Origin of the sequence: Carboxylicivirga fragile (genome assembly GCF_050589805.1) — a bacterium.
Classification (GTDB): Bacteria; Bacteroidota; Bacteroidia; order Bacteroidales; family Marinilabiliaceae; genus Carboxylicivirga; species Carboxylicivirga fragile.
Genome location: NZ_JBNGOY010000002.1, coordinates 57672 through 115342, shown reverse-complemented (window position 1 = coordinate 115342; position 57671 = coordinate 57672). Strand labels below are relative to the sequence as shown.

Here is a 57671-nt window from a genome sequence, read left to right as displayed (position 1 = left end):
ACAATAATAATCATGTCATGGTATCGCATATTTAAATATTTTTGGGGATGAAAGTTATAATACTTTGGATCGGTTTAGTTCTTGCGGGAGCTAATTTTATACATTTATCTGCTCAGCCAATTGCAACAATTGTTAGTGCTGATGAAACTTTTTGCGAGAGTGGGAATCCAGTTTTACAAATTAGGTTTGAAAATGGGGAAGCTCCATATGGTGTTGTATATGAAATAGTAAATCTTGAAACTGGAGGAAAAAGTATTCAGAAGGAACTTAATCAAGATATATTTGAGAATGATTTGGAAAATGGTATTTGGTCTACGAGTACGATAAATGTAGGAAGTACTTCTGAAATTAACCTAATTGAGGTTTTTGATAACTCAATTCCTGCTGCAGATTGGAAATATTTTCTTAATGATAATGGCTATGGCTCAACAGATGTGCATGGGCAAATGAATATAATTATTAATGATAAACCACAGCCTGAAGCTGGTCCCAATGAAGATAAAATCTGTGAGTTTTCTTATCAGCTTAAAGGATCTTTACAAGATCCGACTAATAACATGTTATGGGAAATTACGAGTGGGGGAGCCGGTGAGTTTGATTTCCCAGATACACCAAATGCAACTTTCACACCTGATGCACCAGGTATATATACGCTTACTTTAAATGAAGAATTTGGAGCTTGTAAAGGAGCAGATGCTGGAACGGATGAGGTTCAATTAAACATTAAAGGCCATGCCATATCTGTTATAAGTGGTAATGTTGAAATTTGCTCAAATGATGGTTTGGATTATGATTTGTTAGCAAATGTAAATTTTCAAGGAGATGGTGATTTCACTTACGACATTAGTGATGGAGTAAATACTATAAAAAATCGTACTGGTGATGTAGGCGATAATGCTTTACCTGCGATAGATGCGATGCAAGCCGCTGAGTGGCGTGTGATTAAAGTGGCTGATGCCAATGGATGTGAATCACTTACGGAGAGTATGACTGGTGTAGCTACTATTGTAGATAGAAAGCCAAACGCTTCAATTATTAAAACAAAAGATTTTAATTGTTCTAATTCTTTAAGATTAGAAGCAGTGCTGGATAAGGGGGAGGGAGGACGTTGGTTAAGTAACTCGTTAGTAACTTTTACTCCAGATGATCAGCCTATAACTATGGCTACAGCTCCAAGTTATGAAACACATAAATTAATTTGGGAAGAAACTAATTTGGGCTGTAGTGAGCAAGCAAGTGTTGATATCACGTTTGTTGACCCACCAAAGTTAACGCTCCTTAAAGCTGATACCGCTATATGTAATGGAAGTACAGCTATGCTTAGAGTTTCAACAGTAAGTGCTCATTACGATTTGGATTTAAGTTATTCAGATGGAACTAATTCTTCAATAATTGAAATCAAAACTCCTTACTCAGAAATTCCTTTAACACCTTCAGGTAATGGATTAGCAGCTTATCAGTTGATTAGTATCACAGATGCTGCTAAATGCTCAACCGATTTAAGCGATGTGTTTAATGTTACTGTCAACAATCTGCCGACTCCAAATGCGGGAGTATACGATCCAGAATGCGGCTCATCTATTTTGTTAAATGCTGTATTAGGTGAGAACGAAAGTGGAACATGGTCTTCGATTTATGGCGTATTTACTGATGTTAATGACCCTAAGGCTACTTTTAGTGTTGATGAATCCAATCAATTGGTAACGCAGATGTTTGATGTAAACTGGTCGATTGTGAATGATCTTAATAACAATTGTACGGCACATATTACCACTCAAGTTATTCTAGACAAAAAACCAGCTAATGTATCGGCAGGAAAAGATACAACCATTTATAACGATGATAAATATAAGTATGCTGCGACAGGGCTAGAAGATGGAATGACCGGCTTATGGACATCTAATACTGATGTCTTCTTTAGTGATGTCAATGGAGAGAACGGAACTGCTTCTGAATTGAAAATGGGAGAGAATGAATTAACATGGGCGGTATCGAATGGAGTTTGTGAAGCTGAACCTACTACAATTGTGGTTACTGCAAAAGGCTTAACTAACCCAACAGGATTTTCTCCAAATGGTGATACTATTAATGATACCTTTATGATTGGAGGAGCTAATAAAGTCGAAAATAACAAGCTGTTGGTTTTTACAGTGGAGGGTAAGTTGGTTTACGAGAAGGAAGAATTTGGACATGATGGTGATATAGGATGGAACGGTGTTGGAATGGACGGATCAAAACTTAAAAATGGTACTTATTATTATGTTTTCACAGGTGATGGTATTTCACCCGTGAAAGATTTTCTTGTGATTAAAGGGAATCAATAAACACTTAAATAGATGAATAAATTTGTAAGTATAGTGTTGTTTGTTCTTGTTGGTGGAGTATCTGCTGTGGCTCAGAAAGATTTGGTGATGAGTCAGTACATGCATAATCGCTACTCGGTAAACTCTGCTTTTGCCGGTAACAGAGAAGCACTTTCTTTAAATGGAACTTTTCGTAAAAAATGGATGGGCATTAATGGCTCGCCATCTGCTCAATATTTTAGTGTGCATTCGCCCTTAAGAAACGAAAAAATAGCACTCGGGTTAGATGTGTATAATCAACAGTACGGTGTTACACGTCAAACGGGCTTTTCTTTGTCATATACCTATCGACTAAAATTAGATAATGATCAGATATTAAGTTTTGGTTTGAGCGGAGGAATGTCATTTAATGCTTCGAACTGGACAGATATTACAACTCTGGACGAATTTGTGGAAGATCCGGAATTTCAAAATAATGAGAATGTTTCGTCGCCATTGGTGGGATTTGGAGCGGCATGGTATGGAAAAAACTTTTTTGCCGGTGTATCGGCACCAAACTTATTTAAGTATGACATAAGTGAGGGAGGTAGCTCTGAGTTTGCGCCTGGAGATGTAAATTATATTGTAACTGGTGGTTATTTGTTTGAGCTAAGTAAACAATTCGATTTGCAACCAACAGTTCTCACACGTTTTAATCCGGCAGAGACAACACATGTTGATTTGAATGCTACCCTTATTTACAGTGAGATGATTTGGTTGGGCGTATCGTATCGAACAACTAGTGATGTAGTTGCCTTGTTGGGTTACCAGGTAACACCTCAATTACGCTTCTCCTATAGTTTTGATTATTCATTGGGGGAGATCAGTGCCTATAATAATGGTACTCATGAAATCGGTATTCAATTTGATTTTGGATATAAGATCAAAACACCTAATCCTAAATTCTTTTAAAAATAGCTTCGCATGCGAATAATATATAGTCTTATATTTTTTCTGATAACTGCTTTAACATACAGCTCATTTGCGCAAGATGTTGAAGTTAAAAAGTTATCAGTGAATTCGAGAAGTGGAAATGAGATGGCACCTTTCTTTATGGATTCCACGCTTTATTTTAGTTCCAATAGGAGCAATTCTTTATTTTTAAAATACTACAACGAGGATAAGGAAAACCTTTATCATATCTATCAAGCTGTGTTACGAGCAGATTCAAGCTGGACAGAGCCTCAGCAGTACATGAAGGATTATTTTTCTCCATTTAATACAGGTTCCATCGTATTGTCAAAAGATGGTGATCAAATGTATATTGGCCAGAATACATACGATACCTATAAGCGTAGCCAAAAAAGCAAGAATGGTAATGGCATGGGCGTGTATGTGTCAACAGATGGTAATAGAGGATGGTCCAGAAAAAGCAGCATGCCTTTTAATTCCCGTCGAGATTACAATACTGGTCATCCGAGTATATCAGACGATGGTCGTTTTTTGTTTTTTACTTCTGATAATGCTGAAGGACAAGGTAAAACTGATATCTATTATTCTGAAAAGATTAATGATGAATGGGGGCCAGCCATTAATATAGGTGATCAAATTAATACCGCCGAAACAGAGGTATTTCCTTTTTACCATTCAAGCGGCAAATTGTTTTTTGCTTCTGATGGACATGGAGGAGAAGGTGGTTTAGACCTTTTTTATTCGATACAAACGGCAGATGGTTGGAGTAAGCCTGTTTCTTTTGATAAAGACATCAATACCGAGGCCAATGAGTTTAGTTGTTATATAGGCGATGATGAGCAATGGGGTTTCTTTGCTTCTGACCGCGAAGGAAGAGATAATATTTTCCGTTTTGATAGAGGATTTCCTGTATTTGAAGCTTGTGAATTACAAGAAGAGGAAACGTATTGTTATAAGTTCTTTGATGAAGTAATGGAGGATGAATCTGGGCCTTATATCTACCGTTGGACATTCGGTAATTCTGAAAGTTTGGATGGTGATACCGTTCGTTACTGTTTTGATCGTCCAGGTGAGTACGAAGTAAAATTGAGCCTAATAGACACTTTGGTTAATCAAGAAGTTTTTGCATTGAGCGAGTATACTTTAGATGTTTTAAGGCCCGAACAATTGTATATTACTTGTCCGGATGATTTGGTAGTTAATGATTTAGTTACCCTTAGTGTGGCAAACTCTAATTTGGGCGATTTTGAAGCAAAAGAGTTTTATTGGGAATTAGATGACGGAAGATTGCAAAAAGGTGAAACTATTCAGCATATTTTTCGAACAAAGGGTAAGTACATTATTAAATGTGGAGCAGTATCGAGTGTGCATCCTCAACTAAAAATGTGTTCATCAATTGAAATTATTGTAACTGAGTAACTATGAATAAAGCATATCAATTATTAGTGTTTCTGTTTTTTGCGGTACTTGTAGCACAAGCTCAGCCAGTACCGGGAGCCGATGAGAATATTCCTAACTTAGTTACATTTGGTGGTGATTCAGAGACCTATTGGGGTGATGATAACTTCTGCCAGATTATTTTCTTTTCTGTGCCTGAGACGCATTCGGCACCAATTTACATTCGTGTTTACGATCCGGATATTGGAGGAGGCAATGATGAGCAGCAAGGAGAATGGGATACACGTATGCGTTTTGGCATTTATGGTGGAAAAGGAAGTTGTTCTAATCAGGATGCACGAGATGGAAACCTGGATGGAGAATACGATAGTGGTTCTTTACTTGATTCCAAATCATTTGATGATGATCCCGAATATGATTTAAAATGGTATACTTTTGGCCCATTTAATCCAACGGAAGGTGAGTATTTGCCTGAGGATGGCGGTTATATTTTTAAGATAGTAGTTGAGGGCCTTTCAGGAGGAGATGGTAATCTATACCGTTTGTTTCTAAGTTCTCAGGAAAATGCCAATCACGAAGTGGAGGGGGCTTTTGCTTATTACTTTAAGTATAAATTTCGTTTACACGACGATGTCAATCAGATTTCACACATTTATCCTTATATAAACGATTCATCTACTGTGTACATCAAGCAATCCAATTTTGATTGGGATAACGATGGTGTAATAATGGTTCGTTCCATTGATCGTAAAGGGAGTTTAATGAAAACTTCGGGTGACGATCATTGGTCACATAGTAACTTTAAGATCCGCGAACGTGAATATTATTCGTCATTAGATATTCGAATGGTAAAGAATAAGAGTGCTCGAATAAAAAATAACAATGTTGTTATTCGTTTAGAAAATCAGGATGGTGAAGGTTTAAAGTTGTATAGTGTTCCAATTGGCGGAATACCTAAATACATACCAAAGGCTACTCACGTAAAAGACTAATTAAATAGAAATGGGTTACTATAAAACCATAAGGTGTTCGCTTGTTTTGTTTTTGATAGTCATTTGCTGTTTTTTTTCAGCGGATATCAATGCGCAATCATTCGATTTTAAAAACTACAATAGCGAAATTGGTTTGCCTCAGAACTATATTTATGGTGTGGAGCAAGGTAATAATGGCTACATCTGGATGGCAACAGGCGAAGGCTTAGTTCGCTATGATGGATTCGATTTTAAGGTATTTACTACATCTGATTCCCTGGCTCATGATTTTATCAACACCATGCATGTTGCAAAAAATGGGAATTTATGGTTAGGTCATAAAAATGGTGATTTAACGTATTATAAAGACGGCATTTTTACAAAGTATGTTATAGATGAAACATCTCAGTTAATAACAGATATTTCAGAAGATGACCAAGGGGGAATATGGGCTGTTGAGCAAACAAAGGGTCTTATACATATTTCAAATTCGGGTGAGGTGAGCACCTACTTTGGCAGAAAAAAATATGGAAATCGACGTTACTATTCAATTCAGGCTTTAACCCCGTGGAAATTTCTGGTGGGTACTGATGATGGTCTGGTTCAGTTTCATTTTACTGACTCTAATTATAGCTCGGTTCTAATTACTGATGTTGAAGGTATCCCTCAGGAGAAGATTAACGTTATTGTGCCTTGCAAAGGTGGTGTGAATGAGTATTGGATTGGTACCAATGGAGACGGTTTTTATAAGTATAAGTATGGTTCATCCGAATCGGAGCAAATAACGGATAACAAACTGTGTTTAAAATTTAATATTGAACGAGAAACTGTTAATGATATTTTCGAAGATCAAGATGGTCACTTGTTGATTGCAACCAAGAGAAATGGTGTTATTAAATTGTTTTACGACAGTGAGCGCGATATCTTTCATGAGTCAATGAACTTTTCTACCATCAATGGATTAAATGTTGATTACGTTACAGGTATCTTAAGTGATAGAGAAGGAAACTATTGGTTTGGGACCTATGGTGGTGGTGTTGCATCACTCATCAATCAGTATTTTATCTTTTACGATCTTGAAGAAATTGGATTTAAAAGTCAGAAAGTTTATTCAGTTTTAGAGTCTGGTAATGAACTTTGGTTGGGATTGGATAATGGTTTAATCAAACATGATCCTTTGTGTTTTACCGATTTTGAGTTTTACGATCCAGCTTTGGGCATTCCTCGCGATAAGATTGTAAAGTTATATGAGGATGAAAATGAAGTTTTATGGGTAGCATCTGCAAATAATGGACTTTATTATCGCCCCAAAGGAGAGCTTCGTTTTAAACCATTTGTTTATACTAAATCCGCTTCAGGTAAAAAGATTAATGACATAATTGGCTTTGAAGAAAAATTATACTTGGGTACAAGTGAGGGTTTATATGTAATAAATACAAGAGATAGATCTCAGATTTTTTACGACATGGCCAATGGTTTGTCGCACAACACGATCAATTTTGTTTATCGTGATATGGATGGTGTGATATGGGTTGGTACCAAGGATAATGGAATTTGTAGTGTCGTTGAAAATAAAATAGAACGTCATAAAATCCTGAAAGCTGCAGTTAATGTGGTTGATATGACGGAAGATAAGGATGGGAATAAGTGGTTGGCTACCAAAAATAAGGGTATTCTCATGTACTCAGCCGATAGCTTAAGAAGTATTACCATCGAGTCAGGATTGAAAAAGAACTATTGCTATAGTATCGATTGTGATAGTAAAAATAGATTATGGGTTTGCCATCATGTTGGTTTGAGTAGTGTTGATTTGAATACCGGTCAGATTCGTACTTTCGATTACGAAAACAATATGGACGGTGAGTTTAACCAAGTGATAAAGGCAGAAAATGGCACGCTTTGGTTTGCTTCAAGTGATGGGGTGGTTAATTATAACCCACTAGGTGATATTGTCAATCAAGTTGCGCCATTACTAAACTTAACTTCACTTAAAATAGATGATGAAAGTTATCCAGCTAATAAGCCAATTAAGCTTAAATTCCCCTATGGTAAAAATTACTATAATTTAAAGCTTGAATTTCGCGCCATAAGTTTTGTTAATCCTGAAGGAGTTAAGTATGATTTTAAAATTGATGATATCGGTGCATCAAAAGAGGATCAAAAGGAATGGTCGAAGCTTGGTAAAATAAACTTTAAGGAGATAGATTACTTACGTAACGGAGATCACAGAATTCGTTTAAGGGCTTATAATGCCGATGGTGTTAGTACTATAACACCAGCTACTATTGATGTGTTAATTAGTAAACCATTTTGGGAAACTATTTGGTTTATTATTCCATCAGCAGCGTTTATTGTGTTTTTAATATTTCTGTTTATAAAATATCGCGAACGTAAGTTACAGCACCAAAAGCAAATTTTACAGCGGGAGGTGGCCTCACAAACTGTTGTGTTGCGTGAGCAAAAGGATGAGATAGAACGTAAAAACAGAGATATAACGGATAGTATTAACTATGCCAAGAAGATTCAGTCATCCATTCTTCCACCATTATCGGAACTGAATGAGGTGTTGCCCGATTCCTTTGTTTACTTTTTACCGCGCGATATTGTTAGTGGTGATTTCTATTGGTTTAATAGGTCTAAGGATTATATGGTAATTTGTTGTGCTGATTGCACTGGGCACGGTGTTCCTGGAGCGTTTATGTCGATGATAGGTACCACAATATTAAACGATATCTTCAGGTTACCTGAGATAAATTCACCTGCCGCAATGCTCGAAAGGCTGGATAAAGAAATAAAAGTCTTGCTGCAAAAGAACGAAGATTCAGAGAGCAAGGATGGTATGGATATTTCGGTAATTGAAATTCATCTGCCAACTAACAAAGTGAGACTTGCTTCGGCCAAACGTCCGGTATATCTGATTATAAATGATGAAATGACCTTGTATAAAGGTAACAGACGAAGTATTGGTGACGACATGGATGATGGCTTAGGTGATTTTGTAAATATTGAATATAACTGCTCTAAGGGTGATCAAATTTATATGTTCTCCGATGGATATCCAGATCAATTTGGAGGGCCATTAGGCAAAAAGTTCATGAAAGTGGGAGTTCAGAATCTGATAGAAGAGATTTATGAGAAGCCTGCAGATGAACAGTACAAAATGGTGAAAGAGAATTTTGAAAATTGGATGGGAGAATTGGAGCAAATTGATGATGTACTATTCATGGGTGTAAAGTTGTAAATACCATAATATGATACTGATTAAGAGCCGCATTTATTGCGGCTCTTTTTTTTTGTAAAAAAAGTTCCAAAAAATGTGTTACGATTTCGACTTTTGGGTATTAATAGATAAAGTTGCTATTAATCCTAACACAAAATGAAACGAGCATATAAATTTTAATCTTGGAGATATTGTCAAAGTAGAGGCGTTTATCTAGCGATTAAATTTTTATGAGAGTTCCATCTGGTAAAATTAAAATTATAAACAGATGAAATTACACGATGAAATCTTGAGAAAGTTGGTTGAAAAGGGAACATCAGCATGGACTGATATTCAACTAAATATATCTAATAAAACCAAAGTGCTACACCATATAAATCAACGACTTTCAAATTTCGCTACACCTCATGAGGAGAATGATGTGAAGATTAAAATTATTAGAGAAAGCTGTCGTTCAATTAAATCGAAATATCCTAACTACTCAAAGGATGTGGATGTAATAATCAATCGATTTGAGCATAACCTGAAGTTTGATAATATGGCTGTTTTGCCTTTCAAACAACTAGATGCGTTAACGTATCGAATTTTTTTAAAGCAAAACTTATATGCTTTTACTGGATAAGAAAATATTCTGTTAATATTGCTTGTAAAAGAGAGAAATCAAACGTGATTTCTCTCTTTTTCTTTTTAGGATAGTTATTTAAGGATTAAGAGGAGATTCCTCTTTCATCGTTAAGTTCAATAAAATACTCAAATAGGGCTGTGGTTAATGTCCTGCAATTTAAACCTTTAGTCGTTGAATAAAATGTCTTTAAAATAACCACAGCCCTTTTCTAAACCCATGAGAAACTATTCACTTTCGCCAATAGTTAAATACGCTTTCGCATTCAAATATATAGACACTTAAATCTGTAAAAAGGGTGATAAGGATTCGTGTTAATTTTGCTTTTTCTACTATTTAATACTTAATTGATGCGAAGTCAGCGTGTTATGATATGATTTCTTTTTATTTAACTTTGCTAAAAAATAATGACTAATGAGCAAGGATCGGAAACCACACGTTGGCTTATTTGGCCGGCGTAATAATGGTAAAAGTTCTATAGTAAACAGATTGGCTAATCAAGAAGTAGCCATTGTGTCTGATTATGCGGGTACCACAACAGATCCTGTTAAAAAGTCCTTTGAAATATCTGGCTTTGGGCCAGTTGTACTTATTGATACCGCAGGCGTTGATGATGAAGGAGAATTAGGTAAAAAGCGTGTGGTAAAAACGATGCAAGCAATTAAGTTGGTTGATTTGGCCATTTTAGTTGTTGTAAACAATGAGTGGGCCAATGAAGAAAAGCAGCTTGTTGAAGCATTTCAGAAACAGGATACGCCGTACATAATTGTGCATAATAAATCGGATTTAAATAAACCGACGGATACATGGATTGAACGTGTTAATATTAAAGGATGTAGTGGCACCATAGTTTTTAATACTATAGATAATAAACCTGATGAATTAATTACTTTGATCAAGAAATCGATTCCTGAATCTGCCTACTCTACTCCATCTTTACTGGGAGATTTGGTTCGATATGGCGATATCGTTTTATTAATCACACCAATTGATATTGAGGCACCTGAAGGTCGATTGATTCTGCCTCAGGTACAGGCTATTCGTGATGCACTTGATAACGATGCAATATGCATTGTGCTTAAGGAACGTGAAGTGGATGCATTTTTGAAGAAATCAGCCATTAAGCCTGCATTAGCCATTACCGATAGTCAAATTTTCCTCAAAGCTGATGCATCTATTCCCAAGGACATTCCCCTAACAAGTTTTAGTATTCTATTGGCTCATTTTAAAGGTGACTTTGACAATTACCTAAAAGGAACGCCCAAAATTGATGATTTAGATAACGGTGATAGGGTATTATTGTTAGAATCATGTTCTCATCATGTGGCTTGCGACGATATTGGAAGAGTAAAAATTCCGAGGTGGATTTCGACCTATACTGGAAAAAACCTGCAATATGATGTTGTTGCCGGACTGGATAAGGTAGAGCGTCCTATTGGTGATTATTCATTAATCATTCAGTGTGGTGCATGTATGATTACGCGTAAGCAATTACATAACAGATTGGGCGAAGCAAAAGATTCAAATGTGCCAATTACTAATTATGGTATGACAATTGCTTATGTGCAAGGAATATATCAACGGGCAGTCGCTCCTTTTGTGCAAAATCAAAAAGAGATAGGTACTGATTACCTATAAAGAAATAGGTACATAATTATAAAATAGCTTGCAATTTATAACATCTGACACATTAACTTGTTTATTAATATATTTGTGTCGTAATCAAAAGTGGGGATATGATTTTTAAAGCTGAACAGAATACAGCCATAGTGTGCGGAGAACACCGTGTGACTTATAGTGATTTAAATGGTAAGATTGTAGCATACAAAAAGATGCTTGAAGGAATTGACGCCAAAAGAGTTGCTATTTATTCAGAAAATCAGGTCGGATGGATATATGCCTTCTATGCTGGTTGGTACACGGATGCTACCCTTGTTCCAATCGATTTTATGTCGTCAATTGATGAAGTTGCTTATATACTAGGTGATTGTACTCCTGAAGTTATTTTTGTATCAAGAGATAAAAAGGAGGATTTAGAGAAGGCCATTGAAAAAGCCGGAGTTGAAATAAAAGTACTCGTTATTGAAGATTGTGAAGAATTAGAGAACAGTCCGATTAATGAGATGCCAGATTTGGATACAAGTAATGAAAGAACGGCTGTGATTATTTATACCTCTGGAACTACGGGAAGTCCCAAGGGGGTTATGCTTTCTTTTGAGAATTTAATTACGAATATCAATGCCGTTACCAATTATATTCCTATTTATTCTGAAAAGGATATGGTGATGATGCTCCTTCCTTTGCATCACATGTTTCCATTAATGGGAACAATGATGGCGCCTTTGTTTGTTGGTGCTACCATTGCTATGTCGCCATCAATGGCTTCTGAAGATATACTTAAAACGCTTCAGGATAATAAGGTTAGCATTATAATTGGTGTTCCGCGTTTATACGCTGCCATACGAAAAGGTATCATGGCCAAAATAGAGAAAAGTTTTGTGGCAAGAACTTTATTTGCGTTGGCTAAGAAAGTTGATTCGCCTAAGTTTTCACGAAAAATATTTAAAGCTGTTCATCAGAAATTTGGTGGCGCAGTTGAGTTTATGGTGGCTGGAGGAGCTGCGCTGGATCCTGAAGTTGGCAGTGATTATAAGACCTTAGGTTTTGAGGTGCTCGAAGGTTATGGAATGACAGAAGCGGCACCAATGATTACATTTACCAGACCTGGTAGAGTTCGAATTGGTAGTCCGGGTGAAATATTACCAGGTGCTGAAGTTAAGATTGTGAACGATGAAATTACGGTTCGTGGTGCAAATATAATGCAAGGCTACTTTAATCGTCCAGAAGAAACAGCTGAAGTAATTAAGGATGGATGGTTGTATACCGGGGATTTAGGAAGGCTTTCTGATGATGGTTATTTATTTATCACAGGGCGAAAGAAAGAAATTATAGTATTGTCAACAGGTAAGAATATAAACCCTGCCGAGATAGAAGCAAAAATTGAAAATACAGCTGCCTGCATTTCGGATATTGGTGTTTTTGCCGAAGGCGATCAATTACGCGCTATTCTTGTACCAAATATGGCAGAATTAGCGGGACTAAATGAACAACAAATTGAAGAGAAAATACGATGGGATGTAATCGATTCCTATAACCAGTCGGTTTCTCCATACAAGAAAATAATGTCGTTTACAGTGTTTAATGGAGAGTTGCCACGAACACGCTTAGGTAAGCTACAACGCTTTTTGTTGACCGATTTGCTGAAGAAAGAAGAAGATGCTATTGAAGAGGTTAATGAGGTAGAACTAAAAGAATTTCAAGTTATTAGTGATTTTATAGCTAATGAAAAGAATTGTCAGGTTCGACCTAATGATCATCTGGAAATGAATCTGGGAATGGATTCGCTGGATAAGGTTGGACTACAGGTTTTTATTCAATCTACATTTGGTGTTGAAATGGAGGTTAATGATATTATGGCTTATCCTTCGGTTCTTAAACTGAGCGAATATATAGCCAGTAAGCGCACACGATTATCCATTGAGAAAATTAATTGGTCGAAGATTCTGAAGGAAAAAGTAAATCTGCCTTTGCCGCGAACATGGTTTACGGGTACTTTATTTGTAAAAATATCAAAGGTGTTTTTTAGTATTTATTTCCGCTTTAGAGGTAATGGAGTAGCCAATATTCCAGATGAACCGTGTATTATTGCGCCTAATCATCAAAGTTATTTTGATGGTTTGTTTGTTGCTTCCTTCCTTAAGAATAAGATGATTCGCAATACTTATTTCTATGCTAAAGAAAAACATGTAAGTTCGCGTTGGATGAAGTTTTTTGCCAATCGTCACCATATTATTGTAATGGATTTGAATAAGGATCTGAAGGAATCCATTCAGAAGATGGGAGAGGCTTTAAAGAAGAAGAAAAACCTGATTATTTTCCCAGAGGGGACACGGTCTTTGGATGGTAAATTAGGTGAATTTAAGAAGACTTTTGCAATCCTGAGTAGAGAATTGGGTGTGCCTATCGTTCCTGTTTCTATCAAAGGTGCTGTAGATGCTTTACCTAAGGGTTCAATTTTTCCGAGACCTTGGCGAAAAGTAAGTGTTGAGTTTTTAAAGCCAGTTTACCCTAAGGATATTACCTATGATGCACTGAGCAATGTTGTGCATGCACAAATCGCGACAAATCAAGAAGTCGTATAAACTAATAATATAAAGCTAGGGTATCTTACTCTAGCTTTTTTTATAGTATTGGTAAAGTAAAGTAGAAAGTTGAACCCTTATCTTTTTCCGTAGTGACCCAAATTTCACCACTCATCAGCTCGATCAGTTTCTGACATATTGAGAGACCAAGGCCAGTTCCACTTTGTTTAATTTGATCGTTGTATTCAACTTGACGAAAGCGATCAAAGATTTTGTTCATGAAATCATCTGGAATACCTATTCCAGTATCTTTAACGTAGAACTGAACAAATCCATCTTTGATGCTATAACCAACAGTAACTTTCCCATTGAGTGTAAATTTAAGTGCATTATTTATGAGGTTGGTTAATACCTGCTTTAGCTTTGATTCGTCACTCTTTAGTACTAATTGATCTGTATTTTCAGGAATATCAAGAACAAGGGTATTGTGGTTTTCTTTAACAATTTGTTGGAAAAAGGAGGCAATATCGTTGATTGCTTTGTTGACGAGAAATTCACGGTGTTCAACTTTTATCTGACCTGTTTCAATTCTTGAGATTTCCAATACATCATTGATAATGTTAAGTAATTGCATGCCACTTTCAATGATAACATTGATGTATTCGTTTCGGCTTTTTACATCGCAATTCTCATCTTTAAGCAGTTCTGAGAAACCCAGTATGCCATTCATTGGGGTTCTAATTTCATGGCTCATATTTGCTAAAAATGCCGATTTTAACCGATCACTTTCCTCAGCCTTTTCCTTGGCCTGTCTAAGTTCAATGTTAGTTTTCTTAAGATCTTTTTCGGCTTTCTTTCTTTCCCTTAAATCGCGTATAATTGATAAGTAATAATTGGCATGAGGACGTTTTGAATTCATTTCTATGGGAATGAGTTCTTTATTCTTACCAACAATATCTCGTTCAATAATTATTGATTGACCTTTGTTTAATAAATCAAAGCGCAAGGGTCGTTCCTTGATTACTTTAGGATCAAAGATCTTGCTAATATGTTGGCCAACTATTTCATCCCTATCAAAACCGGTCATTTTTAAAAAACCATGATTGGCATCAATTATTTCTCCATTCAGATTTCCAAGTAAAATACCATCTCCAGCATTTTCAACTACTTCCCTGAATTTCGCTTCGCTTTCTTTAAGGGCTGTTTCGGCTGTTTTCTGTTCGGTAATGTCACGTATGGCAGCTATTCTAACATTACGACCTTGATAATTGTAATTTTGACCTCTTATTTCAGCATTAAATAAGCTTCCATCTTTGCGTACCCCAACTGCTTCGTAACTGTCGGTTACTTCATTTTTTATATTATGAAGTACAATATCCTTGGTTTCATCTGTGAAAATGGATAAGGCGTGCATGCCTATGATTTCAGTAATGCTATAACCAAAAAGATTACACCCTGCCTGATTGGCTTCTATGCAGATCCCATTCTCAGTAATGAAAATACCTTCATGCGCTGCTTCTGATAATGCCTTATAGCGCGATTCACTGTCTATTAATTTTCGATTGTTCTTTTCACTTCTAGAAAGCGACAGTTCTTCCTCGAGCTGTTTAACGCGTTGAGCTAATTCTTGATATGTTGGTTTATGGCCCATTAAGAAGTATAATCAATAGTGTTTGAAATGGAATATTTCAAGATATAAAAAAGTATTGATCTTATTGTTCTAAGGTGCGATAAAAGTATGCTTAAGCAAGTAGAAAATCTATTTCGTCACTTAATGTACCAAGTTTTTCATTGGTTGGTATCCAATTTCCTTTTTCAATGAGGTATTTTTTCAGTAGTAAAAAATAGGTTAATGGGAATTCGTCTTTCTGCCACTGTTGCTCATAATTGAGTAAGCCAATTTTCTTAATAAAGATATCTAGTTTGTTGATGATGGCGTAAAAGAAATCTTGCATGTCATATTTCATGTCAATTATCAAATTGGCTGATGATTCATCGAATATGTCGTCATACTTAACGATTTTAACGAGAATGTGCATACCATCTTCTGTTGATAATATCCATTTTAAAGCACCCACTTCTTCGTACCAGTCTATCCAACTAATATTATCTTCGCCCCATATATGCGAAGGTTCAAATATTAATGAAGACATGCCTTTTAATAAATCGAATAAGGGATTGCTCGAGTTGTTAACAGTGAAAGGAACCTTTTGCTCGCCAAAAGAAATATTTCCAGTAGCCTTACCTCCGGCAACAAGTTCATATGTAAAGTCGAATAAACTTTTCATATCAGATTGTTCTTTAAAGGAAGCCATAATATTATCCGGGGCATCAATTGAATTTGATTTCACTATTAATAATTTTGGGTCAGGTGTATTATGTTTTCAGGTTAAATATAGGAAAGTTGTTTGAAATCCTACTATGAAAGCAGTAGTTTTTAGTGAATTAATCTATTTTTAAGTCCTTCAAACTATAGCCTTGTCGCACAAGTGCCTCCGGTTTCATTAGCTCAACAAGTTGATCCTGCTTAATTAGTTTTAAGGCTTCATTAGCTTCAAAAATAGTAGTCTTATGTTGTTTCATGTAATTTGAAATCTGAGTTGATTTATGATAACCAAGGTTGGGAATGAGCGCTGTTGCAATTGATGGGGAGAAATACGTATGCGTGTTATTGTTGACAATTTTCAACTCGCGCATAACATTATTTAATATGCTTTTATTAGCATTTATTAGAAGCTGAATTGACTCAAGCAGTGCTTGTCCGATAACTGGTATGTAGGCATTCAATTCAAGACAGCCTTGGCCACAAAGATTTGAGATTAAGATATCGTTAGCATAAACTTTATGTACGCTACTAATTACGAATTCAGGTATAACCGGATTAACTTTGCCAGGCATAATTGAACTGCCAACTTGTCTTTGTGGTAAAATTAGTACACGGTTAGTGAATAAATCAGCGCCTAAAAGTCGCAAATCATTAAGCATTTTTTCCAGGTTAACGGCATGCGCTTTCAGTGTTGCATGAACCTCAACATAGCTATCTAGATTAGATGTTGTATCACTTAAGTTTTCGCTGCGAGTAATTGGCTGACCTGTTAAATGTTGAAGTTCAGTAACCACTTGCATTATAAAGAAACGTGGAATACTTAAACCAGTTCCGATGGCACCACCTCCCAAATTTACTTCTTTAATTCGTTCCGAGCATTTTGATACTCGCCACCAATCGCGCGATAAAGCATTGTTGTAGGTGCTAAAAAGTTTATCATATGTTGAAGGAACAGCAGCCTGCATTTGTGTGTAACCCTGCCTTAATACATTTCTATATTTTCCTTCGATTTGTTCAACTTCATTACGTAAGGCATTAATGTCATTTTCCAGCTGATCGAGCAGATTCATTGATGCCACTTTCAGAGCACTCGGTACAACATCGTTAGTGGATTGAAAAATATTAGCATGCTCAAAAGGATCAACCAATTGGTAGTTGCCTGGTTTATCACCAAGCTTAAGTAGTGCCAGGTTGCTAATTATTTCGTTCACATTCATGTTGATTGAAGTACCAGCACCACCTTGTATGGCTGGTACAATCATCTGTTCGAAGTGTTTCCCTTCTGATATTTCAGAGGCAGCAATGCTCAGTGCTTCAATAAGCTCATCACTGAAGAATTGAATTGGAAGCTTCGCAGATTCTAATTTTTGCTCTGCAGCAAGCTTAAATTTTGCATAGGTGTTATAGCAAGCCAGTTTAACTTGTCCCATAGCCTTGTACCATTCCAATTGAAATGCAGTACTATTAGGGAAGTTTTCTTTAGCTCGCAGTGAATGGATACCATACAAGGCATCGTCAGGTAATTCTAGTTCTCCTATAAAATCTTGTTCAATCCTCATAAGATGCCTTTTTAAGCAAGTGGCCGCGCGTATGATTTTACATCATCACCTTCAATATTATCTTGACCAAGTATGATAAGACGTTCAATAACATTTCGGAATTCTCGAATGTTACCAGTCCAGTTTATTGCTTTAAGTTCGGCAATGGCGTCATCTGTAAAGGTTTTTTGAGGCATGCCTTGCTCTGCACAGATTATTTCATTAAAGTGTTTGGTTAATAATGGAATATCCTCTTTGCGATCGTTTAATGCAGGGACATGAATTAAGATGACACTTAAGCGATGGTATAAATCTTCCCTGAACTTACTGTCAGCGATTTCATCTTTCAAACTTTTATTGGTCGCTGCTAATACACGAACATTCACCTTTATGTCTTTATCGCTTCCTACGCGACTAATAATATTTTCTTGAAGCGCTCTGAGTACTTTGGCTTGAGCAGTTAAGCTCATATCACCAATTTCATCTAAAAAGATAGTACCTCCGTTGGCTTGTTCAAACTTGCCCTTGCGCTGCTTATGTGCCGATGTAAAGGCTCCTTTTTCATGGCCAAATAACTCACTCTCGATCAATTCGGATGGAATGGCTGCGCAATTAACTTCGATGAAAGGATTGCCAGCTCGATTGCTTTTTTCGTGTAACCAACGAGCCACTAATTCCTTACCAGTGCCGTTTCCTCCGGTTATAAGCACACGTGCATCGGTAGGTGCAACCTTGTCAATCATCTCTTTTACCTTGGCAATTGGTTCCGACTCGCCAATCATATCGTAGGTCTTGCTTACCTTACGTTTTAATACCTTTGTTTCAGCAACTAAATCCTTTTTCTCAATGGCATTGCGTATGGTTACTAATAGACGATTAAGATCAAGTGGTTTCTCAATAAAATCGTAAGCCCCTTTTTTGATAGCTTCAACAGCAGTGTCGATATTGCCATGGCCGGAGATCATGATAATGGGAGCATCGTTATTGTGACTGACCAATTTATCAAGCACTTCCATGCCATCCATATTAGGCATTTTTATGTCGCACAAAACTACATCGTATTTATTGGCATTGTACATTTCTAAGGCGTCCTCACCATTCTCAGCCAATTCAACTTCGTGTTTCTCGTATTCGAGAATATCTTTAAGCGTATTTCTTATGCTTCGTTGGTCATCAATGACTAATATTTTTGCCATGCTTGAATTTTATAACTGGTTGCGTAATGTTTGATAAATCGTTCCTTCTTTTAGTGCAAATGAGCACTGCCAGAAGTTTTTAATATTGAATTCACGAACGATGAAGTTAATGAAAATACTTGCCAATACAATCATTTCGACACGGTGTAGATCCATGCGTTCCATTTGTTCGCGCTGCTCATGAGTCGACTTCAAAAAGATGTTGTGCAATTCATGAACATACTCCAAAGGAACATGGTAAGTTAAAACCTTTTTCATATCAAGGTGTGGATGATGAATGGCCGCTATCATTCCGGAAATAGTATCAAACGATCCGGAAGAGCCTATCAAAGTATCGCAAGGGTATTTCTTGAATGCATCGTATAAAAGCTGAAGTTCTTCTTTTATGTAATTTTCTACATCTTCAATTTCTATTTCAGTGATTGGATCAGATGGTTGAAAACGATCTAATAGACGTGCAATACCCAAATCAAAGCTGTGTTTCCAAATAACACCATCTTTATTGGCAATGATAAACTCGTTTGAACCACCACCTATATCTAATATCATGATTCTTTCGTCTCCGATGGGGATAACTTGTTTTACACCATCAAAAATGAGTTGAGCTTCCTTTTGCCCGTCAACCACATTAATATCTAACCCGCACTCTTCTTTGGCCTTTTTTACAAAATCACCACCATTTTTGGCACTACGTATGGCAGCTGTTGCAATGCAAATGGTTTTTGAGATCTGGTAAGGCTGCATGGTGGCTTGATGTGTTTTTAAGGCATCAATCCCTCGTTCCATGGCTTCTGGTAAAATAGTACGATCGTTTATTCCACCCTTTCCTAATTTAGCTGGGTATTTACTCTCGTGAAGTATATTGTAAGTATCTGAACCATTTTGCTCAACAATTAGAAGGTTAATGGTATTGGTACCTAAATCAATTATTGCAATTCGCATGTTTCTCCTCTTTGTGGCTAAATTACGAAAATGAAGTTTAAAAAAGCCGGGCGAGCCGGCTTTCAATATATTTTTATTTCGAAGAATATCTAAACCATTTCCACAGTTCCTTGTACGATATCTTTTTACCATACATTAATATACCTACTCGATAAATGCGACCAGCAAACCAGGTTGTGAAAATAAATGAAGCAGTTAATATCACCATCGAAAGTATAACTTCCCACAAAGGTGGTTCAAACGGGATGCGCGCCATCATTACAACAGGAGATGTAAATGGAATCATTGAAAACCAAAAGGCCAAATCACTGCCCGGGTTTTTGAAAACACCCATAACAACATACATGGATAGTATGAGTGGCATAATGATAGGTAGAACAAACTGTTGTGAATCGGTTTCACTATCTACCGCAGCACCAATTGCCGCAAATAAACTGGCATATAATAAATACCCTCCAATAAATAAATACATGAAGGCAAATAAACTATAAACTAGAGTTGATAGGTCAATTTTTTCGAACACTTTAGTAAGTGAATCAGCAAACTCAGTTGTTTGCGCTTGATCCATTTCCGTATTCATGCCTTGCACCATTTCAACCTGGCTATTTTGTGGCATTGCCCCATCTAAAAAAACTGAAGATAGAACGCTTGCAACACCAAATGAAAGGATAACCCATATAAGAAATTGCGTTAGCGCCACCATGGCAATTCCAATAATCTTACCCATCATCAGTTGAAACGGTTTTACAGATGAAATAATCACTTCAACAATTCGATTGGTTTTTTCTTCCATTACCCCACGCATAACCTGCGTGCCGTACATGAGGACAAACATATATACCATTAAAGCGAATATGATACCGAAAACCATAGTGATTTCAGTGGAGCTTTCTTTTTCAGAACCATCATCACCAAGTTTAATTGTTTTAATGTCTATATCTACATTGTGAACATCTTCAATAATAGCATCTAAGCCATCAATCTGATAACTTTCTAATTTCTCTTTCTCCAAAAAATCTTCAAGATTTCGTGAGATATGCCTTTTTACATCCATCGTGATTTGCGCATCAGAATAGATGTTAATGGCGTCAGGTGTTTTAAGTAGATCGTCGTGTATAACGATGTAAGCATCGTATCCTTGTTCTTTGTATTCAGTGCTTAAAGTTTCTTTATTAGATGATTTTAACCAGAGAAATTTAATGTATTCGGTATCTTCAATCTGTTGGTCGTATTTGTTAGTTTGGTCAACAACAGCAATATTCATTTCTTCTGTATTGTCCATCGAAGCGAACCATGTTGGTAATATTATCATTAATGAAAACAATAATGGACCAACTATACTCATGATTACAAAGCTCTTTTTTTTGACCCTTGTAATGTATTCTCTTTTTATGATGAGTGATATTTTATTCATAATTAGCGATTTTCGGATTTAGACTGGTTACTTTGCTCAACTACTTTAATGAATATGTCATTCATCGTAGGAAGTACTTCTTGCAGACCATGTATTTCAACATGATTTAATAATTGACCAATCATATTATTTACCGATCCGTCAGAAGACATTTTTACGAAGGCGGTGTTTTGATGATGGTTAGGCGAAATACTTTCTATTATATACTTGTCGTCAAGGTGTTGCTCGATAAGGTTTTGTTCGCCCGAATAATCAACCTTAATTAAATTGTCCTTGTATTGCTGGCGTATGTCATGAACTTCGCCACTAAGAATTGCTTGCGATTGATTGATAAGTGTAATGTGGTCGCATAATTCCTCAACCGATCCCATGTTATGTGTACTAAAAAGAATGGTAGCGCCTTGCTCTTTCAGACTTAAGATTTCCTGCTTTAGTATATTAGCATTGATAGGATCAAAACCACTGAAAGGTTCATCAAATATCAATAATTTAGGTTCGTGTAATACTGTTACAACGAACTGTATTTTCTGTTGCATACCTTTCGAAAGCTCTTCAACTTTTTTATCCCACCAAGCTTGAATCTCAAACTTTTCGAACCAAAATTTTAATTTTTTAATGGCATCATTTCGCGATAGACCTTTAAGTCGTGCAAGGTAAACAGCTTGTTCACCAACTTTCATTTTTTTGTATAAACCTCTTTCTTCAGGAAGGTATCCGATGCGATGTACATCGTCGGCTTGAAGTTTACGTCCATTGAGTAAGACTTCACCAGAATCGGGGCCAGTAATTTGATTGATTATTCGTATAAGAGTGGTTTTACCAGCTCCATTAGGCCCTAAAAGTCCGTAGATGCTTCCTTCAGGAACCTGCAAACTGACGTTGTTAAGAGCCAAATGATTGGCATATTGCTTAACAACCTGCCTTGCTTCTAAAAATATCATAGGTTTGGTATTTAATGTGTTTTATTTCGAAGTGTGAAGATAGGCTTTTTGGTGCTACAATAAAAAAGCACAATCAAAGAAGAATTGATTGTGCTAAATATTATATTTTGAGCTTGTAGTTTAAAACCAGCCTGCTCCCAATTCGGCTCTAAATGGCCATGGTATAGATGCTATAATAATTAGGAGACCAATGAGGTTACTCCAGAATAGTCGCTTATGACTATGGAAGTTGCTAAATGCTTTCGATTTGCTATGGCCAATTGTAATAATTATAATTGCAATGAGCATTAAGAGAGGATGTTCCATTGTGAAAAAGCGAAGTAAAGTGTTTTTCATCATTATTGGATCAAACATTACTTTTGAACTGATAACAAATAGAACAAATCCAATAATCAATTGAATGTGGAGAATTATCATCGAGACAGAGGATAATTTTCTGTGGGCATTCGAAAATTTGCGTTCTCGTTGCCACCCTATAAAGCTTTGTATAATAACCGCAAGAATTAAAATTAGTGCGATATATCTGAAACCGCTATGTGCGTGAAGTAAACCTGTGTACATATATTTTATGTTTTGAAATTAAACAGCACTAATGCCGAAAAGTTTTAAGAAGAATTTGAATATTTGAAATAAAAGCATTTACTTTGAATTGCAAAGTACTATGAAATGAAAGAAAAAGAAGCGTCAATTCAAGACATTAAGGCCATCCGAAAGATGATGGAGGATTCATCTAAGTTTTTATCATTAAGTGGTTTGTCAGGGGTTGCGGCTGGAGTTGTTGCAATCATTGGCGCTGCTTTGGCCTATTGGTTTGTGCTCGATGGCGGAACCAATACCTACGATGAATATATGAATGGCTTGAAAAATGCGGATACCAATCAGATTCGATTTGGTTTAATGTTGTTAGCTGCTGTTGTATTTGTTTTGGCCGTTTCATTAGCTTGGTTGTTTAGCTGGCGAAAATCGCGTAAATCGTCGCTTCCTTTTTGGACTGCAAGTACGCGTAAAGTAGCTTGGAATCTTTGCTTTGTATTGTTTATTGGTGGTGTTTTTAGTTTGATATTGATTTACCACGAAAATATTCGTTTGGTGGCATCGGTGATGCTAATATTTTATGGCTTGGCTTTATTAATGGCCTCGCGCTATACCTTGCGCGATATTCAATACTTGGGTTATACCGAGATTGGCCTTGGTTTGTTAGCAGGTGTGTTTTTAAACTATGGCTTAGTATTTTGGACCTTGGGCTTTGGTGTATTTCACATTGTTTACGGGGTAAGCATGTACCTTAAATACGATCGATGAAACGAGCCATGTGTAAAGTACTCATACAGGAAATGGTTATTTTTCAGGCGAGTTCCATATGGCAATAGAATGAACGTATAATCATATGAAAAGCATTATAGAAGGATTAAATAAGCAGTTTGAAAATCGGGTAAGGTTGGGCATTATGTCGGCTTTAATGGTGAATGATGTGCTCGATTTTAATGCCTTAAAAGAGCTGCTGGGAGTTACAGATGGGAACCTTGCTAGTCATTTGAAAGCGCTTGAAAAAAATGAATTGATTATTGTGAGTAAACAGTTTATTGGGAAAAAACCTAATACAACTTACAGCGCTAGTGAGCTTGGTAAATTATCGTTTAGGAAACATTTGTCGGCATTAGAAAAATTATTGAACGCTGAGTAGCTATTTTTTTTACATATATACTTTGTATTTCAAAGTACTTTTAATTTATTAGATATGACTAAACTTAATATTATGCTTGATGATGAAAAATGGTATCAGACCATAACATTTAAAATGTTACTAATTGGTTTATTGGTATTGATTTTACTTATTCCGTTGGGAATGGTTAAATCTGTTATTCGTGAACGGGAAGTGACGGATGAGCAGGTTGAATTAGAAATAATGGAGCAGTGGGGCGGCCCACAAGTTGTTTCGGGGCCAACCATGCACGTTCCTGTTTTTTACAATGTAAAAGATAAGGACAATGAGGTAAGTCAGATTAAAAAGTGGTTACACATCATGCCAGAGGATTTGGATGTGAACGGTAATATTGAAACAGAATTGCGTAAACGAGGCATTTACGAAACGCCTGTTTATAATGCTAATCTGAATATTTCCGGGAAATTTAGTAATCTGCATAAGATGGTTCACGATGCTGATGAAATTGATTGGCAAGGTGCCTATGTTACAATGGCGGTTGCAGATAATAGAGGTATTAAAGGAAAAGTTAGTTTCTCGTGGAATGGTGAGATGAGTGAGCCTGAGGCAGGATTAATTACACGCGATTTAAGTACTTCAGGCATGTCATTAGCATGCCCTATTGATGTTGAAAGTTTAAATGACGACCGCCCCTTTTCAATTATTTTAAATTTGAGTGGAGCCAAAACCTTATCGTTTAATCCACTTGGAAAAAAGAGCAGTATAACGCTTCAATCAGATTGGAAAGATCCTAGTTTTAATGGCTCATTTTTGCCAACTACACACGATGTGAACGTCGATGGATTCACTGCAAACTGGACCATTACACATTTAAACCGAAATTTCCCGCAGTATTGGGTAGGAAGTCGTCATAAGGTTTACGAACATCAGTTAGGTGTAGAATTATATGTGCCTGTCAATCATTATCAAAAATCACTTAGATCAGCTAAATATGGAATTCTTATCATCTGCCTTACTTTATTGGTGTTTCTCTTTATTGAATTGGTTAAAAAGAAGACGATCCAAATTTTGCAATACTTGTTGGTGGGTTTGGCTTTGGTATTGTTTTTTTCTATCCTCACAGCCTTGAGTGAGCACATTGGTTTTACCTGGGCCTACGTGGTGGCGTCGACAAGTATCATTTTAATGGTAACTCTCTATTCGTATGGTATACTTGGTGATCGCCAACAATCATTCTGGATATTTTTACTACTAGTAGTACTGTATACTTTCTTATTTGTACTTCTGCAATTAAACGATTTTGCCTTCTTAGCAGGTAATGTAGGTTTGTTTGTTGCACTCGGTTTTATAATGAAAGCTTCTTCGAAAATAAAAAACGCCAATGTTTCGGATGAAAAACAGGCGCTTGATTCCTAATAGTTAACCTTGGAGGAAGTTACAATGCTTCCTCCTATTTTTACTCTCGGCTAATTAACCAATACGATTTTATTCTTTTTACAAATGCTTCAGGTTCTTCTGTAAATATTTTCCCCAAGAGTGGCCATACGTCATCATGTATTTGTGACTTTTCGTTATTGATGCTTTTAATCATCTTGTCTTTTTCTTCCTGAATTAATATGGTGTCAGGACATTCTTGGATTATGGCCACTGTTTCTGCCAGGTTATGATCATCGCCCAGTAAATCAGAAACTGTTTTTAAGGAAGAAGAATAATGTACAAAATAGTCGGGCCAAACTTCTTGCATCAAAAGCATTTGATTTAAAAGATACTTTACTTTTTTACGTAGTTGATGAGTTGAATGATCGTCAAGGTTAAGCTGAGATTCCTCCATCTTTCCTAGGCATTGTTGATACACCTTTGTAACACCTTCTTGTATTGTATGTGGCCCCAAGTTATTTAATGGATAATTTTCGATAGCTTTTTTCGAATCACTTGCTTTATCGCTGATGTGTTGAAACACATTGTTGTCAACTATCTTTTGCAAGGCCAACTCTTTTTGTGTATTAAGATGGTCGATAAATTTAATAAAGCTGCCTTCATTAACCTTTATTTCTTCTGCTTCGAAACATTCCGCCAAGTAGGATATGATAACATGTAAGTCTCGTATTTTGGATAAGAGCCTAGCTAATTCTCTACACTTAACATTTTCAATGTGATATAACTCCTCACCAATGTCATAGCGGATTAAGCGCAAAACGCCGCGTACACGTTTTAAGGTTTTTCGAATTTCGTGGACACTTATATCAATGTTATCAGTAATCTTTATCTGTTCTTCGATGTGCGAATATTGTTCATTCAATACGCGAGATATACCGTCTCTTAACTCTTCCTGATTGTCAATAGCGAATCTGTACATAGTAATTCTCTTTAGATACTTCAAACTACTAAGAATATTGACCAAAATCAAGATGTATTTTTCTTCTGCTTATAATTTTATAAATTATGCAATATTTTAATAGTGACTAGAAAGACGAAAGTATGGGGTGGCGAATTTTAATAATAATGTTATTTGGGCTTACATCGTTTGCTGTGAGCTCTTTGGCGCAGGTAGAAAAGGAGACTGGTCGCAATAGTTTATTTGAAGGAGAAGAAAAACTTCAAATAAAATTAAGTGCTGATTTTACATCTTTATTAAAAAATAAGGAAGATGAGAATTATATTCCTGCCTTAATTTCTATTCGTTTTTCAAAAAAAGATGCATTTGAACGCGAATTGAGGCTTAAGCCACGTGGTTATTACCGTAAAATGAATTGTGGTTTTCCTCCATTGATGTTGAATTTCAAGCCTGATACCTTGATTGTAGATGATGGTAAATATGTAAAGGTTAAGTTGGTGTCGCACTGTTACGATTCTGATACCTATAGGGATTATGTGTTAAAAGAATACCTGATTTATAAGTTGTATGCTTTGATAAGTCCTTATAGCTTAAGGGTTAGGATGGCTGATATAGAATATCGTGATACTGGAAAACGAGAACGCAATGTGGATCAATTGGGATTTCTTATTGAGCCAATGGATGTATTCTGTGAGCGCACTGATGTAATAGAGATTGAAGGGAAGTATTTTAATGATGCTGAAATTAATGAATTGGAAGCCGATCGGGTTGCTATTTTTATGTACATGATTGGAAATACGGATTGGCGGATTAAAAGTGGACACAATATAAAGTTTCTGAAGATTAAGAATCATAGAAAAGAGGAGGTTGTGCCTGTGCCTTACGATTTTGACCATGCAGGTTTGATTAATACAAGTTATGCCTTGCCATCGGAATGGTCCGAAGCAGAGCGAGTAACTGAACGTGATTTTACCGGAAGATGTCGGACATTTGATACCAACTACGATGTACTAATAGAAGATTTTTTAAAAGTTAAAGAGCAGATGTTAAAAACGATTAATGAGTTTGAATATCTTGAGCTGAAGCAAAGAAAGCGTGTCTTTAAATTTGTTGAGGATTTTTATGAGGAATTGGAAAAGCCAGAGCGTTTTAAGCGAAATTTGCACAACTCATGTATGGATCGCTATTGAACAAAGATGGGAGTAGATGCTTCTAATTAGAGTTGAATTTTAAATACAGGAATGAATCAAAAAGTGATTAGTGTACTAGGTTGCGGGTGGTTAGGTTTTCCTTTGGCAAAAGCTTTGAATAAGGGTGGCTGGTATGTTAAGGGATCAACCACAAGTCCTGAAAAGCAAAGCTTATTAGAAGCCAACAACATTAAACCTTACGTATTACAGTTGGGTGAAGCTATTGGGAAGAATGAGTTTGCTGATTTTCTTGATTCGGAGTACTTAATCGTTAATGTGCCGCCTAGCAAAGGTCTTGCTCAGACTGATTCATATGCTGCACTTATTAATGCCTTATCTTTTTCAGGAGTAAAAAAGCTAGTGCTGGTTAGTTCAACATCTGTGTATGAAAATACGAATTCAGTTGTTAAAGAGGAAGATACTGATTCTATGGATGGTGATGCCAATCGTATGTTAGTCATTGAGCGTCTTTTTCAGAGCCTTAGAAATATTGATGTAACAGTTGTGCGCTTTGCTGGATTAATTGGGCCAGAGCGGCATCCTGGTGGATTCTTTGGCAAAGGTCGAATTGTTAAAGGAGCGAAGGTGCCCATTAACCTCATTCATCTTGATGACTGTATAGGAATTATTAAAACTGTCATTGATAAGGAAATATGGGGAAATGTTTTTAACGGCTGTGCATCTACGCATCCTAAAAAAGAAGATTTCTATAGCAAAGCGACTTCGATTAAGGGTAATCCTGCACCAGTATTTGATGCTTCTAATCTCACCATACCTTACAAAATTGTAAGTAATGATAAAGTGAAAAGCATATTGGATTATGAGTTTGTTTACGACGATTTAATGAAGATGCTGGATGTTGATAATTTCGCATAGCATTTCTATTTGAGTAAAATCAGCTTTTCAATTTAAGCTCTCATTTGTTTATTAAAATTGCTTCACTTAGTTTTGTGCAGCTTTTTGTATTTGTGCAAAAAGCGTTTGAGTTTATTAAGAAGAAGGGAGAGACAGGCTCTATGAACTTCTGGCAACCACCAAAACGGCAGGTGCCAAAACCTGATTCCGAAAGGAAGATGATGAATTTAAACCAATTATATGATTTTACTTCAACAATGTTTTCGAATGCCCTTGTGGCTTCTATAATGATTACCTCCGTTTATTGCATTTGAATATGCATCATTAAAATTTATTATTCGTTTCGGCATAGTCCGGTATATTTTATACACCATGAAGAAAGTTGTAGCCAAATTTGGCGGTTCAAACCTTAAGAAGAAAGAAGATATTCAAAAATTAGTTGGCGTTATAAAAGCTTATAATCGTCCAATGGTCATTGTTGTTTCAGCATTTTATGGCATTACAAATCATTTAATTACTTCGCTTGCAGAAGTAAAAAAAGATGAATCTTATATAAATACTTTAACGCGTTTTTTACGTGAATTAAAAGAAGAAGCCATTCTTGAAAATTTTGAGGAAAAGCATTGGCAAGAGAAAACCATGCGATTGGTTGAGGAGCGTATCGGAGAATTAAGTAGATATTTAACTGGTGTTCATTATATTGGTGATGTGCCTGAGTTTGTTGAAGATGTTGTGTTGAGTTACGGCGAGCGTTTGAGTTCTTTGGTTTTGACATCAATTCTACAAGCTAACGGAATAGAAGCAGAAGAGGCTTTGCCCGAAGAAATGCCTTTGGTAACTGATGGTGAGTTTGGTAATGCAACGGTTGATTATAAGGTTGCATCGGAGCATGTGCAGAAACGTTTGGGAGAAGATAAGGTTTATGTGGTGCCAGGGTTTTATGGTGTATCGCCAAAGGGTAAAGTTACTTTATTAGGAAGAGGAGGTAGCGATTATTCAGCCGCTGCTTTGGCGCGCTGCCTCGAGGCTGAATCTTTAGATGTGTGGAAAGATGTGGATGGCTTTATGAGTGCCGATCCAAAACTGGTTAACGCGCCACGTCGCTTGAAGTCTTTAAGTTATGCCGAAGCCGCTGAGTTATCTTATTTTGGTGCAGGCATACTGCATCCGCGTACTGTTGAGCCGCTTAAGCGATTAAATATTCCAATAAATATTGGAAATATTGATGCCTTTAGTGGGGTGATTGAGCCTCGTACTGTGGTGTGCGGAACCGAAGAGGTGACCGATGCCATTATTAAGAGTGTTACCTATAGTAATGATTTTTGTATCCTTAAGTTACGAGGTGCAGGTGTTGGATTAAAGCGCGGGGTTTTAGCCAAAGTAACGGTAGCTCTGGATAAGGCAGGAATAAATATTAAGTCAGTTATTACATCGCAAATTGTAATTAACCTGATGCTTTCAGTTAGTGATATTAAAAAAGCTTATCGTATTGTAGAAGAGTTGGAGTTATCTGCTATAACTGAGTTGGTCGTGGAAGAGCAGATTTCTACCATTGCTGTTGTTGGGCAGGGCTTACTTGACAAGCCGGGTATATCAGGTCGTTTATTCATGGCTTTGGCTCGTCAGGATGTGAATGTTAAGATGATTGTATCTGGAGCATCTGCGGTAGCAAGTTATTTTATTGTTGATGCATCTGATCAGGATAAGGCCATAGGTGCAATTCATGACGAATTTTTTGGATAAAATAGAAATGGCCTAATCACGTTTGATTCGGCCATTTCACTTTCTATGTAGTAAAACAACGCAACATCTAATAGTTGTATGAGCTTTGTCCATGCTCATGGATATCCAATCCTTCACGTTCTTCTTGTTCTGATACGCGAAGTCCCATTGTGGCTTTAAGGGTTTTGAATAAAATTAGTCCAAGACCGAATGCCCATGCACCAATGGCCGCTACACCAATAGCTTGAGTGCCAAGTAAGGCAAAGCCTCCTCCATAGAAGACACCACCTTCGGTAGCAAAGAAGCCTACCATTAGTGTACCTACAGCACCAACAACGCCGTGTACTGAAATGGCACCAACTGGATCATCTATTTTTAGTTTTTGATCGATAAATTCGATTGAGAAAACAACAACCAAACCAGCAATTGCTCCAATGGCAACAGCTCCTGCAGGAGAGACGATATCACAGCCTGCAGTAATCCCTACTAACCCTGCTAAGGCACCATTTAAGGTCATTGATAAATCAGGTTTGCCGTAGCGAATCCATGTTACAAACATGGTTGTTACAGCGCCCGCTGCGGCTGCAAGATTTGTAGTGATTACAATTAATGCTACTGAATAGGCATTGTCGCCACTTATGGCTAATTGCGATCCAGGGTTAAATCCAAACCATCCTAACCAAAGAATAAATACGCCTAATGCACCCAATACCATGTTGTGTCCAGGGATGGCATTGGTTTTACCGTTGTATTTACCAATTCGGGGACCAATGGTCCAAGCGCCAGCAAGGGCAGCCCAGCCACCAACAGAGTGAACTACGGTTGATCCTGCGAAATCGTGGAAACCAAGATCGCTTAACCAGCCACCACCCCATACCCAGTGACCCGAGATTGGATAAATAACAACAGTGATGAAAATTGAGAAAACTAAATAGGTACTAAACTTGGTTCTTTCAGCCATGGCTCCTGAAACAATTGTAGCCGCAGTAGCTGCAAATACGGTTTGAAAGAATAAATTGTGTAAGTCAGTACCGTCGTTGTAAAAGAAATCAAATGCACCGAAGAAAGCACCTTCTCCTCCGTACATCATACTATATCCAATTATCCAGAACAATAATGAACCAATTGAAAAGTCCATGAAGTTCTTCATAATAATGTTACCTACATTTTTGGCTCGTGTAAAACCTGCTTCTACCATGGCGAATCCAGCCTGCATAAAAAAGACTAATATACCTGCCAGTAAGACCCATAAAATATCTAAAGCGCTATTTGCGTCCATAATTTCTTGTTTTAAATTTCTTTTCAGTCTGAATTAATTACTTCTCGTAAAGTGTTTCGGGTCCCGATTCACCAGTCCTGATCCTATAGGTGTCGGCCATGTCAGAAACGAATATGCGGCCGTCACCTATTTCTCCGGTTTTGGCAGATGTAATTATGGTTTGAATAGTCTTATCCATATTTTCATCACGAACAATGATCGATAATATGCGACGTTCGATAATGCTTGTGTCGTAGAGGGTTCCTCTATATAAATGACCTTCTCGGGCCACACCAGTTCCTCTTACATCCCAGTATGAGAAAAATGTAATGTCCTGTTCTTCCAAGGCTTTTTTTACCGCTTCAAAACGTGATAAGCGGATAATGGCTTCGATTTTTTTCATAACGTTGTTTTGTTTAATGTTAAATTTTAAAGTAAAGAGCACCCATGGTGGCGATAAAGGTGTAGTTGTAGATTTATGTTTGTAATCCAGGATGCTCTTTTACTTCAAGATTTGGATTGATGATATTTTTATAATGATATTCCAACGACAATGTGGTATTGCTCGCTATTAGGATTAACGATAACTTGTCCAAACATTGGGATAGAAAATGTGTCTGATATTTTAATTTCTTTTTCTGTTCCAACCCCCATATTAACAACTTGGTAATCTCCTTTTTCTCCTGTAGATACATGCCATCCGTCACCACCTCCAATAAAGGCGTTGAATGAGCCAAAAGCATAACCTGCTTCAAAATACATTACGCCATCCTGTTCGCCGGCTCCAGCTCTGGAGTCGTTAAGGGCATAATTGGCAGCGAAACTAAAAGCGCCTGTTTCGTAACCCAGGTTTAATTCAATTGCATGACTTGATATTTCATCATCGAGTTCAAACCAGCTGCTACCTGGGTAATAATAATCTGTTATGCCCAGACTTAATCCGAAATCAAAGCCATATGAGGCATAAATGTCTGCTTCCTGGAAGGCATCGGCACCTGCTGATGAGTTTGAAAAAGCATATGAGCCCCAAGCTCCAGCTGAAAATCCGCCGCTAGAAAACTCAATTGTTGGTTGGATTCCTGGTGAGTTACCAAAATCAACACCTCTAAAAACATAACGCGATACTAAATCAGCGGAAACATCAAAACTACTTTTTTTCTCCTCCTGAGCGTTTGACAGAAAGGACACGCCTAATCCCAAAATCAATAAAATCTTTTTCATGCGAGTGTGGTTAATTTGTTAATGTTTGCTTTTGCTCCTTGTTGATTGGGGGTGTCAACTTTTAAAAAGTGCTTTTTTATTTCGACCCTCTCTTTTTTTGAGGGGGTGCTGTGCAAATATATCGTATTTTATTTTAGACCCCCAAATATTTAAGGGGTAAATATTGAAAAAATATAAAAATATAACTTTTAACCCCTTTCAGAATAGGGTGTATTTTGTGTAATTGTGCTTTTATTTAAATAGAGGGGTGAAATTATGGGGGTACTGATTATTTATTGTGGAGAATTATCATTGATAGGCTTTGCAGATGATTTCATTTTATTTCTAAAATGAATTTTTTGAGGTATTTTCTTTGTATAGTCTTGGTTCGTAAATGATACGAGAACTTCCATTCGTGTAATAAAACATGCTAAATGTCATAAAATGACATGACGAAAGTGTTAATAAATTGGAATTTGCTATTGTTATTATTACTTTTGCTTACGATTATTCAATAATAAGTCCGATTAACTTTCTAAATGTAAGAGGAGATGTAATTTAGGACTGTGGTAGATTAGGATACCTTATTAGGTATATGTAGTAGAGTAACTCTCCATAATGATGATAGTATGATGCAGAAAAGATTTCCCTTACCTCAGGGTTTGTATGACCCAGCGAATGAACACGACAATTGTGGAATTGGTTTTGTGGCTAATATTAAAGGTCAGAAAACGAATGATATTGTAATGCGTGGTCTTGAGGTATTAAGTAATATGACCCACCGTGGAGCGGAGAGCTCGGATAATAAATCAGGAGATGGTGCAGGTATTTTAATGCAGGTTCCGCATGAGTTTTTTCAAACATGTGGATTTAATTTACCAGAAAGTGGTAAGTACGGAACGGGTTTGGTGTTTTTACCAAGAGATGAAAAAGAGGCTCACAAATGCCTTGAAGTACTGGATAAGTACGTGTTAAGTGAAGGATTGGAGTTGATTGGTTATCGCGATGTTCCTGTTGATAGCGATGTGATTGGAGAAATTGCCCGCCAGACAGAACCATGTATTCGTCAGATTTTTGTGAAAGGCAATTATGAGCAGGATGCATTGGAGCGTAGATTATATTTAGCGCGTAAGCAAGCCGAAAATACAATTCGTCAATCAGACCTTGTTGAAAAGGAGGCTTTTTATTTGCCAAGCTTCTCTTCAAAGATATTTATATATAAAGGTATGCTTACTCCTGATCAATTAGGAGAATATTATCTTGATTTAAAGGATGCACGTGTTAAGAGTGCTATTTCATTGGTGCACTCACGATTTAGTACCAATACTTTCCCAACGTGGGATTTGGCACAGCCTTTCCGTATTATGGCGCACAATGGTGAGATTAATACCATTAAAGGTAATCGTCTTTGGATGGAAGCTCGCGAGAGTCTTTTGGAGTCAGATTTATTTGGCGATGATTTGAAGAAACTTTTCCCTGTTGTTGAGCCAAACATGAGCGACTCAGCATCGCTTGATAATGTGCTGGAATTCTTATTCTTGACAGGTCGCTCATTGCCACACGCATTGAGTATGATGATTCCGGAATCGTGGAATAGTAAGAATCCAATCCCGAAAAGTCTAAAGGCCTATTACGAGTATCACTCTACAATAATGGAGCCATGGGATGGTCCAGCTTCAATTGTGTTTTCTGATGGTCGCTATATTGGTGGTACTTTAGATAGGAATGGTTTACGTCCATCGCGTTATGTCATTACCAAAGATGATATGATCGTAATGGGATCGGAAGTGGGAGTTCAAACGTTCCCTGCCGAAGAGATCAAAGAGAAAGGCCGTTTAAAGCCTGGAAAGCTTTTGTTAGTTGATACTCAGTTAGGTATTATTATACCTGATGAAGAAATAAAGTCGCAACTCTCAAAGCGTCACCCTTATTCTAATTGGTTAAAAGAGAACCGTATTAGGATGCGCGAAATAGAAGTGCAACACCGTGTGCCTTCTGATTTGGGTGATAAATACAGTTCTTATCTAAAGGCATTTGGATACAATAAGGAAGATTTCGATCAGATTATAAAACCTATGGCTGTAACTGGTGGTGAGCCAATTGGCTCCATGGGTAACGATACGCCAATTGCAGTTTTGTCGGATAAGCCACAGCGTTTGTTTTCTTATTTCCGACAATTATTTGCTCAGGTTACCAACCCGCCAATTGATCCAATTCGCGAGGGATTGGTAATGGCATTGACCAATTACATTGGTTCCGTTTCGAAAAATCTGTTGAGCGAAGAGCCATCGCAATGTCGATCGATTAAGTTCGAAAGTCCAATCATGACCAATACGGACCTTGGAAAAATAAAGGATTTCAAGCGTGAAGAATTTACGCATGTGTCTATTCCTATGGTATATCGTGTGAGCGAGGGAAGTCAAGGGTTACAAAAGGCGATTGATTCCATTTGTGCTGCAGCTGAGAAAGCGGTTGATGATGGTAATAACTATATCATATTAAGCGATAGAGATATTGATGCTGATTTCGCATCAGTCCCTTCTTTGTTAGCAGTTTCTGCTACACACCACCATTTAATAAAAGCCAGAAAACGTACGCAGGTTGGTTTAATTGTTGAAACTGGTGAAGCGCGTGAAGTGATGCATTTCGCACTATTGCTAGGTTATGGTGCTAGTGTAATTAATCCTTACGTTTGTTTCGCAGCCATTGACGAGATGGTGAAAAATGGAAGTGTTGATCTCGAATACGGAGTTGCGCGCGAAAATTATATTAAGGCGGTTGATAAAGGACTACTTAAGATTTTCTCTAAAATGGGAATTAGTACACTTCGAAGTTATCATGGAGCTCAGATTTTTGAGGCCATTGGTATTTCAAGTGAAGTAATTAATAAGTGTTTCGTGGGTACACCAACTAAAATCGGCGGTGTAAGTTTCGACGAGATAGCTAAAGAAATACAATTGGATCATGCAAAAGCGTATCAACCTACGTTTAACAAGAATCCATTTGATACAAAAGGAAGTTTTGCTTACCGCAAATATGGTGAGAAGCATGGTTGGAACCCTGAAACGGTTGGTTTGTTGCAATGGGCAACTGCCGAAAACGATTATGCGAAATATAAAGAATATAGTAGTCGGGTAGATCAGGATAATCGAACACCTTTATTTATAAGAGGTTTGATGAAGTTGAAGAAGGGTAAGTCCATCGATATAAGTGAGGTGGAACCGGCTTCGGCAATCATGAAACGTTTTGTAACTGGTGCTATGTCATATGGTTCCATTTCCAAAGAAGCTCACGAAGCCATGGCAAAAGCTATGAATGCCGTTGGCGGACGAAGCAATACCGGTGAAGGAGGTGAAGATGCTCAGCGTTTTAATAGTGATGCACGTAGCTCCATTAAGCAGATTGCCAGTGGACGATTTGGTGTAACCAACAATTACCTGGTTAATGCTGATGAGTTACAAATTAAAATTGCTCAGGGTGCTAAACCTGGTGAAGGTGGACAGTTGCCTGGATTTAAGGTGGATAAAATTATCGCAAAGTTGCGTAATTCAACACCAGGAATTACCTTAATATCACCGCCGCCACATCACGATATTTATTCCATTGAAGATTTATCTCAGTTGATATATGATTTGAAGAATACTAATCCAAGTGCACGTATTAGTGTGAAATTGGTTTCTGAGAATGGTGTTGGTACAGTAGCGGCAGGTGTTGCCAAAGCTAAAGCCGATCTAATTGTGATAAGTGGAACTGAAGGAGGAACGGGAGCGAGCCCAAGCAGTTCCATCAAACATGCTGGTTTGCCTGTTGAAATTGGTTTGGCCGAAACGCAACAGACCTTGGTGATGAATAATCTCCGTGGTCGTGTGAAATTGCAGACTGATGGACAGTTGAAGACCGGTTTTGATGTGGTTAAAATGGCCATGTTAGGAGCTGAGGAATTTGGTTTTGCCACTTCAGCATTGGTTACCTTGGGTTGTATTATGATGCGTAAGTGTCATTTAAATACCTGTCCGGCAGGTATCGCCACTCAGGATGAAAAACTACGTAAGCGCTTCATCGGTAGATATAAGTATGTTGTCAACTTCTTTAATTTTATTGCTGAAGAGGTACGTGAGTACTTAGCCGAAATGGGTTATAAATCATTGGATGAAATCATTGGTCGTAGCGATTTATTGGAGCAAAATAAAGAAGTAGGAAACTGGAAGTCAAAAGGAGTTGACTTAAGTAAATTGCTTTATTTTCCTGAAGAAGGAAAGAAATATCCTATTCACCATACATCAGTTCAGGATCATGATATTGAGGAGGTATTGGATCGTAGCTTGATTAAAGAAGCACAGCCAGCCTTGGTAAATGGATCTAAGGTGTGGTTAGCGCGAGACATTCGAAATGTGGATCGTACGGTTGGTGCCATGCTTTCAGGTGAAGTATCAAAAGCTTACGGTGAAGAAGGTCTGGGTAAAAATACAATCAATTGCACCTTCAAAGGTTCTGCGGGGCAGAGTTTCGGAGCTTTTCTTACTAAAGGGGTGAGTTTCCGTCTCGAAGGTGATGCTAATGATTACCTCGGTAAAGGTCTTTCGGGCGGTAAAATTATTGTTGTGCCGCCTCATGGTTCGAGCTTCAAACCAGAAGAAAATATCATTATTGGTAATACGGTGTTGTATGGTGCCACTACTGGATTTATCTATGTACGTGGAGTTGCTGGAGAAAGATTTGCAGTTCGTAATTCAGGTGCACATGCCGTTGTTGAAGGCGTGGGCGATCACTGTTGCGAATACATGACTGGCGGTAGAGTTGTTGTGCTTGGTAAAACAGGTAGAAACTTTGCGGCAGGTATGAGTGGTGGTATTGCCTATGTGCTCGATGAGGATAACAACCTTGACTATTATTGTAATAAGGGTTTGGTAGACCTTACTCCTGTGGAAGATGGAGCCGATGTAAAAGAACTACAGTTTATGCTAAACAAGCATTTGTTGCATACCAATAGTTCTAAAGCACAAGAGATATTGGTTAACTGGAATCAGTATTTACCGAAGTTTGTGAAGGTGATACCGTTTGAATACAAGAAGGTGTTGCAAGAGCAAAAAATTAAGGAATTGGAGCAAAAACTACGTGATACTGAAGACGCTCCGTTTATTAGAGAATAGAAAAATAGAATATTAAAAAAAGAAAACCGGGAAATGAGAATGAGTGAAGGTTCAAAGGAGCCATTCCCGGTTTCTTTTAAAAAAGATAATTATGGCTGATCCAAAAGGTTTTATGCATATTGCACGTAAAGAAGGTGGTAACCGACCTATAAGTGAGCGGGTGGATGATTATGGTGAAGTTGAACAAACGCTCAATCAAGAGGATCGTACCCTTCAGGCGTCGCGTTGTATGGATTGTGGCATTCCGTTTTGCCATTGGGCTTGTCCGGTTGGGAGTAAGATTCCTGAATGGCAAGATGCAGTTTATAAGGGAGAATGGAAGTTAGCTAGTGATATATTGCATTCAACAAATAGTTTTCCAGAGTTTACTGGTCGTATTTGTCCAAGCCCATGCGAGAAATCGTGTGTTTTGGCAATTCATGAAGAAGCCGTTACCATTCGCGAAAACGAGGCCTCGATTGTAGAAAAAGCATTTGATTCGGGTTATGTTACTCCGCGTATACCACAGAAACGCTCTGGTAAGAAAGTTGCAGTGGTTGGCTCAGGTCCGGCAGGGCTTTCTGCAGCTGATCTATTGAATCAGGCTGGTCATGAAGTAACTGTGTTCGAAAAGGACGATGCCATTGGTGGTTTATTGCGATATGGAATCCCTGATTTCAAGCTGAATAAAAAAGTGATTGATCGTCGACTTGCTATTTTTGAGCAGGAAGGAATCACTTTTAAAATAAATACGGCCATTGGTGAGGATGTTAAAGGCGATGAATTATTGAAGGATTTTGATGCTGTTGTTTTAACCATCGGTGCTATGAAACCGCGTGATTTACCTGTTGAAGGAAGAGATTTGCAAGGTGTGCATTTTGCAATGGACTTTTTAAAGCAACAGAATAAGGTAAATAGAGGTGAGCAGTTTACAAATGGTGAAAGATTAATAGCTAAGGGTAAAAATGTTTTAGTTATTGGTGGTGGTGATACTGGTAGCGACTGTGTTGGTACCTCCATACGCCAGAAAGCGAAGTCGGTAACCCAAATTGAAATATTACCAAAACCTCCAGCAAAGAGAGCGGAAGGAAATCCTTGGCCTTATTGGCCAAACGTGCTAAAAACGTCCACTTCGCATCAGGAAGGTTGTGAGCGAAAGTGGAGTTTGAATACTAAACGTTTCATAGGAGAAAATGGTGTTTTGAAACAAGTTGAGTTGGTTGAAGTGGAATGGAATAAGGGGGACAATGGTCAATGGCAAATGTCTGAAAAGCCCGAGACAGCTCACATTGTAGATGCTGAAATTGTAATGTTATCCATGGGTTTTGTAAGCCCTGTGCACGAAGGTTTGGTAAGCGAACTTGGTTTAGATCTTGATCAAAGGGGAAATATTAAAGTTGATGAGAAATACCAGACCAGTCAAGCAAAGGTATTTGCAGCAGGTGATGCTTCAAATGGCGCTAGCTTGGTAGTAACGGCCATTGCAAAAGGGCGCGAAGCAGCTGAAAGAATTCATGAGTATTTAGCCGAATAGAATATTATATACAACCGTTCACTGAGCGTAGTCGAAGTGATAACATATTGAAGTTAGTTCAAATATTTTTTCATCTCGACTACGCTCGATGAGCGAGTTTGTTTTTTTGATAGTTTCGTTTTGTTTTATTCTTCATCAAGAAGGCTCGTTTTGAATGTTGGAACAATTCGTTGTTTACTTGCTTGCTCATATACGTGAGCGATTTGGATTAACCTACTTTCGGTCCAGGCTTTGCCAAAAAAGGAAACGCCTATTGGTAAACCCAAAATGTTGCCAGCAGGAACGGTAACGCTAGGATAACCTGATACAGCCGCTAGTGTTGAACTACCTCCTTTAAAATTGTCACCATTTACATAGTCTATTGTCCAGGCTGGGCCATTGGTTGGAGCCATCAAGGCATCTAGTTGATGCGTTTCTATCAGCTTGTCAATTCCTTTGTCTTGTGCTAATTCTTTACAAAGCTTTTTGGCTTCCAGATATTTTTTGTCGTTCAAATCACTTGTTTCATTGGCCATTTCAAGAATCTCCTGGCTAAACCAAGGCATAGCAGCTTTGTGGTTTTCTTTATTAAATGTAATCAATTCACTCAGGCTATTGATCGGTATTTCAGGGTGTGATTTTAAGTAATTATTGATTCCGTCTTTAAACTCGTATAGCAAAACTGTCCATTCGTATTGACCTATTTCATTAGCTTCTTCATGATTGTCTATGTCAACTATAATAGCCCCTGCTTCCTCCAATTTCGAAATTGTTTCATCCATTATTTTAGCCACCCTTTTGTCAAAGGCTGAATATTGTTTCATGTAACCTATTCGGGCACTGTTTATGGTATTTCTATCAAAGTTGAGGTAAATATTTAATTCATCTGGCTGGGCTTGGGATGCTTTGTCGTGTTCATCCTTTGCGGTTAATGCTTGTAACAATAGGGCAGCGTCAAGTACACTTTTTCCCATTGGTCCGGCAGTATCCTGACTGTGTGATATGGGGATAATGCCCGATCGAGACCATAATCCAACTGTAGGTTTAATGCCCACCACACCATTAATGCCAGAAGGACAAACTATCGATCCATCCGTTTCTGTTCCTATGGCTAAGGGTGCTAAATTGGCAGATATGGCAACTGCCGATCCAGCAGATGAACCGCATGGTGTTCGGTCTAATACGTATGGGTTTCGAGTTTGCCCTCCTCGACTACTCCAGCCGCTACTTGAATTCGTTGAACGAAAGTTAGCCCACTCGCTTAGGTTGGTTTTGCCAAGTAGCACCATGCCCGCAGCTCTGAGTTGTTCAACAATGAAGGCATCAGTTTTAGCCTTGTGCGATGATAAAGCTACTGAGCCAGCCGATGTTATTTGTTTATCGCCAGTATCTATGTTTTCCTTTATCAAAACAGGGATTCCGTGCAATGGACCTCGTGTTTTTCCTTCTGCTCGTTCTTTATCTAATTCTTGAGCAATTAAAATAGCATCTGGGTTTATTTCAATTACTGATCTTAAGTTGATGCCTGCATGGTCGATGTTCTTAATACGCTGAATGTATAATTGGGTAATTTTTTCACTGCTATAGGTGCCATTTTTTATCAGTTTTTGTAATTCAGGTACATTCATTTCTTCAAGAACAAATGACTGAGCTGTCTTGCTATTTCCTTCGTCTTTAGTCTCGTTGCTGCTACATGAATGAAGCCCAATGGCAGCTCCACCTAATATTGTGTTGAGTATAAAATGTCGGCGTTTCATCTTTTATCCTTTTGGTGTATCAATGTTCGTAAACTAATAAAGATAGTTTATTTAAAGCGCAAGGTCTACATTAACAAGTATAATTAATTGCTCGAAATAGTTCATTACTGTAAACTTTTGTGTTTTTATATCGTACCAAATACGTGTGATGATGTTTTCTATTGTCATATTAATGGAAAGTACAGATGGTATTGTGCTTTAAGAGCATTTTACTGTCAAACTTATCATTGTGTAAGCATTGGGGAATGTTTGCCAAATGAATTGAAAGATTCGATGGATAAGTAAAAAGGAGAGAAATGAACAACCTGATAAAAAATTTAATTGTCCTATTATTAATAGTTTTTGTGGCTTGTAGCAAAAACGAGGAGGGAGATGTCTATAGTTCCTTAGGAACTGAAGTGGATAAGGCACGTTTAGAAGCTGCTGGACATTCATTATTTACTAATATTGGTGAACTTTCAGATACGAAATTTGCAAAGCTTAGTGCTGGTTTGATGGACATGATGGCTGATAATTCCAATAGCTCTAACAAAAGAGTGGTGCATTCAATTGCTGAGCTTGGAATGTCAATGGCCAATGAAGAATCTATTTGTGATCACTTCGAGGCAATCGAAGGAATTTCAAGGAATGGAGAAGAGAGTTTGAGTTCTTTATGGCAAGATGGAAAAGGCACTTGGGAGTGGGATTCTGAAATCAATGATTTTATAAGGGTTAGTGAGACTGACGAGGAAATCATTTATAAGTTGCCATCTTCAAAGGAATCGATAAGCAATGATCTGATCTTAAGAATCTACGATTTTGAAGTTTACGATGGCGATTTTCCTGGAAAGGGAGAAGAACTTGAAGATGGAACCATTGTAACTGAAATGATAAGCAGTCTATTTTTTGAGATGAAGTTGCAGGATGAGTTGGTGGCCACGAGCAATATTAATGTTGATATTTCTAATTCCGGGGATATTGAGAATGTGGTTATGACTTTCAATCCTTTACCTTTTTCATTTCAGATGGAAGCTGTCAATGCTAACGATCATTCAAAGTGGCGTTATTCCTTTTTGAATGATTCAGAAGTTGTTTTTGAGCATTTATTATATGCTGAGATAGCAGGAACTAGTGAGTATATGATGATTCGAAAGGGGCAATCATCCATCCAGATAAAAGATATTAAAATGGTAGCTAGTGTTGAAGGTAATGGTTTTGTTACCGAATTAGCTTTAATCGAAAAGCTTGGGTTGACTGGAGAGATCTGGGCTAAAAGTATGGCTGATGCTGTTAATAAGCATGTTGATATGAAGGTGCGTTATGTTTCCGATAATGCTATTATTGCAAAGGCAATTGCTTTTCCTTCCAATACTAATATGGATGATAATGACTGGTTCGTAAATTTCTTGTTGCAATTTAACGATGGGAGCGAAATTAGCGCGGAAGACTTTTTTGAGGATGATTTATCCAAGTTTGAAATTGAATTTGAAGATTTTCTATGTGATGTAGAAGATCGACTAAAGTAGACTCTTGATGCTGTAGTTATAATATAACTCAAATGCAAAAGAGACAGATCGAAATATTGATTTGTCTCTTTTGTATTTGTAAGCAGGCTTACATATTACGGCGGTATTGCCCACCAACTTCATACAAGGCCTTGGTTATCTGTCCCAATGAACAGTATTTTACCGTTTCCATTAATTCTGCAAAAACGTTTTCGTTGTTTATGGCTACAGCCTTTAGCTTTTCGAGCGCTATTAAGCTTTGATCTTTATTTCTAAGGTGAAATTTATCCAATTCTGAAATCTGATTTTCCTTTTCAGTATTACTGCTTCTGATAACCTCTTTTGGTAGAATGGTTTCCGATCCTGATTTGGATAGGAAAGTATTAACGCCAACCAAAGGAAGTTTTCCATTGTTCTTCATCTGCTCATAATGCAGCGATTCCTCTTGAATTTTACTTCGTTGATAATTGGTCTCCATGGCACCTAATACTCCACCTCGTTCATTCAGTCTGTCGAATTCAGATAAGACCGCTTCTTCTACAATTTCAGTAAGTTCTTCAATTATGAACGATCCTTGTAAAGGGTTCTGATTCTTATTTAATCCTAATTCTTGATTAATAATCAATTGGATGGCAAGTGCCCGTCGTACAGACTCTTCCGTTGGAGTTGTAATGGCCTCGTCGTAGGCATTGGTGTGTAGTGAATTACAATTATCATAGATGGCATAAAGCGCTTGTAAAGTAGTGCGTATATCGTTAAACTCTATTTCCTGAGCATGAAGTGAGCGCCCCGATGTTTGAATGTGGTATTTTAATTTTTGAGAACGAGAGTTTCCGCCATATTTGTATTTAATGGCTTTTGCCCAGATGATACGAGCTACCCTGCCAATAACCGAGAACTCAGGATCAATACCATTTGAAAAGAAAAACGATAAGTTAGGAGCAAAGTCATCTATGTTCATTCCTCGTGAAAGGTAATATTCTACGTAAGTAAAACCATTTGCTAGTGTTAGTGCAAGCTGGGTAATTGGATTGGCACCTGCCTCAGCAATGTGATAGCCTGAAATAGATACAGAGTAAAAGTTCTGCACATTATTTTGAGTGAAATATTCTTGTACATCACCCATCAACTTCAACGAAAAGTCAACTGAAAATATGCAAGTGTTTTGCGCCTGATCTTCTTTTAATATGTCAGCTTGTACTGTTCCTCTAACAGCTTTTAGGGTCTCAGTTATAATTTCTTCATAACGATCCTTTTGAATTACTCTGTCACCGCTGACTCCTAATAGTTTTAGGCCAAGTCCATCATTTCCATCTGGAAGAGAAGAGTGATAGCTGGGTTTAAGTTTTTTATCTATTGTCTCTTTAAGAGAATTGACTAATTCTTTTTCACATTGTTGGTCGATGGCGGCGTTGAGGAAAAATGCCATAAGAATGGGAGCCGGGCCATTAATGGTCATGCTTACTGATGTGAGTTGGTGACATAGATCAAAACCAGAATACAACTTTTTTATATCATCCAAGGTGGCTGTTGATACACCCGAGTTGCCTATCTTTCCATATATGTCAGGTCTTGAATGTGGGTTTTCACCATACAATGTTACCGAATCAAAGGCAGTTGATAGTCGCTTTGCTTTTTGCCCTTTGGATAAATAATGAAAGCGTTTATTAGTGCGTTCGGGACTACCTTCGCCAGCAAACATTCGTGTTGGGTCTTCATTTTCTCGCTTGAAGGGAAATACACCAGCTGCATAAGGAAAGAAACCTGGGAAGTTTTCTTTCAATTGCCATCTTAGTATGTCTTCCCAGTTGTTGTATTTTGGGACTGCTATTTTTGGAATTTTGGTTTGTGAAAGAGAACTGTGTTTGGTTATTATGTCAATGGTTTTTCCACGTGAGGTGTATTGAAAAACATCATTCTGATAATTTTGCTTTAAGAATGTCCAATTATCTAGAATGTCCTTATTTTCTTGATTTAATTTATCGAGAAGTGATTTTTCCAATTCATCAATCGAAGAGATGTCCTTATTAGATTCTTGTAGTAATTCTTTGCTTTGTTTTAAGGCATACAGTTGGCCTGCTATTTTTGATTGAGTTTCGGATTCTGAATTATAATTACGCACTGTTTCACTTATCTCTGCCAAGTAACGTTTGCGATTGCCGGGAATGATAGATTTTATTTTTTCTCCTGCGTTTACGTTTTCGTTGGTATTGAGTTTCAGATCTGGGTAGTCGCTAGTTAACCTCTTCTGTAAAGCATCATAGAATTTATCCAAGCCAATATCAAAAAAATGTGAAGCATTACTCAGGTATACTGGCATATCTTCTGTCGATTTATCCCAGTCTTGACGATTTCGCCATACTTGTTTTTTAACATCCCGAAGGGCATCGATGGCACCGTTTTTATCTGATTTATTAAGTACAACCATGTCGGCAAAGTCGAGCATGTCAATTTTTTCGAGTTGCGATGGAGCACCATATTCAGGTGTCATAACATATAATGCGAGGTCGCTAAAATCAACGATCTGAGTATCGGATTGTCCGATGCCTGATGTTTCAAGGATAATTAAATCAGCTTCAGCCTGTTTAAATAATGCAATGGTTTCGCCGATGTGTGCCGATAGTGATAGGTTGGCTCCGCGAGTTGCCATTGAGCGCATAAATATATTTTCGTGATTGATACTATTCATACGGATGCGATCACCAAGAAGAGCACCACCCGATTTACGTCTGCTTGGATCAACGGATATGATTGCAATTTTGAGCGTAGGTGAGCTCGTGTTTATTCTTCGTATTAACTCATCTATTAATGAAGATTTTCCGGCTCCACCAGTTCCAGATATACCAATGACAGGAGTGGTTTTTCTTCCCATCTTAGGTTTTAGTTTACGAATCTCACTTGCATCTGACCAATCGTTTTCTAATGCTGAAATACAATGTGCCAGGTAGCTGGTGTTGTTGAAAGTGATTTGTTTATTTTTGGATTGATGTATGGGAATAAAATCAGATGCTTCGAGAACATGATTTATCATTCCTTGCAGACTAAGATGACGACCATCATCAGGTGTAAATATTCGACAAATGCCGTAATTGTGTAATTCCTCAATTTCTTTAGGTAGAATAACGCCACCACCACCACCAAAAATCTTTACGTGCTCCGATTGCTTTTCTTTGAGCAAATCAAACATGTATTTAAAAAACTCCAAATGTCCCCCTTGATAGGATGTGATTGCAATGGCTTGAACATCTTCCTGAATAGCACAGTCTACAATTTCTTGGACTGATCGGTTATGGCCAAGATGTATGATTTCGGCACCACTTGCCTGCAATATTCGACGCATGATGTTAATGGATGCATCGTGTCCGTCAAAAAGGGAAGTTGCGGTAACTATCCGGATCTTGTTTTTTGTTTTATATGGTTTTACGTCTGTCATTTTTTAAGATTATAAATCCATGTTAGTCGCAATTAATTCGGCTAAGTCCATGTTGACTAATTTTTCTTCTTTATTGGCATATTTAATTCCGTCGCTAAGCATTGTCATGCAGAAAGGACAAGCGGTGGCAACAATGTCGGCTCCCGAAGCGAGCACATCTTCGGTGCGTTCCATGTAAACTTCCTTATCGCCTTTTTCAGCTTCTTTAAACATCTGGGCGCCACCTGCGCCGCAGCACAACGAAAAGCTTTTGGCACGTTTCATTTCAGTATAATCAATATCAATGGCATCTATCACTTTGCGAGGAGCATCGTATATTCCATTGCCTCGTCCCAAATAACAAGGATCGTGAAATGTAATACGTTTGTTTTTGAATACTTCTTTTTTGATTTGTATGGTACCTGTATCAAGAAGTGATTGTAAAAAAGTAGAATAATGAATGACTTCAAATTGGCCGCCTAGTTCGGGATACTCATTTTTCAGGATGTTGAAACAATGGGGGCAAGTGCATAGTATTTTTTTAACGTCATAGGTTTTGAGTGTTTCAATAACTTGCATGGCCTGCATCTGAAAAAGCATCTCGTTGCCAGCACGCTTGGCAGGATCGCCGGTACAGGTTTCTTCTTTACCAAGAACGGCATAGCTTACTTTTGTTTCATTCAATATTTTTGCAAATGAGCGACTTACTTTTTGATAACGCTTATCGAAAGCACCCGCGCAACCAACCCAATATAGATATTCTGGTTGTTGGCCCTTACTTATTTCGTCTGCCATTACTGGCACGTCTATTTGAGGCATATAATTGTGTTTGATTTTTTAATTAAAAAATGGAGTTAGTACTGTGTCCAATCCAGTCTATCTTCAGGTGAAAATTTCCATGGCGCACCATTGTTCTCTATATTGGCAAACATCACATTAAGTTCTTCGGGCGCTTGGCCTTCCTCCAATACCAGATAGCGCCGCATGTCCATAATTAAATTAGGGTGGCTAATGTTTAAAGGACACTCCTGAGCACAAGCATTGCAAGTGGTGCATGCCCATAGTTCTTCGTGACTGATGTAATCGCCAATTAAAGCTTTGTGGTCGTCATATTTGGGAGCTTTGTTTAAAAATGGTCCTTTTTCCAACATGCGATTGCGAACATCCACAAATATTTTTCGTGGCGAAAGCAATTTGCCAGTAATGTTAGCCGGGCACACCTCAGTGCATCTTCCGCACTGTGTACATGTAAGCGAATCCAGATAATTGTTCTGTGTTATATCTTCAATGTCTTTCACACCAAAACGAGATGGAGCGGAGTCACTAGGTTCCTGAAATGCATCACCACTCAACATTAGTTTTACCTCCTTGCTTACTTCAGGCATGGCCGGTAAAAAAGTGAGAGGATTAAGGTTGCTAAAAAACACATTTGGGATTGACATGAAAACATGAAAGTGCTTGGAGTATGGTAGGTAATTAGCAAAGGCAAAGATTAAAACAATGTGTAACCACCAGAAAAAATGAAACAGAATTGAAGTATTGTTGTGATGATTAATCCAAGCAGCTAAAGAACTTGAAATCGGATAAGTACCAGCTAGTGCCTCTTTATGCAGAAGGATATCAAAGGTATTCATGCCAATTAGCGATACCATCAATAAGATTATAAAACTTAAGGCAATGTTGGCATCCAGTTTATTTTTAGGTTTTAATTCCACCCCGGAGAAACGCCGTATTTTAAGAAATAGGCGTCGCAAGAGAAAGATGAAAACACCCAAAAGTACAATCAATGAAAAGATGTCTCCACTTGCGGTTATGATATCATACCCAATACCTGAAAAAGCTAGTGATCGATTTAAGCCGAATAATCCATCAATTACCATTTCAATACTACCAATGGTAATCACCAGGAATCCCCAGAAGACCAAAGCGTGAAGAAAACCAATGATTGGTTTACGTAAAATTTTGGTTTGACCAAAAGCAACTCTTGCAGTTAGGCTTAATCTTTCTTTGAGCTTGCCATCGTACTTTAGAGGTTTGCATAGTTTAAAGAAAGCCCTTAGACGCATGAAAGTGAACCCTAGTAAAATAAGGGTGATTAAGAATGTGCACGCAAAAATAATCTGTTCCATAGATGCCAGTTTCTTACTTATTGATTGTCTGATAGGTGCTGTTTAAATGCCTCATTTAGTTCAGGTACAATTTTTAATGCGTCACCAACAATGCCATAATCGGCCACGTCAAAAATTGGAGCTTCAGGATCGGCATTAATGGCTACCAAGCATTTCGATCCACTCACGCCAGCAACATGTTGTATTGCGCCAGAGATACCAACAGCAAAATAGATGTTGGGCGATATGATTTTACCTGTTTGCCCAACGTGCTCATCTGCTGGTCGCCATCCATCATCGGCTACTGGTCTGCTGCAAGCTAATGCGCCGTCGAGAGTTGTGGCCAATTCTTCAAGTAATTTAAAGTTTTCAGCTGATTTTAATCCTCTGCCACCGCTAACCACTATGTCGGCATCAAGTAGGTTAATTCGTTCAGTATTTACCTTTTTATCAAGAATTGTCAATCGTGATTCTGGCTCGTCAATTTCTGGCTCAAAGTTTTCAATTTTCAACTCTGTCTTGTTTTCATTCAGACCATAGCTATTGAGTATGGGTGAAAGGATTATGCGCTCAGTGTTAACTTCAATATTTGCTAATGCTTTACCGGTAAAAGCTCTTTTTTCAATATGGAAGGGCTCGTAAGAGCTTGGTAGTCCTAGTACTTGCGGAACAAACCCGGCCTGCAACCTTACTGAAAGTCTAGGTGCTATAGCTTTACCCTGATTGTTGTCGGGAAATAAAATATACTGTGCATTTGTTTTTAGTACAGCTTGTTCAATGATGCGCGTATAGACCCGATTAACACGCATGTTGAAGTTTGGGTTGTCTGCTTTTAGTATTTGGCTCATTCCATAATTGCCAAGTTCGCTTAGTGCAGAATCATCGATTTCGCCAATGACGATGCCAATAACTTCTTGATTGGTTGCTTCAGCCATAGCATGAGCATAGGAGCTAAGTTCAAGACTTTGTTTTTTAATTGTACCAGCTACGTTTCTTATATATACTAGGATTGCCATGTTTTAAGTTTAAGTGTGACTATATTAGTTTAGCTTCTTTGCTTAGCTTTTCTACAAGTTCATCGCTCGATTCTAGCATTTGAACGGCTTCTTTTTCTTTTGGAGAATGGTAGTTGACAAACTTGATTAGTGATTTGCTTGAGCTAGCTTTTATTAATTCAAGAGGTTTACTTCTTGCAGTCATTATGCCGCGCATATTCGGAATCTTTGGAACGGAAGCAAAGCCTTTCTGTACAATCAGCACTGCGGTGCCGTTCACGCTTAGTTCTTCTTTCCCATTTGCGACATCGCGCTGGAAAATTGGCTGATCCTTATTAAAGCGAACGGATGATACCGAGGAGACTGAAACAAAATCGAGCAACTCGGCTAGCATGCCGCCTACCGATGCTTCGTTATAGTCGCCCGACTCAATGCCACATATAATAAATCCAAATTCTTCATTCTTAATGTAGGCTGCCAGTTGACTTGCTGTTTGATAGGCATCAAGTGGTTCGATGTCGATACGAACTGCTTTGTCAGCACCTATGGCAAGGCATTTACGCAGGGTTGGTTCTGTTTGAAATGTACCTATAGTTATGACTACGACTTCAGTTACGGGATTTGTGTTATCTTCTTTTAGCTCAATAGCACGTGTTAGTGCTAATTCATCCCATGGGTTAATTACCCATTGTATTCCTGAATCATCAAAACGACTTGAGTCATCGGTAAATTTAATTTTAGACGTTGTGTCAGGTACGCTGCTTATACAAACAAGTAAACGCATATTTAAAGTTTTAAAGATTAGAAATTAGATATCGCCATTAGCTATGGCGCGTGAGATTACGATTTTCTGAATCTCAGATGTTCCCTCATATATTTGAGTGAGTTTTGCGTCACGCATAAGGCGTTCCACGTGATATTCTTTCACATAGCCATATCCTCCGTGTATTTGAACGGCTTCGGTTGTTACTTGCATGGCCATGTCGGCAGTGTATTGTTTAGCCATGGCACTGGCAATGCCGTAGGCTTGTCCTTGATCTTTTAGCCAAGCAGCCTTGAGACAAAGGAATCGTGCTGCTTCAATTTGGGTAGCCATGTCTGATAATTTAAAAGCTATGGCTTGGTGATTGATAATTTCTGTGCCGAAAGTTTTACGTTCTTTGGCATATTTAACAGCTAATTCATACGCCCCTGATGCAATACCTAAGGCTTGAGATGCTATACCAATGCGTCCCCCTTCCAAGGTTTTCATGGCGAATTTAAAACCGAATCCATCTTCTCCAATCCTGTTTTCTTTAGGTACTTTAACATCGGTAAACTGAACTGAATGCGTATCGGAGCTTCGCATGCCCATTTTGTTTTCGTGTGGCCCAAGCGATATGCCTTCTGAGTGACGATCAACAATTATTGCATTTATGCCTCTGTGACCTTTTTCTCTATCTGTTTGTGCTATTACAATATAGGTTGATGCTGAATTGCCATTGGTTATCCAGTTTTTAACGCCATTTACAAGGTAATGATCACCCATGTCAATGGCTGTTGTTTGTTGTGATGTGGCGTCTGATCCAGCTCCTGGTTCAGAAAGTAAAAAGGCACCAGTTACTTCGCCTCTCGCCAATGGTTTTAGAAATTTCTGTTTTTGCTCTTCTGAGCCATATTTCTCAATGCCATAACATACGAGGGAGTTGTTGACCGAAATGATAACCCCAATTGATGAGTCAACTTTTGATAATTCCTCCATGGCTAAAACATAGGATATTGTGTCCATGCCGCTGCCATCGTATTCAGGTGCTACAAGCATACCTAAAAAACCTAATTCAGAAAGGTTGCGGATATGTTCTGTTGGGTAAATGGCTTTCTCATCTCGTTCAATAACATCTTTTATGAGCTCGCGTTGGGCATAATCGCGTGCTGCTTGCTGAATCATGAGTTGTTCTTCTGTAAATTGAAAATTCATATTGGGAGATTTAAGTGTGTCTTTATCCTGTTGTTTTTTTGAGTACCATACAAACCACTGTTTTATCATTACCACCCATATTAACCGTCAGTCCGTATGGTTTGTGCTCTGGGATAGAGATTTGAGCTCTGCCAGCCTGATGAGTTAACTGTTCCCAGATAGTAACGGCCTGATGAACACCTGTGGCGCCAGTTGGATGTCCCCATCCAATTAATCCACCAGTAGTATTAAAGGGTATACTGCCTTCTCGGGAAGTATGACCGTCTGCTACAAACTGAGCACCTTTACCTTTAGCAGCAAATCCAATGGCTTCGGTGGCAAGTACGCCTGCAATTGTGAAGCAATCGTGTGTTTCAACGGTGGCAAGCTCATCTTTGGTGATTTGTGCCATTTCTAGAACTTTGCTAACGGCATTTTTGGTCGTACTTAGTTCACATTCGTCAATGGGTGGCTCCATAATGTTTTCTTCAACCTGACTAAAGCCAACTAATTCAACTGCTTCGGATAATGGTAAGCCAACTCTCTTCAATCCTTTTTCGGATACAATAGCAATTGAAGATGCGCCATCGGATACTTTTGAGCAATCGGCATAGTTAAGGTTGTCAACAAAAAGTTCGGCATTTGGCGCCTCCATGCCTGTGTCGAATAGGTGTTCAGAATCGTTGTGGTGTTCTTGAGCTGTTTCGCACAGGCGAGCATTTTGAATGCAGTTAGCATACCAAGTAGCCATTCCTTTTCTCGCGTAATCGTCACCGTAGGTTTTAGAATAACTTCCTGCCCGATCACTAAATTCGCCAGGGAAGAAATAAGCATGACCATTTTTGCGATTCTTGTAATAGCCAGCCAGTGCTAAATGATCTGCTCCGTACATCGCTTTAACCGTATTTTGAACTTCTACACCTATGGCTAAAACAACATCGGCTGTGCCCGCTAATATTGACTTGATGCCAGAAATCATAGCTAGTCCTCCTGAGGCACACGCCCCTTCAACACGCATGGCTGGTTTGTATTGTAATTTTTTGTCAATGGAAGGAATAAATGCTCCCAAGTGAGCTTGATTGTTAAACCGTGAGGCCATAAAATTACCAACAACACTTTCATCCACATTGCCTGCGCCACCAATTTTCTTTAGAGTTGCCCGTCCTGCTTCTTGCATATAGTATTCTATTCCTGGACGCTCCTTTTTAGGATGAAACTCTTTACGACCTGTTCCAAGTGCTATTGTATTGTATCCAGCAACTAAAAATATTCTTCTTTGCATAATGTTGGTTTAGATATAGTTGTTAACTGGGCCGTAGAGGTGAAAAAAGCCATTCTTCATAACTGTATTTACATGTTCGGTAGAACTGCATACACCGTCTGCTTGTAATTGAATTCCGAGATCTTTCATGGCTCGCATGTAATTGCAAGCCATTTTTGCACCAATACTGTTTTCTTTTATAAGCTCACTAAAGAAGTTGTCAAGGTGTTTCGCTGCACGTTTTGATTGACTCAGTTGTTTCCATGAATAAGCTTCTGTTTTTACAGCTAGAAAATGCTTGACTTCTTCCATTAAATCACCAGTGCTTATATAGGATTTAGATTCTAAGTCATAAATTCCTACAATATCGCCTTCGCTGTATTGAAAGAATCCGTCTTTTTGTGTGCCATCTGGATTTTGTCCCCCTTTGATACCAAGGCTTAGTAACTTATTTAATAATGGGCTAATTAGTTCATCCTCTAAATAGTGATTCATTACCTTCATGATATAGGTGCAAACTTCGATGCCTACATAATCGATAAGTTGAAATATTCCCATTGGGCGAATTAACAATTCGTGGCTTATGGTATTGATGCTTAAAATTGTTTTGTTGTGGCCCATATCGGGTTTAAGGTTGTTGTATTGTTTTTCGGCATATAGAATGTCACGCATTAGAAAGCCATTTCCAATAAATCCGGCAAGATCGTTAGATGGGACTAGTACTTTTTGCATGTGATTGGCAAAACCATAAACTAATTTGGTTAAATCAGGGTTGCCATTCTCTGTTTCGATGACCTCAATTAATTTTTGAACTGCAGGTGGGTTATAAAAATGACAACCGATAATATTGCCATTTAACTCAGCTTTGTCATTTAATACAGAGATGGGGATTGAGCTTGTGTTGCTTAAAAAGAATGGTTTGTTTGGGTTGTTATCGTTTATTTGTTTGAAAAGCTTAGTTTTTACATCTTCATTTTCAATGATGGCTTCAAATATCAGAGTTGAACGGTATGTTGGTTCGATGTTGATAGAGGGTTTAATAAGAGATAAAGCTTCAAACACAAAAGTGTCAATGATATCTTTATTATCAATAAGATGAGGTCGGTTGTTATAGGCTTTGCGTAACCAAATAATGTTCTTCTCAGCCCATCTTGTTACTTGATCCTTAATGTAATGGTTCAATTTGTCAAGCTGTTCGAAGCTCTGATCAATGGCATTAACAACGAATGTTTGGCCAACATAGTCGGGATGATGCATCAACTTGGCTGAGTGGAGAACATTTAATAGTAAAATGCCACTGCCCATCTTTCCTGCTGCTCCGAGTACGCTTATGTTTTTATATCGTTCTAGGTGATGATTCATGATGTATAATGTTTATGTGTACTTACCAATTGGGTTTTCTTTTTTCAAGAAAGGCTTGCATGCCTTCTTGTGCTTCTGAATTAAAAAGTTTGCTGAATGCTTCTCTTTCTTGCTGAGAGCCTGTTTCAAGGTTAGAGTCTTGACTTTGGTTCATTAAAGCCTTAAGCGTCTTGGTAGCTTGTGGCCCTTTGTTGGCAATAAGTTCCGCAACTTTTATGGCTTCATTCATTAAATCATCGGCTGAAAATATTTGCTGAACCAAGCCCATTCGTTGTGCTTCGTAGGCGTCAAACATATGCGCTGTATGGAGATAGAATCGAGCATTGTTTAAACCAATGGCTCGACTAAGGCGCTGCGTTCCTCCAAATCCTGGTATGAGGCCAAGGTTAACTTCGGGAGCACTGAACTTAGCTTTGTCGCTGGCGAGCAGAAAATCGCAAGCCAAGGCTACTTCTAAACCGCCGCCTAGCGCAAAGCCGTTGATGGCGCCAATAAATGGTATTGGCATGCTTTCTATGCGTAGAAGTGTATCTTGTCCAATTTTCGAAAAAATACGAGCCTCAACTTCCGTTTTTCCATGCATCTCTGCAATGTCGGCTCCTGCAATAAACGCTTTTCCTTCTCCAGTTAGTATTACTGCTTTCAAATTGTCAGAGGAGTCGATTTTGTCGAGCAAAAGATTGAATTCGGAAAATACTTCGCTGTTGAGCGCATTAAGTGAATCCGGGCGATGAAATGTAATGATAGCTATTGTATTGTTCTCAAAATAAGTGATGTGTTGCATATCTTTTGTGTGTGGTGTTGCAATAAATGTATTAAAAATAATTAAAGATACCAAAATCTTTAATTTCGAGTTTTACCATTTTATGACGTATTACTATCATATATTAGTAATGTTACCTTGTTCTTGTTGTGTTGTTGGTATAAGATATTAAACATCAAAAGAAAAAGAATGTGTGAATTTGTAAATAAGTTAATTAAATTAGTTATTAAAGTCAACTTTATGCAGAGTGTTAAGTGTAGTTAGCTTTTAATTTGAAAGGGAAATGCTTTCTGGCCTTAGGTTTTGATGTTTTTAACTCTGGTAAAAGAAATGTTATACAGGGTAAATTAATTGATTATTATCATTTTGCTTATTATCTTGAAAAAAACACTTTTAACATGATCTGGAATAACTTAAAAATTAGAACTAAGCTTTTATTCAGCTTTGGAGTTTTATTGGTGCTGCTTACTATAGTTGGCTTTTTGTCATTTAATGGAATAAGAAATATCATTTCAGATGCAGAGCAGGTTATTGCCGGTAATAAGTTAAAGGGTGACTTGGAGACCAGATACACGCAACATTTAATATGGGCTAAACAAGTAAGTGAATTCCTGTCTAGCTCAGAGGCCTTAGAGTTGGCGGTTCAAACAGATCATCATAAATGTGATTTTGGGAAATGGTATTATGGAGATGGCCGAAAGCAAGCTGAGGAATTAGTACCGGATCTTAAAGAGGTATTTCCTCTTTTTGAGGAGCCGCATATGTTATTGCACCAATCGGCAATTGAAATTGAAGATTTGCATGAGCATGTTGATGTAAGTTTATCTATCGCCTTAAATAAATCTAAATCTGATCATTTGCTGTGGATGTTGCAAGTTGAAGAAGCAATATTGAGTAAAAAAAGTCAAATAGGTGTTCAGATGGATCATACGAAGTGTGGTTTGGGTAGTTGGCTTGACCTGCCAAACACGCAAGAACTTTTGCAGAAAGATGAGGTGCTAAGTGAAAAATTTAACGACATTCTTCGGCCTCACGAACGTTTGCACCAATCTGCCAGATCGCTTAATCGGATGGTTGCTGCTGGCGATTATGTTGGAGCTCAAAATTATTATATGAACAATACCGCCGGAGCTGCTGATCAGGTTTTGGGTATTTTGAATGAATTAATTGAAAGAAATCAGGAGCAACTTAAAGGAACGCAAGCAGCTAACGGTGTGTTTTTTGGGCAAACCCTTGTGCAATTGGATACAATTGGTAAGTTGTTTAATCATTCCATTGATATTTCTGAAGCCAGTATATTATCGGAAAGTAAAATGGTTAGCAAGGCAAGAAGTACGAGTGTTTTGACCATAGTTATTTTACTATTGTCGTTAGTTGCTGGAGTCGGATTGGCTATGTTCTTATCTGGTTTTTTAGTGAGACAGTTGAGAAAAGGGGTTGTGTTTGCGCAAACTATTGCCAAAGGTGATTTGAGTCAGAAATTAGACATTAATCAAGAGGACGAAATTGGAGAATTAGCCAGTGCTTTAAATCTTATGGTGGATGAGGTTTCAAATTTATTGCAAGAAATTAAACGCAGTTCAAATGCTTTGGCTGGTGCGAGTACACAAATGAATACTACATCTCAGGATATTTCAACGGGAGCTAATGAACAAGCTTCATCTACTGAAGAAGTTTCAGCTTCAATGGAAGAGATGACTGCTTCAATTGCGCAAAACAAGCAATATAGCGAGCAGGCCGAGCAGGTTACTTTAATTATGGCAGATAGCATTAAGGAAGGTAATGTTGCTTCAACGGAAAGTGAGCGTTTGATGAAGTTAATTGTAGAGAAGGTTGATATGGTGACTGGTATTGCTCAACAGACAAATATTTTAGCTTTAAATGCTGCTGTTGAGGCCGCCAGAGCTGGAGAGCAAGGGCGAGGTTTTGCTGTAGTAGCAACTGAAGTTCGAAAGTTGGCTGAACGAAGTAAAGTGGTAGCTGATGAAATTGCGAGTCTGATTAGTGAGGGAGTATCAGGTGCTGAGAAGGCTGGAGGTAAGCTAAAGGAAGCTATCGGTCAAATTGATAAGACTGTACAGATGGTACAGGAAATTAGTTCTTCAAGTAAAGAACAGACGATTGGAGCACAGCAAATAAACCATGCTATAGAGCAACTTAATCAGGTTACGCAATCGAATGCTGCTGCCTCAGAAGAATTGGCTTCGAGTTCGACAGAGATGAAGCAAGGTGCAGATCAATTAAATGACATGGTGGGTCGATTTAAATTAAATTAGGTCTGAATTTACCCCGATATGTTATTATCTACCTATCGGGTTATGTAAGTAATGGTTCGGGTATCTTTCTGGTCACCTTGACTAGTGCTTTCTAAATTGCTTTTTGTTCACCAAAACTATAGTCGGAATTTAAAGAGGACTTCGGGTATCTGTGTGAATTTGTATATCTAATATCGTAAACATGACTTTTAACATAGCATATAGCTGCTGAAAATTAGGTAAAATATTGCGAAAAGGGGTGTTTAATCACAAAAATTCCATTTATGTTTGTAACCGAAGTTGTTCATTTAAATATTGGAATAAAACGTTCAGAGGTCGTCGTAAGTATTTATCACGTTTAATATTATTTGTTGTATGGAAACACGAGTAGCAATTAATGTATTAAGGGATAGATTGAAAAAGTTGGAGATTTTTCGTCATTTATCCGAAAGTGAAACCGCTTTATTGTTAGAAAACCTGCATTATAAAGAGCTCCGAAAAGGAAATATACTTTATCGTGAAGGTTGTTACTTAAATAAAGTAATTCTTTTGTTCGATGGGGTGGTCAAGCAAAAAAAGTGCGGGTCAAAAGGCAAGGAATTAATTATTCGTTTTGCCAAGGGAGGTGAGATTCTTGGGTTCAGATCGTTTTTAACGGAAGAATTAGCCTGTGCAACCGCCGAAGTTATGGAAGATGTTAAAGTGGCCTATATCGAAGGGTCGTGCTTGACTCAATTGATGAAATCGAATTCAAACTTCTCAATGATAATGATGAAACATGTGTGTGGTGAGCTTAGTGCAACGCAAACATTCATCTTAAACGTGGCGCAGAAAACAGTACGTGAACGTGTAGCTGAAGGCTTGGTTCAACTTAAAGAAGTGTTTGATGTGGATGATGATTGTAATCTTAAAATTCCATTATCCCGACGTGATTTGGCAAATGTGGTAGGAACGGTACCTGAGTCCGTAATTCGGATGTTAGCTGATTTTAAGAAGGAAAACCTGATAGAGGTAAATGGTCGTCGCATTAGATTAATGAATATTCAAAAGCTGACACGAATTGGTAGTGTTGCTATGTGATTAGTCCGCTAGTCCGAAGGTATTAGTGAGTAGTGGTTTTCATCACCGATCATTATGTATGTACTTATTAACAAAAAGAGCTGGCGAAATTGCCAACTCTTTTGATTTATTATTTTAATTCCCCATTAGGCTCAAAATCTGTTTCTTTCTTCACAGATAACATGTAAATAACGCCTGCACGAGCAATTAAAAAAACGACAATGGCAAAGAGTGGGTTCAGTATGGCCATCTTTAATCCTCCTGCTAATAGGCTTGGTGTTAGTTCTCCGCTGGCTGATACATTATCAAAAGCTACAATTAATCCGAAAGTTCTTCCTAAAAAGCCCCAAGCCAAGGTAAACCAACTTATGGATTTAATAAGTGCGATTATTTTTCCATTGCTATTTGATTTCAAACAGCCTCGTACAATCAATGCAATAATGATCACTA

Annotated in this window: 42 protein-coding genes and 1 riboswitch (1 of these 43 only partly in view); of the genes, 19 read left to right on the top strand and 23 right to left on the bottom strand. The window is 37.8% G+C overall.

Going from position 1 to position 57671, the window contains the following annotated elements; translation table 11 throughout:
• Positions 1–47: 47 nt before the first annotated feature.
• From ACRD7B_RS01465 to ACRD7B_RS01430, 8 genes are all read left to right on the top strand, one after another.
• Positions 48–2324, top strand: coding sequence for a T9SS type B sorting domain-containing protein (locus tag ACRD7B_RS01465; protein WP_430822670.1), 2277 nt, complete (start codon positions 48–50; stop codon positions 2322–2324).
• A gap of 12 nt (positions 2325–2336) precedes the next feature.
• Positions 2337–3254 carry a PorP/SprF family type IX secretion system membrane protein gene (locus tag ACRD7B_RS01460; protein ID WP_430822669.1) on the top strand — a complete coding sequence of 306 codons (918 nt, stop codon included), beginning with the start codon at positions 2337–2339 and terminating at the stop codon, positions 3252–3254.
• Between the two features lie 12 nt (positions 3255–3266).
• Positions 3267–4673: a PKD domain-containing protein gene (locus ACRD7B_RS01455; protein ID WP_430822668.1), complete on the top strand. Its 1407-nt coding sequence runs from the start codon at positions 3267–3269 to the stop codon at positions 4671–4673.
• A 2-nt stretch (positions 4674–4675) separates the two neighbouring features.
• Positions 4676–5644, top strand: coding sequence for a hypothetical protein (locus tag ACRD7B_RS01450; protein ID WP_430822667.1), 969 nt, complete (start codon positions 4676–4678; stop codon positions 5642–5644).
• A 10-nt stretch (positions 5645–5654) separates the two neighbouring features.
• The gene (locus ACRD7B_RS01445) at positions 5655–8864 is read left to right on the top strand and encodes a two-component regulator propeller domain-containing protein (RefSeq protein ID WP_430822666.1); all 3210 of its coding nucleotides are present in this window, start codon (positions 5655–5657) and stop codon (positions 8862–8864) included.
• Positions 8865–9111: 247 nt separating this feature from the next.
• A complete protein-coding gene (locus ACRD7B_RS01440; RefSeq protein WP_430822665.1) occupies positions 9112–9465 on the top strand; it encodes a hypothetical protein in 354 nt (117 codons plus the stop codon).
• Between the two features lie 414 nt (positions 9466–9879).
• Positions 9880–11103 (top strand): [FeFe] hydrogenase H-cluster maturation GTPase HydF, encoded by a 1224-nt coding sequence (hydF, locus tag ACRD7B_RS01435; RefSeq protein ID WP_430822664.1) that lies wholly within the window; start codon positions 9880–9882, stop codon positions 11101–11103.
• A gap of 98 nt (positions 11104–11201) precedes the next feature.
• Positions 11202–13667 carry an AMP-binding protein gene (locus tag ACRD7B_RS01430; protein WP_430822663.1) on the top strand — a complete coding sequence of 822 codons (2466 nt, stop codon included), beginning with the start codon at positions 11202–11204 and terminating at the stop codon, positions 13665–13667.
• Positions 13668–13707: 40 nt separating this feature from the next.
• Here the strand turns inward: ACRD7B_RS01430 and ACRD7B_RS01425 are convergent, their stop codons facing one another.
• The 8 genes from ACRD7B_RS01425 to ACRD7B_RS01390 all read right to left on the bottom strand — a co-directional run bounded on the left by ACRD7B_RS01425 (position 13708) and on the right by ACRD7B_RS01390 (position 22381).
• On the bottom strand, positions 13708–15258 hold the full coding sequence (locus ACRD7B_RS01425) for a PAS domain S-box protein (RefSeq protein WP_430822662.1): 1551 nt from the start codon (positions 15256–15258) through the stop codon (positions 13708–13710).
• Between the two features lie 91 nt (positions 15259–15349).
• Positions 15350–15958, bottom strand: a complete 609-nt coding sequence (locus tag ACRD7B_RS01420; RefSeq protein WP_430822661.1) for a hypothetical protein — start codon at positions 15956–15958, stop codon at positions 15350–15352.
• A 94-nt stretch (positions 15959–16052) separates the two neighbouring features.
• Entirely contained in the window at positions 16053–17492 is a 1440-nt protein-coding gene (locus tag ACRD7B_RS01415) for a lyase family protein (protein ID WP_430822660.1), read from the bottom strand.
• Positions 17493–17503: 11 nt separating this feature from the next.
• Positions 17504–18667: a sigma-54-dependent transcriptional regulator gene (locus tag ACRD7B_RS01410; RefSeq protein ID WP_430822659.1), complete on the bottom strand. Its 1164-nt coding sequence runs from the start codon at positions 18665–18667 to the stop codon at positions 17504–17506.
• Between the two features lie 9 nt (positions 18668–18676).
• The gene (locus ACRD7B_RS01405; RefSeq protein ID WP_430822658.1) at positions 18677–19609 is read right to left on the bottom strand and encodes a Ppx/GppA phosphatase family protein; all 933 of its coding nucleotides are present in this window, start codon (positions 19607–19609) and stop codon (positions 18677–18679) included.
• 73 nt (positions 19610–19682) lie between these two features.
• Positions 19683–21023: an ABC transporter permease gene (locus ACRD7B_RS01400; RefSeq protein ID WP_430822657.1), complete on the bottom strand. Its 1341-nt coding sequence runs from the start codon at positions 21021–21023 to the stop codon at positions 19683–19685.
• 2 nt (positions 21024–21025) lie between these two features.
• A complete protein-coding gene (locus tag ACRD7B_RS01395) occupies positions 21026–21964 on the bottom strand; it encodes an ABC transporter ATP-binding protein (protein ID WP_430822656.1) in 939 nt (312 codons plus the stop codon).
• A 120-nt stretch (positions 21965–22084) separates the two neighbouring features.
• Positions 22085–22381, bottom strand: a complete 297-nt coding sequence (locus ACRD7B_RS01390; protein ID WP_430822655.1) for a hypothetical protein — start codon at positions 22379–22381, stop codon at positions 22085–22087.
• Between the two features lie 249 nt (positions 22382–22630).
• On the opposite strand from ACRD7B_RS01390, the gene ACRD7B_RS01385 reads away from it, so the two are divergent.
• The 3 genes from ACRD7B_RS01385 (at position 22631) to creD (ending at position 25043) form a co-directional block, all read left to right on the top strand.
• A complete protein-coding gene (locus tag ACRD7B_RS01385) occupies positions 22631–23266 on the top strand; it encodes a hypothetical protein (RefSeq protein WP_430822654.1) in 636 nt (211 codons plus the stop codon).
• Between the two features lie 85 nt (positions 23267–23351).
• Positions 23352–23648, top strand: a complete 297-nt coding sequence (locus ACRD7B_RS01380) for a winged helix-turn-helix domain-containing protein (protein ID WP_430822653.1) — start codon at positions 23352–23354, stop codon at positions 23646–23648.
• 54 nt (positions 23649–23702) lie between these two features.
• Positions 23703–25043, top strand: coding sequence for a cell envelope integrity protein CreD (creD, locus tag ACRD7B_RS01375; RefSeq protein WP_430822652.1), 1341 nt, complete (start codon positions 23703–23705; stop codon positions 25041–25043).
• Between the two features lie 40 nt (positions 25044–25083).
• Here the strand turns inward: creD and ACRD7B_RS01370 are convergent, their stop codons facing one another.
• Entirely contained in the window at positions 25084–25983 is a 900-nt protein-coding gene (locus ACRD7B_RS01370; protein ID WP_430822651.1) for a CHAD domain-containing protein, read from the bottom strand.
• A gap of 122 nt (positions 25984–26105) precedes the next feature.
• Between ACRD7B_RS01370 and ACRD7B_RS01365 the strand changes: the two genes are divergently transcribed.
• The 3 genes from ACRD7B_RS01365 to ACRD7B_RS01355 all read left to right on the top strand — a co-directional run bounded on the left by ACRD7B_RS01365 (position 26106) and on the right by ACRD7B_RS01355 (position 29750).
• Positions 26106–27152, top strand: a complete 1047-nt coding sequence (locus ACRD7B_RS01365; protein WP_430822650.1) for a hypothetical protein — start codon at positions 26106–26108, stop codon at positions 27150–27152.
• Positions 27153–27203: 51 nt separating this feature from the next.
• Positions 27204–28028 (top strand): Rossmann-fold NAD(P)-binding domain-containing protein, encoded by an 825-nt coding sequence (locus ACRD7B_RS01360; protein WP_430822649.1) that lies wholly within the window; start codon positions 27204–27206, stop codon positions 28026–28028.
• Positions 28029–28136: 108 nt separating this feature from the next.
• A riboswitch (SAM riboswitch) is annotated at positions 28137–28235 on the top strand.
• Positions 28236–28379: 144 nt separating this feature from the next.
• Positions 28380–29750, top strand: coding sequence for an aspartate kinase (locus ACRD7B_RS01355; protein WP_430822648.1), 1371 nt, complete (start codon positions 28380–28382; stop codon positions 29748–29750).
• A 67-nt stretch (positions 29751–29817) separates the two neighbouring features.
• Here ACRD7B_RS01355 and ACRD7B_RS01350 read toward each other — a convergent pair whose 3' ends face one another.
• From ACRD7B_RS01350 to ACRD7B_RS01340, 3 genes are all read right to left on the bottom strand, one after another.
• Positions 29818–31008: an ammonium transporter gene (locus ACRD7B_RS01350; protein WP_430822647.1), complete on the bottom strand. Its 1191-nt coding sequence runs from the start codon at positions 31006–31008 to the stop codon at positions 29818–29820.
• Between the two features lie 37 nt (positions 31009–31045).
• Positions 31046–31390 (bottom strand): P-II family nitrogen regulator, encoded by a 345-nt coding sequence (locus ACRD7B_RS01345; RefSeq protein ID WP_430822646.1) that lies wholly within the window; start codon positions 31388–31390, stop codon positions 31046–31048.
• Positions 31391–31518: 128 nt separating this feature from the next.
• Positions 31519–32208 (bottom strand): TorF family putative porin, encoded by a 690-nt coding sequence (locus tag ACRD7B_RS01340; RefSeq protein ID WP_430822645.1) that lies wholly within the window; start codon positions 32206–32208, stop codon positions 31519–31521.
• A 608-nt stretch (positions 32209–32816) separates the two neighbouring features.
• Here ACRD7B_RS01340 and gltB point away from each other — a divergent pair.
• A complete protein-coding gene (gene gltB, locus ACRD7B_RS01335) occupies positions 32817–37337 on the top strand; it encodes a glutamate synthase large subunit (RefSeq protein WP_430822644.1) in 4521 nt (1506 codons plus the stop codon).
• Positions 37338–37428: 91 nt separating this feature from the next.
• Entirely contained in the window at positions 37429–38850 is a 1422-nt protein-coding gene (locus ACRD7B_RS01330) for a glutamate synthase subunit beta (RefSeq protein WP_430822643.1), read from the top strand.
• Positions 38851–38975: 125 nt separating this feature from the next.
• Here ACRD7B_RS01330 and ACRD7B_RS01325 read toward each other — a convergent pair whose 3' ends face one another.
• Positions 38976–40586: an amidase gene (locus ACRD7B_RS01325; RefSeq protein WP_430822642.1), complete on the bottom strand. Its 1611-nt coding sequence runs from the start codon at positions 40584–40586 to the stop codon at positions 38976–38978.
• A 296-nt stretch (positions 40587–40882) separates the two neighbouring features.
• Between ACRD7B_RS01325 and ACRD7B_RS01320 the strand changes: the two genes are divergently transcribed.
• The gene (locus ACRD7B_RS01320) at positions 40883–42091 is read left to right on the top strand and encodes a hypothetical protein (RefSeq protein ID WP_430822641.1); all 1209 of its coding nucleotides are present in this window, start codon (positions 40883–40885) and stop codon (positions 42089–42091) included.
• Between the two features lie 88 nt (positions 42092–42179).
• Here ACRD7B_RS01320 and ACRD7B_RS01315 read toward each other — a convergent pair whose 3' ends face one another.
• Genes ACRD7B_RS01315 through ACRD7B_RS01275 form a run of 9 tightly spaced genes read right to left on the bottom strand, consistent with a single transcriptional unit; the run spans position 42180 to position 53928 of the window.
• A complete protein-coding gene (locus tag ACRD7B_RS01315) occupies positions 42180–45503 on the bottom strand; it encodes a methylmalonyl-CoA mutase family protein (protein ID WP_430822640.1) in 3324 nt (1107 codons plus the stop codon).
• A gap of 9 nt (positions 45504–45512) precedes the next feature.
• Positions 45513–46301: a (Fe-S)-binding protein gene (locus tag ACRD7B_RS01310; protein ID WP_430822639.1), complete on the bottom strand. Its 789-nt coding sequence runs from the start codon at positions 46299–46301 to the stop codon at positions 45513–45515.
• 35 nt (positions 46302–46336) lie between these two features.
• Positions 46337–47611 (bottom strand): 4Fe-4S dicluster domain-containing protein, encoded by a 1275-nt coding sequence (locus ACRD7B_RS01305; protein WP_430822638.1) that lies wholly within the window; start codon positions 47609–47611, stop codon positions 46337–46339.
• Between the two features lie 17 nt (positions 47612–47628).
• Positions 47629–48606 (bottom strand): electron transfer flavoprotein subunit alpha/FixB family protein, encoded by a 978-nt coding sequence (locus ACRD7B_RS01300; RefSeq protein WP_430822637.1) that lies wholly within the window; start codon positions 48604–48606, stop codon positions 47629–47631.
• Between the two features lie 19 nt (positions 48607–48625).
• Positions 48626–49369 carry an electron transfer flavoprotein subunit beta/FixA family protein gene (locus ACRD7B_RS01295; RefSeq protein WP_430822636.1) on the bottom strand — a complete coding sequence of 248 codons (744 nt, stop codon included), beginning with the start codon at positions 49367–49369 and terminating at the stop codon, positions 48626–48628.
• Positions 49370–49393: 24 nt separating this feature from the next.
• Positions 49394–50542 carry an acyl-CoA dehydrogenase family protein gene (locus tag ACRD7B_RS01290; RefSeq protein ID WP_430822635.1) on the bottom strand — a complete coding sequence of 383 codons (1149 nt, stop codon included), beginning with the start codon at positions 50540–50542 and terminating at the stop codon, positions 49394–49396.
• A 22-nt stretch (positions 50543–50564) separates the two neighbouring features.
• Positions 50565–51803, bottom strand: coding sequence for a thiolase C-terminal domain-containing protein (locus tag ACRD7B_RS01285; RefSeq protein ID WP_430822634.1), 1239 nt, complete (start codon positions 51801–51803; stop codon positions 50565–50567).
• A 9-nt stretch (positions 51804–51812) separates the two neighbouring features.
• A complete protein-coding gene (locus ACRD7B_RS01280; protein WP_430822633.1) occupies positions 51813–53144 on the bottom strand; it encodes a 3-hydroxyacyl-CoA dehydrogenase family protein in 1332 nt (443 codons plus the stop codon).
• Between the two features lie 22 nt (positions 53145–53166).
• Positions 53167–53928: an enoyl-CoA hydratase/isomerase family protein gene (locus tag ACRD7B_RS01275; RefSeq protein ID WP_430822632.1), complete on the bottom strand. Its 762-nt coding sequence runs from the start codon at positions 53926–53928 to the stop codon at positions 53167–53169.
• 377 nt (positions 53929–54305) lie between these two features.
• Between ACRD7B_RS01275 and ACRD7B_RS01270 the strand changes: the two genes are divergently transcribed.
• Together ACRD7B_RS01270 and ACRD7B_RS01265 are read left to right on the top strand one after the other, a co-directional pair.
• Positions 54306–56183: a methyl-accepting chemotaxis protein gene (locus tag ACRD7B_RS01270; protein ID WP_430822631.1), complete on the top strand. Its 1878-nt coding sequence runs from the start codon at positions 54306–54308 to the stop codon at positions 56181–56183.
• Positions 56184–56537: 354 nt separating this feature from the next.
• Positions 56538–57242, top strand: coding sequence for a Crp/Fnr family transcriptional regulator (locus tag ACRD7B_RS01265; protein WP_430822630.1), 705 nt, complete (start codon positions 56538–56540; stop codon positions 57240–57242).
• Between the two features lie 109 nt (positions 57243–57351).
• On the opposite strand, the gene ACRD7B_RS01260 is transcribed toward ACRD7B_RS01265, so the two are convergent.
• Positions 57352–57671, bottom strand: partial view of a hypothetical protein gene (locus ACRD7B_RS01260; protein ID WP_430822629.1) — the 3' portion only. It continues 58 nt past the right edge of the window; only the last 320 of its 378 coding nucleotides appear in the window; its start codon lies off the right edge, out of view; its stop codon occupies positions 57352–57354.

Bases quoted from the DNA above. Each gene is read 5' to 3' on its own strand.
- ACRD7B_RS01465 (WP_430822670.1), top strand. From the start codon at position 48: ATGAAAGTTATAATACTTTGGATCGGTTTAGTTCTTGCGGGAGCTAAT.
- ACRD7B_RS01460 (WP_430822669.1), top strand. From the start codon at position 2,337: ATGAATAAATTTGTAAGTATAGTGTTGTTTGTTCTTGTTGGTGGAGTA.
- ACRD7B_RS01455 (WP_430822668.1), top strand. From the start codon at position 3,267: ATGCGAATAATATATAGTCTTATATTTTTTCTGATAACTGCTTTAACA.
- ACRD7B_RS01450 (WP_430822667.1), top strand. From the start codon at position 4,676: ATGAATAAAGCATATCAATTATTAGTGTTTCTGTTTTTTGCGGTACTT.
- ACRD7B_RS01445 (WP_430822666.1), top strand. From the start codon at position 5,655: ATGGGTTACTATAAAACCATAAGGTGTTCGCTTGTTTTGTTTTTGATA.
- ACRD7B_RS01440 (WP_430822665.1), top strand. From the start codon at position 9,112: ATGAAATTACACGATGAAATCTTGAGAAAGTTGGTTGAAAAGGGAACA.
- hydF (WP_430822664.1), top strand. From the start codon at position 9,880: ATGAGCAAGGATCGGAAACCACACGTTGGCTTATTTGGCCGGCGTAAT.
- ACRD7B_RS01430 (WP_430822663.1), top strand. From the start codon at position 11,202: ATGATTTTTAAAGCTGAACAGAATACAGCCATAGTGTGCGGAGAACAC.
- ACRD7B_RS01425 (WP_430822662.1), bottom strand. From the start codon at position 15,258: ATGGGCCATAAACCAACATATCAAGAATTAGCTCAACGCGTTAAACAG.
- ACRD7B_RS01415 (WP_430822660.1), bottom strand. From the start codon at position 17,492: ATGAGGATTGAACAAGATTTTATAGGAGAACTAGAATTACCTGACGAT.
- ACRD7B_RS01410 (WP_430822659.1), bottom strand. From the start codon at position 18,667: ATGGCAAAAATATTAGTCATTGATGACCAACGAAGCATAAGAAATACG.
- ACRD7B_RS01405 (WP_430822658.1), bottom strand. From the start codon at position 19,609: ATGCGAATTGCAATAATTGATTTAGGTACCAATACCATTAACCTTCTA.
- ACRD7B_RS01400 (WP_430822657.1), bottom strand. From the start codon at position 21,023: ATGAATAAAATATCACTCATCATAAAAAGAGAATACATTACAAGGGTC.
- ACRD7B_RS01395 (WP_430822656.1), bottom strand. From the start codon at position 21,964: ATGATATTTTTAGAAGCAAGGCAGGTTGTTAAGCAATATGCCAATCAT.
- ACRD7B_RS01390 (WP_430822655.1), bottom strand. From the start codon at position 22,381: ATGATAATTCTCCACATTCAATTGATTATTGGATTTGTTCTATTTGTT.
- ACRD7B_RS01385 (WP_430822654.1), top strand. From the start codon at position 22,631: ATGAAAGAAAAAGAAGCGTCAATTCAAGACATTAAGGCCATCCGAAAG.
- ACRD7B_RS01380 (WP_430822653.1), top strand. From the start codon at position 23,352: ATGAAAAGCATTATAGAAGGATTAAATAAGCAGTTTGAAAATCGGGTA.
- creD (WP_430822652.1), top strand. From the start codon at position 23,703: ATGACTAAACTTAATATTATGCTTGATGATGAAAAATGGTATCAGACC.
- ACRD7B_RS01370 (WP_430822651.1), bottom strand. From the start codon at position 25,983: ATGTACAGATTCGCTATTGACAATCAGGAAGAGTTAAGAGACGGTATA.
- ACRD7B_RS01365 (WP_430822650.1), top strand. From the start codon at position 26,106: ATGGGGTGGCGAATTTTAATAATAATGTTATTTGGGCTTACATCGTTT.
- ACRD7B_RS01360 (WP_430822649.1), top strand. From the start codon at position 27,204: ATGAATCAAAAAGTGATTAGTGTACTAGGTTGCGGGTGGTTAGGTTTT.
- ACRD7B_RS01355 (WP_430822648.1), top strand. From the start codon at position 28,380: ATGAAGAAAGTTGTAGCCAAATTTGGCGGTTCAAACCTTAAGAAGAAA.
- ACRD7B_RS01350 (WP_430822647.1), bottom strand. From the start codon at position 31,008: ATGGACGCAAATAGCGCTTTAGATATTTTATGGGTCTTACTGGCAGGT.
- ACRD7B_RS01345 (WP_430822646.1), bottom strand. From the start codon at position 31,390: ATGAAAAAAATCGAAGCCATTATCCGCTTATCACGTTTTGAAGCGGTA.
- ACRD7B_RS01340 (WP_430822645.1), bottom strand. From the start codon at position 32,208: ATGAAAAAGATTTTATTGATTTTGGGATTAGGCGTGTCCTTTCTGTCA.
- gltB (WP_430822644.1), top strand. From the start codon at position 32,817: ATGATGCAGAAAAGATTTCCCTTACCTCAGGGTTTGTATGACCCAGCG.
- ACRD7B_RS01330 (WP_430822643.1), top strand. From the start codon at position 37,429: ATGGCTGATCCAAAAGGTTTTATGCATATTGCACGTAAAGAAGGTGGT.
- ACRD7B_RS01325 (WP_430822642.1), bottom strand. From the start codon at position 40,586: ATGAAACGCCGACATTTTATACTCAACACAATATTAGGTGGAGCTGCC.
- ACRD7B_RS01320 (WP_430822641.1), top strand. From the start codon at position 40,883: ATGAACAACCTGATAAAAAATTTAATTGTCCTATTATTAATAGTTTTT.
- ACRD7B_RS01315 (WP_430822640.1), bottom strand. From the start codon at position 45,503: ATGACAGACGTAAAACCATATAAAACAAAAAACAAGATCCGGATAGTT.
- ACRD7B_RS01310 (WP_430822639.1), bottom strand. From the start codon at position 46,301: ATGCCTCAAATAGACGTGCCAGTAATGGCAGACGAAATAAGTAAGGGC.
- ACRD7B_RS01305 (WP_430822638.1), bottom strand. From the start codon at position 47,611: ATGGAACAGATTATTTTTGCGTGCACATTCTTAATCACCCTTATTTTA.
- ACRD7B_RS01300 (WP_430822637.1), bottom strand. From the start codon at position 48,606: ATGGCAATCCTAGTATATATAAGAAACGTAGCTGGTACAATTAAAAAA.
- ACRD7B_RS01295 (WP_430822636.1), bottom strand. From the start codon at position 49,369: ATGCGTTTACTTGTTTGTATAAGCAGCGTACCTGACACAACGTCTAAA.
- ACRD7B_RS01290 (WP_430822635.1), bottom strand. From the start codon at position 50,542: ATGAATTTTCAATTTACAGAAGAACAACTCATGATTCAGCAAGCAGCA.
- ACRD7B_RS01285 (WP_430822634.1), bottom strand. From the start codon at position 51,803: ATGCAAAGAAGAATATTTTTAGTTGCTGGATACAATACAATAGCACTT.
- ACRD7B_RS01280 (WP_430822633.1), bottom strand. From the start codon at position 53,144: ATGAATCATCACCTAGAACGATATAAAAACATAAGCGTACTCGGAGCA.
- ACRD7B_RS01275 (WP_430822632.1), bottom strand. From the start codon at position 53,928: ATGCAACACATCACTTATTTTGAGAACAATACAATAGCTATCATTACA.
- ACRD7B_RS01270 (WP_430822631.1), top strand. From the start codon at position 54,306: ATGATCTGGAATAACTTAAAAATTAGAACTAAGCTTTTATTCAGCTTT.
- ACRD7B_RS01265 (WP_430822630.1), top strand. From the start codon at position 56,538: ATGGAAACACGAGTAGCAATTAATGTATTAAGGGATAGATTGAAAAAG.